At 44.9% G+C, this 57,671-nt stretch carries 51 protein-coding genes and 1 pseudogene (2 of these 52 cut by a window edge); 40 read left to right on the top strand and 12 right to left on the bottom strand.

Annotated elements, in window-relative coordinates:
• The 5 genes from L2D08_RS00810 to L2D08_RS00790 form a co-directional block, all read left to right on the top strand.
• Positions 1–238: the 3' portion of a MarR family winged helix-turn-helix transcriptional regulator gene (locus L2D08_RS00810; protein WP_242231812.1), read on the top strand. The gene continues 191 nt to the left of window position 1, outside the view; the window shows 238 of its 429 coding nt (coding positions 192–429); its start codon lies beyond the left edge, outside the window; its stop codon occupies positions 236–238.
• 103 nt (positions 239–341) lie between these two features.
• The gene (locus L2D08_RS00805) at positions 342–1,292 is read left to right on the top strand and encodes an ABC transporter permease (protein ID WP_242231811.1); all 951 of its coding nucleotides are present in this window, start codon (positions 342–344) and stop codon (positions 1,290–1,292) included.
• A complete protein-coding gene (locus L2D08_RS00800) occupies positions 1,285–2,232 on the top strand; it encodes an iron chelate uptake ABC transporter family permease subunit (RefSeq protein WP_242231810.1) in 948 nt (315 codons plus the stop codon). Before L2D08_RS00805 ends, L2D08_RS00800 begins: the two co-directional genes overlap by 8 nt.
• Positions 2,232–2,990, top strand: a complete 759-nt coding sequence (locus L2D08_RS00795; protein WP_242231809.1) for an iron ABC transporter ATP-binding protein — start codon at positions 2,232–2,234, stop codon at positions 2,988–2,990. The genes L2D08_RS00800 and L2D08_RS00795 overlap by 1 nt, the downstream gene beginning before the upstream one ends.
• Before the next feature lie 15 nt (positions 2,991–3,005).
• Positions 3,006–3,968, top strand: coding sequence for a siderophore ABC transporter substrate-binding protein (locus L2D08_RS00790; RefSeq protein ID WP_242231808.1), 963 nt, complete (start codon positions 3,006–3,008; stop codon positions 3,966–3,968).
• Between the two features lie 27 nt (positions 3,969–3,995).
• Here L2D08_RS00790 and L2D08_RS00785 read toward each other — a convergent pair whose 3' ends face one another.
• The 3 genes from L2D08_RS00785 to L2D08_RS00775 are packed head-to-tail and all read right to left on the bottom strand — an operon-like array spanning position 3,996 to position 6,621.
• Positions 3,996–5,432, bottom strand: a complete 1,437-nt coding sequence (locus L2D08_RS00785) for a sensor histidine kinase (RefSeq protein ID WP_242231807.1) — start codon at positions 5,430–5,432, stop codon at positions 3,996–3,998.
• Positions 5,416–6,099 (bottom strand): response regulator transcription factor, encoded by a 684-nt coding sequence (locus L2D08_RS00780; protein ID WP_242231806.1) that lies wholly within the window; start codon positions 6,097–6,099, stop codon positions 5,416–5,418. Before L2D08_RS00780 ends, L2D08_RS00785 begins: the two co-directional genes overlap by 17 nt.
• A gap of 60 nt (positions 6,100–6,159) precedes the next feature.
• A complete protein-coding gene (locus tag L2D08_RS00775) occupies positions 6,160–6,621 on the bottom strand; it encodes a hypothetical protein (protein ID WP_242231805.1) in 462 nt (153 codons plus the stop codon).
• Positions 6,622–7,152: 531 nt separating this feature from the next.
• Between L2D08_RS00775 and L2D08_RS00770 the strand changes: the two genes are divergently transcribed.
• From L2D08_RS00770 to L2D08_RS00755, 4 genes are all read left to right on the top strand, one after another.
• Positions 7,153–8,103, top strand: a complete 951-nt coding sequence (locus L2D08_RS00770) for a sugar ABC transporter substrate-binding protein (protein ID WP_242231804.1) — start codon at positions 7,153–7,155, stop codon at positions 8,101–8,103.
• A gap of 58 nt (positions 8,104–8,161) precedes the next feature.
• Complete coding sequence (locus tag L2D08_RS00765; protein ID WP_242231803.1) at positions 8,162–9,682, top strand: sugar ABC transporter ATP-binding protein; 1,521 nt, start codon at positions 8,162–8,164, stop codon at positions 9,680–9,682.
• Between the two features lie 19 nt (positions 9,683–9,701).
• Entirely contained in the window at positions 9,702–10,694 is a 993-nt protein-coding gene (locus tag L2D08_RS00760; RefSeq protein ID WP_375337553.1) for an ABC transporter permease, read from the top strand.
• Positions 10,695–10,794: 100 nt separating this feature from the next.
• Positions 10,795–11,823, top strand: coding sequence for a LacI family DNA-binding transcriptional regulator (locus tag L2D08_RS00755; protein WP_242231802.1), 1,029 nt, complete (start codon positions 10,795–10,797; stop codon positions 11,821–11,823).
• A 59-nt stretch (positions 11,824–11,882) separates the two neighbouring features.
• On the opposite strand, the pseudogene L2D08_RS00750 reads toward L2D08_RS00755, so the two are convergent.
• A pseudogene (locus L2D08_RS00750) lies at positions 11,883–12,497 on the bottom strand (nitroreductase family protein).
• 160 nt (positions 12,498–12,657) lie between these two features.
• Between L2D08_RS00750 and L2D08_RS00745 the strand changes: the two are divergent.
• The 3 genes from L2D08_RS00745 (at position 12,658) to L2D08_RS00740 (ending at position 14,202) form a co-directional block, all read left to right on the top strand.
• Positions 12,658–12,972, top strand: coding sequence for a winged helix-turn-helix transcriptional regulator (locus L2D08_RS00745; protein ID WP_242231801.1), 315 nt, complete (start codon positions 12,658–12,660; stop codon positions 12,970–12,972).
• 81 nt (positions 12,973–13,053) lie between these two features.
• Complete coding sequence (locus tag L2D08_RS23950) at positions 13,054–13,188, top strand: hypothetical protein (RefSeq protein WP_255821764.1); 135 nt, start codon at positions 13,054–13,056, stop codon at positions 13,186–13,188.
• 108 nt (positions 13,189–13,296) lie between these two features.
• Positions 13,297–14,202, top strand: coding sequence for a CobW family GTP-binding protein (locus L2D08_RS00740; RefSeq protein ID WP_242231800.1), 906 nt, complete (start codon positions 13,297–13,299; stop codon positions 14,200–14,202).
• 36 nt (positions 14,203–14,238) lie between these two features.
• Here L2D08_RS00740 and L2D08_RS00735 read toward each other — a convergent pair whose 3' ends face one another.
• Entirely contained in the window at positions 14,239–14,559 is a 321-nt protein-coding gene (locus tag L2D08_RS00735; protein WP_242231799.1) for a thioredoxin family protein, read from the bottom strand.
• Between the two features lie 205 nt (positions 14,560–14,764).
• Here L2D08_RS00735 and L2D08_RS00730 point away from each other — a divergent pair, with 205 nt between their 5' ends.
• The 3 genes from L2D08_RS00730 to L2D08_RS00720 all read left to right on the top strand — a co-directional run bounded on the left by L2D08_RS00730 (position 14,765) and on the right by L2D08_RS00720 (position 21,992).
• Positions 14,765–15,934: an FtsW/RodA/SpoVE family cell cycle protein gene (locus tag L2D08_RS00730; RefSeq protein WP_242231798.1), complete on the top strand. Its 1,170-nt coding sequence runs from the start codon at positions 14,765–14,767 to the stop codon at positions 15,932–15,934.
• Positions 15,935–16,021: 87 nt separating this feature from the next.
• The gene (locus tag L2D08_RS00725) at positions 16,022–18,886 is read left to right on the top strand and encodes an ATP-binding protein (protein ID WP_242231797.1); all 2,865 of its coding nucleotides are present in this window, start codon (positions 16,022–16,024) and stop codon (positions 18,884–18,886) included.
• Positions 18,873–21,992 (top strand): hypothetical protein, encoded by a 3,120-nt coding sequence (locus L2D08_RS00720; protein WP_242231796.1) that lies wholly within the window; start codon positions 18,873–18,875, stop codon positions 21,990–21,992. Before L2D08_RS00725 ends, L2D08_RS00720 begins: the two co-directional genes overlap by 14 nt.
• A gap of 31 nt (positions 21,993–22,023) precedes the next feature.
• Here the strand turns inward: L2D08_RS00720 and L2D08_RS00715 are convergent, their stop codons facing one another.
• Genes L2D08_RS00715 through L2D08_RS00700 form a run of 4 tightly spaced genes read right to left on the bottom strand, consistent with a single transcriptional unit; the run spans position 22,024 to position 26,455 of the window.
• The gene (locus L2D08_RS00715; protein WP_242231795.1) at positions 22,024–22,377 is read right to left on the bottom strand and encodes a response regulator transcription factor; all 354 of its coding nucleotides are present in this window, start codon (positions 22,375–22,377) and stop codon (positions 22,024–22,026) included.
• Positions 22,378–22,398: 21 nt separating this feature from the next.
• Positions 22,399–23,796, bottom strand: coding sequence for a glycosyltransferase family 2 protein (locus tag L2D08_RS00710; protein ID WP_242231794.1), 1,398 nt, complete (start codon positions 23,794–23,796; stop codon positions 22,399–22,401).
• Entirely contained in the window at positions 23,796–24,842 is a 1,047-nt protein-coding gene (locus tag L2D08_RS00705; RefSeq protein ID WP_242231793.1) for a HEAT repeat domain-containing protein, read from the bottom strand. The genes L2D08_RS00710 and L2D08_RS00705 overlap by 1 nt, the downstream gene beginning before the upstream one ends.
• Complete coding sequence (locus L2D08_RS00700; protein ID WP_242231792.1) at positions 24,839–26,455, bottom strand: diguanylate cyclase; 1,617 nt, start codon at positions 26,453–26,455, stop codon at positions 24,839–24,841. Before L2D08_RS00700 ends, L2D08_RS00705 begins: the two co-directional genes overlap by 4 nt.
• A 159-nt stretch (positions 26,456–26,614) precedes the next feature.
• On the opposite strand from L2D08_RS00700, the gene L2D08_RS00695 reads away from it, so the two are divergent.
• From L2D08_RS00695 to L2D08_RS00605, 19 genes are all read left to right on the top strand, one after another.
• Positions 26,615–27,643: an oxidoreductase gene (locus L2D08_RS00695; protein WP_242231791.1), complete on the top strand. Its 1,029-nt coding sequence runs from the start codon at positions 26,615–26,617 to the stop codon at positions 27,641–27,643.
• A 509-nt stretch (positions 27,644–28,152) separates the two neighbouring features.
• The gene (locus L2D08_RS00690; RefSeq protein ID WP_242231790.1) at positions 28,153–29,445 is read left to right on the top strand and encodes an ABC transporter substrate-binding protein; all 1,293 of its coding nucleotides are present in this window, start codon (positions 28,153–28,155) and stop codon (positions 29,443–29,445) included.
• Positions 29,446–29,531: 86 nt separating this feature from the next.
• Complete coding sequence (locus L2D08_RS00685; RefSeq protein WP_242231789.1) at positions 29,532–30,392, top strand: carbohydrate ABC transporter permease; 861 nt, start codon at positions 29,532–29,534, stop codon at positions 30,390–30,392.
• Entirely contained in the window at positions 30,392–31,210 is an 819-nt protein-coding gene (locus L2D08_RS00680) for a carbohydrate ABC transporter permease (protein WP_242231788.1), read from the top strand. Before L2D08_RS00685 ends, L2D08_RS00680 begins: the two co-directional genes overlap by 1 nt.
• A gap of 179 nt (positions 31,211–31,389) precedes the next feature.
• Positions 31,390–32,424, top strand: a complete 1,035-nt coding sequence (locus tag L2D08_RS00675) for a LacI family DNA-binding transcriptional regulator (protein ID WP_242231787.1) — start codon at positions 31,390–31,392, stop codon at positions 32,422–32,424.
• Positions 32,421–33,140 (top strand): ThuA domain-containing protein, encoded by a 720-nt coding sequence (locus L2D08_RS00670; RefSeq protein ID WP_242231786.1) that lies wholly within the window; start codon positions 32,421–32,423, stop codon positions 33,138–33,140. Before L2D08_RS00675 ends, L2D08_RS00670 begins: the two co-directional genes overlap by 4 nt.
• A 5-nt stretch (positions 33,141–33,145) precedes the next feature.
• Positions 33,146–34,171, top strand: a complete 1,026-nt coding sequence (locus L2D08_RS00665) for a Gfo/Idh/MocA family protein (protein WP_242231785.1) — start codon at positions 33,146–33,148, stop codon at positions 34,169–34,171.
• 17 nt (positions 34,172–34,188) lie between these two features.
• Entirely contained in the window at positions 34,189–35,226 is a 1,038-nt protein-coding gene (locus L2D08_RS00660; protein WP_242231784.1) for a Gfo/Idh/MocA family protein, read from the top strand.
• Positions 35,227–35,240: 14 nt separating this feature from the next.
• Complete coding sequence (locus L2D08_RS00655) at positions 35,241–36,209, top strand: sugar phosphate isomerase/epimerase family protein (protein WP_242231783.1); 969 nt, start codon at positions 35,241–35,243, stop codon at positions 36,207–36,209.
• Between the two features lie 430 nt (positions 36,210–36,639).
• The gene (locus tag L2D08_RS00650) at positions 36,640–37,524 is read left to right on the top strand and encodes a PucR family transcriptional regulator (RefSeq protein ID WP_242231782.1); all 885 of its coding nucleotides are present in this window, start codon (positions 36,640–36,642) and stop codon (positions 37,522–37,524) included.
• A gap of 115 nt (positions 37,525–37,639) precedes the next feature.
• A complete protein-coding gene (locus tag L2D08_RS00645; protein ID WP_242231781.1) occupies positions 37,640–38,740 on the top strand; it encodes an ABC transporter ATP-binding protein in 1,101 nt (366 codons plus the stop codon).
• Positions 38,741–39,354: 614 nt separating this feature from the next.
• A complete protein-coding gene (locus L2D08_RS00640; protein WP_242231780.1) occupies positions 39,355–40,134 on the top strand; it encodes an SDR family oxidoreductase in 780 nt (259 codons plus the stop codon).
• Positions 40,135–40,283: 149 nt separating this feature from the next.
• Positions 40,284–42,350, top strand: a complete 2,067-nt coding sequence (locus L2D08_RS00635; RefSeq protein ID WP_242231779.1) for a bifunctional aldolase/short-chain dehydrogenase — start codon at positions 40,284–40,286, stop codon at positions 42,348–42,350.
• Positions 42,351–42,437: 87 nt separating this feature from the next.
• A complete protein-coding gene (gene rhaB, locus L2D08_RS00630; protein ID WP_242231778.1) occupies positions 42,438–43,889 on the top strand; it encodes a rhamnulokinase in 1,452 nt (483 codons plus the stop codon).
• Complete coding sequence (gene rhaA, locus L2D08_RS00625; RefSeq protein WP_242231777.1) at positions 43,886–45,166, top strand: L-rhamnose isomerase; 1,281 nt, start codon at positions 43,886–43,888, stop codon at positions 45,164–45,166. Before rhaB ends, rhaA begins: the two co-directional genes overlap by 4 nt.
• A gap of 110 nt (positions 45,167–45,276) precedes the next feature.
• Positions 45,277–45,615, top strand: coding sequence for a Dabb family protein (locus L2D08_RS00620; RefSeq protein ID WP_242231776.1), 339 nt, complete (start codon positions 45,277–45,279; stop codon positions 45,613–45,615).
• Positions 45,616–45,647: 32 nt separating this feature from the next.
• Positions 45,648–45,923, top strand: coding sequence for a hypothetical protein (locus L2D08_RS00615; protein ID WP_242231775.1), 276 nt, complete (start codon positions 45,648–45,650; stop codon positions 45,921–45,923).
• Between the two features lie 85 nt (positions 45,924–46,008).
• Complete coding sequence (gene rhaM, locus L2D08_RS00610) at positions 46,009–46,323, top strand: L-rhamnose mutarotase (RefSeq protein ID WP_242231774.1); 315 nt, start codon at positions 46,009–46,011, stop codon at positions 46,321–46,323.
• 39 nt (positions 46,324–46,362) lie between these two features.
• Positions 46,363–47,124: a DeoR/GlpR family DNA-binding transcription regulator gene (locus L2D08_RS00605; protein WP_242231773.1), complete on the top strand. Its 762-nt coding sequence runs from the start codon at positions 46,363–46,365 to the stop codon at positions 47,122–47,124.
• Positions 47,125–47,168: 44 nt separating this feature from the next.
• Here the strand turns inward: L2D08_RS00605 and L2D08_RS00600 are convergent, their stop codons facing one another.
• Complete coding sequence (locus L2D08_RS00600) at positions 47,169–47,858, bottom strand: TerC family protein (protein ID WP_242231772.1); 690 nt, start codon at positions 47,856–47,858, stop codon at positions 47,169–47,171.
• 442 nt (positions 47,859–48,300) lie between these two features.
• Between L2D08_RS00600 and L2D08_RS00595 the strand changes: the two genes are divergently transcribed.
• Positions 48,301–49,134, top strand: coding sequence for a VOC family protein (locus L2D08_RS00595; RefSeq protein WP_242231771.1), 834 nt, complete (start codon positions 48,301–48,303; stop codon positions 49,132–49,134).
• 139 nt (positions 49,135–49,273) lie between these two features.
• On the opposite strand, the gene L2D08_RS00590 is transcribed toward L2D08_RS00595, so the two are convergent.
• Positions 49,274–50,050: a 3-ketoacyl-ACP reductase gene (locus L2D08_RS00590; protein WP_242231770.1), complete on the bottom strand. Its 777-nt coding sequence runs from the start codon at positions 50,048–50,050 to the stop codon at positions 49,274–49,276.
• Positions 50,051–50,158: 108 nt separating this feature from the next.
• On the opposite strand from L2D08_RS00590, the gene L2D08_RS00585 reads away from it, so the two are divergent.
• The 4 genes from L2D08_RS00585 to L2D08_RS00570 all read left to right on the top strand — a co-directional run bounded on the left by L2D08_RS00585 (position 50,159) and on the right by L2D08_RS00570 (position 53,200).
• Complete coding sequence (locus L2D08_RS00585) at positions 50,159–50,641, top strand: HXXEE domain-containing protein (RefSeq protein WP_242231769.1); 483 nt, start codon at positions 50,159–50,161, stop codon at positions 50,639–50,641.
• Between the two features lie 148 nt (positions 50,642–50,789).
• A complete protein-coding gene (locus L2D08_RS00580) occupies positions 50,790–51,248 on the top strand; it encodes a small multi-drug export protein (protein WP_242231768.1) in 459 nt (152 codons plus the stop codon).
• Between the two features lie 6 nt (positions 51,249–51,254).
• Positions 51,255–51,983, top strand: coding sequence for an oxygen-insensitive NADPH nitroreductase (gene nfsA, locus L2D08_RS00575; RefSeq protein ID WP_242231767.1), 729 nt, complete (start codon positions 51,255–51,257; stop codon positions 51,981–51,983).
• Positions 51,980–53,200: a hypothetical protein gene (locus L2D08_RS00570; protein WP_242231766.1), complete on the top strand. Its 1,221-nt coding sequence runs from the start codon at positions 51,980–51,982 to the stop codon at positions 53,198–53,200. Before nfsA ends, L2D08_RS00570 begins: the two co-directional genes overlap by 4 nt.
• A gap of 19 nt (positions 53,201–53,219) precedes the next feature.
• Here the strand turns inward: L2D08_RS00570 and L2D08_RS00565 are convergent, their stop codons facing one another.
• On the bottom strand, positions 53,220–53,561 hold the full coding sequence (locus L2D08_RS00565; RefSeq protein WP_242231765.1) for a hypothetical protein: 342 nt from the start codon (positions 53,559–53,561) through the stop codon (positions 53,220–53,222).
• A gap of 333 nt (positions 53,562–53,894) precedes the next feature.
• On the opposite strand from L2D08_RS00565, the gene L2D08_RS24165 reads away from it, so the two are divergent.
• A protein-coding gene (locus tag L2D08_RS24165) for a rhamnogalacturonan lyase family protein (RefSeq protein ID WP_304653919.1) crosses the window boundary here: on the top strand, positions 53,895–57,671 show its 5' portion. It continues 534 nt past the right edge of the window; only the first 3,777 of its 4,311 coding nucleotides appear in the window; it begins with the start codon at positions 53,895–53,897; the stop codon falls past the right edge of the window.

Here is a 57,671-nt window from a genome sequence, read left to right as displayed (position 1 = left end):
GCCAAGTGTGTCGCGTCTTGTTGCAAATATGGAACGAAATGGGCTCGTTGAACGGCGTCCGCATCCGACGGATAAACGGGTAAATCTTGTTTTTTTAACGGAAGAAAGCAAGCGGATGAAGGACGATTATACAGCGATCGCTTTTCAAACCATACAAGATGCATCAAATGGAATTGATCCGGCTGAATTTGAACAGTGCCTGCGCACGCTGGATCGTATCCGACGCAATTTGTCGTAGAAAGGATGCCGGTTTCCAATCGGCTTTTATCTTTCGCTTCAATTGAGAATGAATCTCTCTATCACTAACTGCCTGACAGCAATATAAAGGGTAGGGCAAATGAATGAAAAAACGTTACTTAGTATTATTGCTTATTTTATTATCTTTTGCTTCACTGTTTATCGGCGTTACCACTATTTCGCCGTTGGATTTGTTTCGGTTTAGCGATCACCAGACGCAGATTTTTTGGCAGAGCCGGGTTCCACGGCTGATCAGTATTTTAATTGCCGGAGTAACACTCAGTATCAGCGGCTTTATTATGCAGCAGCTGAGCCGCAACAAATTTGTTTCGCCAACTACAGCGGGAACGATGGATTCCGCCCGGTTTGGTATCCTCATTGCGCTGATTGTCTTTACGTCGGCTGGTCCATTTGAAAAAATGGTTATTGCTTTTCTATTTTCTCTTGCCGGCACGTTTCTATTTATGAAGATCCTTGATCGGATTAAAATGAAAGATCCTATTTTTATTCCACTTGTCGGGCTTATGTTTGGAAATATTATCAGTTCCATCACAACATTTTTTGCGTACAAGCACGATTTGATTCAAAACATGTCAGCTTGGCTGCAGGGAGACTTTTCCATGATTACAGCCGGGCGCTATGAAATGCTGTACATAAGTATTCCGCTTGTTGTGATTGCTTACTTCTTCGCCGACCGGTTTACGATCGCCGGAATGGGAGAGGATTTTGCGAAAAATCTCGGCTTGAACTATAAGCAGGCTGTAAACGTCGGGCTCGTGATAGTGGCGCTGTCCACCACACTCGTTGTTCTGACAGTCGGGCTTATTCCGTTTCTTGGTCTCGTTGTTCCGAATATTGTGTCGATTTACCGGGGGGACAATTTAAAAAACAGCTTGTTTGATACCGCGCTTTTAGGAGCCGTCTTCATTTTGTTCTGCGATATTCTCGGGCGAATCATCATTTTCCCGTATGAAATTCCAATCGGTTTAACGGTTGGCGTTATTGGGAGCGGGATTTTTATTTACTTGCTGATGAGGAGACGGGATTATGCGTGAAAAGGGCAAACTGATCATACTAATTTTGCTGTCGGCAGCTTCGATCGCCGGCTATATGTTTATTGAGCTTGGACCTAATTGGGACTATGCTCTGCCAAGACGGGCAGAAAAAATTGCAGCGATTGTACTGACAGGAACAGTTATTGCAGTCGCTACACTGCTGTTTCAAACGGTAACGAACAACCGGATCTTAACGCCAAGCATTATCGGGCTTGACTCCTTGTATATGCTCGTGCAGACAACGCTTGTATTTTTCCTTGGCTCGACCAGCCTGACAGTCATGAACAAGCAGGTGAACTTTGCGATTTCAATCGGCTTTATGGTACTGTTTGCACTTGTGTTGTACCGGCTGCTTTTTCGCAGAGAAGGGCAGAGCATTTACTTCTTGCTTCTGCTTGGTCTTATTTTCGGTACGTTTTTCGGCAGCTTTACCTCATTTATGCAGGTATTGATTGATCCAAATGAATTTCAAATTATTCAAGACCGGATGTTTGCGAGCTTTAACAATGTCCAGACAGAGGTTTTGATGATGGCAGCCGTGATTACTGCCGCTATGCTACTGTATTTAATGAAATTTTTTAAGTATCTTGATGTTCTTTCACTCGGAAAAGAAACAGCGATTAACCTTGGAGTTGAGTACGATTATACGGTCAAACGGCTGCTTGTTATTATTGCTGTTCTTATTTCCGTTGCCACGGCGCTCGTTGGTCCGATTACGTTTCTTGGCTTGCTCGTTGTGAATGTGGCCTATGAAATGTTTAAAACCTACAAACATTCCGTTCTTATTTTTGCTTCGATACTTGTGTCGATTGCGGCGCTTGCCGGCGGTCAAATGATCGTTGAACATGTGTTTACTTTTTCTACGCAGCTTAGCGTGATCATTAACTTTATCGGCGGCATTTACTTTATATATTTATTGTTAAGGGAGAGTAAAAAATAATGGTAGAAGTGCAGTCTGTCTCGAAATCATACGGATTAAAAGCAGTTGTTGATGATGTGTCAGTCAATATTCAAAAGGGAAAAATCACATCGTTTATTGGTCCGAACGGTGCCGGGAAAAGTACGCTTTTATCCATTATCAGCCGCTTGATGAGTGCGGATACTGGTGAAGTGCTGATCGACGGGCAAAAAGTAAACGAAACAAAAAGCAGAGATTTAGCCAAGAAAATGGCTATTTTAAAGCAGTCTAATCATCTAAACCTGCGTTTGTCGGTCCGTGACCTTGTCGCCTTCGGACGTTTCCCTTACTCACAAGGGAAATTAACAAAAGAAGACCACGTTCACATTGACGAAGCGCTTCGTTACATGGAGCTTGAGGAACTGCAGGATCGCTACTTAGACCAGCTGTCCGGCGGGCAAAAGCAGCGGGCGTTTATCGCGATGACCATCGCTCAGGACACAGAGTATATTCTATTAGATGAGCCGCTGAACAATTTGGATATGAAGCACTCTGTTCAAATTATGAAAGTGCTGCGCCGCCTTGCAGATGAACTTGGTAAAACGGTTCTGATTGTCATCCATGATATCAATTTTGCCTCTGTTTATTCAGATTATATTGTGGCCCTAAAAGACGGCAAAATTGAAGCGCAGGGAACGGTCAATGAGATTATTACCACGTTGACACTCAAACAGGTATATGGCATGGATATGTCTATTCAGGAAATTAACAATCAAAAAATATGTGTGTATTTTAGCTGATAAAAGGAGAGCATTATGAAAAAATATTTGTTATTTATCGTTATGGCTGTTTTTGCGGTAATCGCAGCGGCATGCAGTTCATCAACTTCCGGCGAGAAAGCAGAAACAGAGCCGGCGGAGGGCAATGAAACACCAAAAGAAGTAACCGTAACACATGAGCTTGGTGAAACAACAGTGCCGGTTAACCCGGAAAAAGTAGTTGTATTTGATTTTGGTTCACTTGATACAATGGCAGAACTTGGAGTTGAGCCGGCCGGTCTTCCAAAAGAAGGTATTCCGGATTATCTTTCACAATTTGAAGATGAAAAGTACGCAAACACGGGCAGCTTAAAAGAGCCGGATTTTGAAAAAATCAATGAACTTGCACCCGATTTAATTATCATTTCCGGCCGTCAAATGGACTTGTACGACCAATTTGCGGAGATTGCGCCGACTGTTTATCTTGCTGTTGATGAGTCGAACTACATGGAATCATTCAAGAAAAATGCCACAACAATCGGTCAAATTTTTGATAAAGAAGCAGAAGTAAAAGAAAAATTAACAGCTATTGATGAAAAAGTATCGGCACTAAACGAAAAAGCATCGTCAATGAACGAAAACGGGCTTATTATTTTGGCGAATGAAGGCAAAATCAGCGCGTACGGACCTGCGTCACGCTTCGGTATTATTCATGACGTATTCGGTGTAAAACCAGCTGATGAAAACATTGAAGTATCTACACATGGACAAAGCGTTTCATTTGAATATTTAGTAGAAACAGATCCAGACTACTTGTTTGTTGTAGACCGTGGTGCGGCTGTTGTAGACGGAGAGTCTTCTGTAAAACAGGTTGTAGAAAACGATCTTGTAAAGAGCACAAAAGCTGTGAAAAATGATCATGTCGTTTACCTTGATGCAAACGTTTGGTACTTATCAGGCGGAGGCTTGCAGTCTGTTTTAAAACAGGCTGATGAAATTGAAAAAGCGATTAGCAAGTAATTCAAAAACAGGACTGATGCGGAGGCATCAGTCCTGTTTTTTTAATTTAATCGTAAAGGTTGTGCCAAGAGGTGATGTTTCCTTCAGCACCAGGTCGCCATCCATGGCCCGGGCAAGCAGCTGGCTGAACGGGAGGCCGAGACCGAGGCCGCGGACTTTATATTTTTTATTTTCTCCACGATAAAACCGTTCAAAGATCAAGGCTCTTTCAGCATCCGGAATACCAATTCCCGTATCGGCTACGTCAATGAGGGCGTACGATTCATCAATGCGAATTGAAACAGAAAGCTGGCCTTTCGCTTCAATAGCATGAGCCGCGTTGTTGAGCAGGTTCATCATAATCTGCTGCAAGCGGTCAGGATCCGTCAGCACCATCAAGTCCCGCTCATACGGATGAAAATGAATAGGTATGCCGTCCGGGTTACGGGCTAAGTTCCATTCATGAACAATGTCGCCGGTTAGTTCATTGAGTTCATGCGGTGCGGTTGAAACCGGCAGAGCATTGGCTGCAAACGTGTTGAATTCGAGCAGGTCATTGATCATATTCTGCATTCGTTCCGTTTCTTTTAAAGAAATCGCAAGAAATTCTTTCGCTTCTTCCCCGGTAACAACGTCGTCTTTGACAGCTTGAAGCAGGCCGCTGATTGAGGTAACAGGTGTTTTTAACTCGTGGGTGACACCCGCAAGCAGTTCAGCACGAATAGATTCAAGCTGTTCAAGGCGGACAGCCATATCGTTAAAAGATGTGACGAGGTCGTATACTTCCTGTTCTTTGGCCCTCGAAGGCTTAAGGAGTACTCCGTAGTTACCGTTGCGAATTTCTTTGGCCGCGGCAGCTGCTGCACTGATTGGCCGTGCAAGCCGGCGCGATAAAATGTAAATCGCTGCCCAGCCAAGCAGGCCGCTGCCGATAATAAGCATTGCAAGCAGACGGTATTCATCGTTTAAATCGGCAAATTTATCTTCCGGCTGCAGCATGACGACCCATCCGAATGTAATCTCATTTACCATGATTGGTTTTTTGATCAAGTAAACAATGGCGTCATCGTTTAAGGCGGAAAAGGTCTGTACCGAACTGTTTTTCTCAAGTACAGCGGTCGGAAAAGAACTTTCTTTGTATAAGTTGTCGTCACCAGCGGATATGATCACACCATTCACATCCGTAATAAAAATGGAAGGGGGGGATTCCATTTTGTTCAGTTCATCCCGCACATCGAGCATGTCCCGGTCAAGGTAAGAAGATGCCTCAGAGTCATCGCCAGCCTGCTGGCTCCCGGCAATGCGGCCGGCAAGCTCCGCTGCTAAAAACTCGGATACATCGAGCCGGTTTTGAAGAGTCGTGTGCTGGATCCAGACGACCGACAGCATAGCCAGGACAAGCAGGCCGAGGGCAAGGGTAATGGCATAACGGGTTGTCCAATAACGAAGCAGCGAGATGCGCCGTGTTCTATTCCGCCGTAACAAATTGATACCCTAAGCCGCGCAATGTTTTAATTTCCCCCTCAGATGACGGCCACTTTGCCAGTGCTTTCCGGATTCTCTTCACAGATAAATCAACTGCACGATCGCTTCCATCGTAATCATGCCCCCATACCTCATCTAAAAGCTGGTCCCGCGTAAAGGTCCGGTTGGGAGCCGCCGCTAAGAACAGCAGCAAAGACAAGTCCCGCGGTGTTAAGGTAATGTCTTTACTTCCTAAAGAAATACGATGCGCGGTAAAGTCAATCGTCAGGCTTCCGAAGTGCTGTACATTCTCGTCGGTGCGTTTTGAATCGGAACGGCGAAGCACAGCCCGTATGCGTGCAACGACTTCATCGGCGATAAAGGGTTTAGAGATATAATCGTCCGCTCCGCTGTTTAAGCCGTCCAGCCGATAGTTCACATCATTTAAAGCCGTCAGCATAATCACCGGGCAGCTGCTGCTTTCCCGAATTTCTTTTAATACCGCCCAGCCATCTTTTCCTGGCATCATCACATCAAGCAGAACAAGAGAAGGAGAAATCGAATGAAACTTTTCAACCGCTTCCGTTCCATTAAAAGCTTGTACAACATCAAAGCCGGCTTTCGCCACATATACCTTTAATACCTGGCTGATTGCCGGTTCATCTTCTGCAATTAAAACTGTCTGCATGTCTATCTTCCTTTCCTTTGTTAAAGGGTTCGACAAAAAACCGGCCTTGCTTGGCCGGTTTTAATAAAATCCATTTAATTGTTCAGCCGCTGTTTTATTTACTTCCGCAATGGCCGCAATGATTTCTTTTGTGCGCTGTCCTTCTGTTGTTTGGATGCCGAATTGGTCCGCCACATTATGTACGTAGGCTTTATGGGCTTTTTTCACCTGAAGGCGAAGTGTTTTTTCATCTTTGCCAGCCGTATCAAGATGGAGAGCCTCGGCCTGGCGCTGTAACTTCGCCAGACGGACTTTTTTGGCAACTGTTTCCAAATCATCATGTTCATTATAAACACCGAGTGCCATTGCTTGATCTGCAATGATGTCGGCAAAATTTCTTGTGCCTGTACGAGCAACAGACGAGGTCGTTTGTTCTTTAATAAGCTGCGGGGAAGCCGCCTGCGCTGGAGAAGAGGAAACACCGCTTAAAATTGTAATGGATAGCGCGCCCGTCATAACATATGACATTGTTTTCTTCTTCATGATTCTTCCTCCTGTGCATTTCCTTTACTAGATGTTTTTAGTTTACCCGATAATTAAGTCAAGTACATGTCAAATTGAAAACTTTTTAATTTTGTTCACGTTCACAACTATTTTTTTGCAAAATTCTTCTTGATCTTTAAAAACACATCGATTAATATCTAGTTAAGCGCTTACTTAATCAAGAAAATTCAGAAAAGTAATCGTTTTCATATGCAATAGCATGAAGGCAGAAAGAAAGAATAAAACCACTGCAAAGATGTAAGGGACTGATTATTAGAGTGTGCAGATTCCTGATTAAAAGAGTTATGCGGTGAAGCTGGAAGATCTCCTGAGCAAGGCTGCATCAAGCGCAGGAAAAAGAGACACATAGTGTTAGTTGAGAAAACGCTTAACCTTTTTTTCGAAGAAACTGTATGTGCTGTAAAAGAAACGAGCTCGGGATGCAGGGACAAGCAATTTAACACATTCACTTTTTTGAAAACGATTTCATATCGTTTCCATATATGAACAACCTGGGGGAGGAAGAAAAAAATGAAGAAAAAGTTTTTTCTGTTCATGGCGTTGATGGTAGCACTAACAGCTGTATTGGCAGGATGTAGAGGAGACAGTGCTGGCGGCGATGATAAATTAAAAATTGGTGTGGCACTTCCGGACTTTGACGATAAATGGCTCAGCTACCTGCAGGACGGCATGATGGATTATGAGAAAAAAGCAGGCAATATTGAAGGCGTTTATGTGGATGCAATGAATGACGCAGCAAAGCAGATGTCTCAAGTTGAGACGTTTATTTCACAAGGTGTAGATGCAATTGCAATCGTACCAGTTGATACAGAATCTGTAGGCACAATCGTGGATATGGCAAATGCAGCAGAAATTCCAATTGTCGTGGTGAATCGTACGTATGAAGGAATTGAAGATGCAACAGCGTTTGTTGGCGGTAACTCAATTGATTCAGGCATTATGCAAATGGAGGCAGTTGCGAAACTTCTAGGCGGTAAAGGAAACGTGGCCATTATGAACGGCCAATCTGGACAAGAAGCAGAAATTAAACGTACGGAAGGAAACAAACAAGTAATTGAGAAAAATCCAAGCATGAAACTAGTAAAAGAAAAGAATGCAGACTGGGATCGCGCAAAAGGGATGACATTGATGGAAAACTGGCTGCAATCAGGCGAGAAAATTGACGCTATTGTAGCAAACAACGATGAAATGGCGATTGGTGCAATCATGGCACTTGAAGCAGCTGGCAAGCTTGAAGAAGTGACTGTAGCAGGCATTGACGGCACACCGGATGCACTTGAGTATGTAAAATCAGGAAAGCTGAAAATTTCTGTGTTCCAGGATGCAGCTGGCCAAGGATCAAAAGGGCTTGAAATTGCAGCTAAAGCAGCCAAAGGGGAAGAAGTTGAAAAAATGAACTACGTTGAGTTCGAATTAATCACACCTGAAAACGTAGAAACATACGAGAAAAAATGGCAGTAAGAAAAAGCGGGCGGTTTATACCGCCCGGCTTTTATAAAACAAACTTGGGGTGAGGAAAATGACATCTCCGTACATTTTACAAATGTCAGATATATCGAAAAGCTTTCCGGGTGTTAAAGCATTGCAAAACGTTAGGCTGGATGTAAAAAAAGGAGAAGTACATGCCTTGATGGGTGAAAATGGCGCAGGTAAATCCACGCTGATGAAAATCCTGATCGGCATTTATACTGCTGACACAGGAAGCGTCCTATTCGACGGTGAAGAATTGAAGATTAACAATGTCAGTGAAGCGCTTGATAAAGGCATTTCAATGATTCACCAGGAATTAAATCCAGTGCCGGAAATGACTGTGGCAGAAAATATCTTCCTCGGCCGCGAACCAACATACGGAAGAACAGGAATTGTGAACCAAAAGCAGCTTGTGGCCAACACGAGAGAGCTTTTTGAACGCCTGAACATTACAACGATCGATCCAAAAGCCAAAATGGTTGATTTAACGGTAGCAAAAATGCAGCTGGTCGAAATCGCCAAAGCGGTTTCCTACGATTCAAAGCTTATCATCATGGACGAACCCACATCCGCTATTACTGACAAAGAAGTTGCCCATTTATTTGACATTATCCGCTCACTGCAAAAGAAAAACGTCGGCATCATTTACATTACGCACAAAATGGAAGAGCTCAAGCAAATTGCCAATACATTAACTGTTTTTCGGGATGGCCAGTATGTCGGCACAGATTCTATCGCCAATATGTCCCGTGAACGTCTGATTGAAATGATGGTCGGCCGCGAGCTTTCCCAGGTATTTAATAAAGAGCATGCAGACATCGGAGAAGTAGCCCTTGAAGTCAAAAACTTAACAAAAGAAGGAAAGTTTTACGATGTGAACTTTCAAGTCCGTAAAGGAGAAGTGCTTGGCATTGCTGGATTAATGGGCTCTGGACGCAGTGAGATTCTGGAAACGATTTTTGGTGCGATGCAGGCAGATTCAGGAGAAATTCTTGTCGGCGGTCAGTCTAAAAAAATGCGGTCGCCGAAAGATGCGATCAATGCGGGTATCGGCCTTCTGACAGAAGACCGAAAGTTAACCGGCTGCTTCCTGCCGCTCAGCGTACGGGATAACATGATCATGGTCAATATCAACAAATATAAAAAAGGCGGGCTGCTTGACCGGAAGAAAATTGAGAGCGACTGTGCAGACCAAAAGGTGAAAATGAATATTAAAACACCAAATATGGACCAGCTCATCAGTAATTTAAGCGGAGGCAACCAGCAAAAGGTGCTCATTGGCCGCTGGCTTCTCCACAATCCGGATATTCTCTTTCTTGACGAGCCGACTCGCGGCATCGATATCGGAGCGAAAAGTGAAATTTATAACTTGATCTTTGAGCTGGCCAAGCAGGGAAAAGCTATTATTGTCGTATCATCGGAAATGCCGGAAGTGATCGGGCTGAGTGACCGCATTGTCGTCATGAGCGAAGGATACCAGACAGGGGAGCTTGACCGGTCGGAAGCTTCACAGGAAGCGATTATGGAGCTTGCGACACGCGGAGAACTAATGAAACAAAAAACATCGTAAGAACAGGGAGGCAATAGGGATGAGCAACTTATCAACTGTTACGAATAACAATCCAGGTGTAGGCGTTCAAAAAGAGTCAAAAGCAGGAACGATATTCAAGAAATATGGAATGCTCATTATTTTAGTTGCATTAATCGGGCTTATGACGGCGCTTGAACCGAACTTCATTAATTCCAATAACATTATTAACATCGTAAGACAGATGGCGGTCATTGGCATCATCGCAATTGGCGTAACCTTCATTATCATTACAAGCGGAATTGATTTATCTTCCGGTTCTGTCGTGGCATTGACGTCTGTGCTTGTTGCTACCGTTGCACAGGAAGGAACATATCCACTTATTGTAGCTGTCCTTGTTGCCATTGCAATTGGCGCCGGCACAGGCCTTTTTAACGGATTTTTAATCACAAAAGGAAATATCGCTCCCTTTATTGTAACACTTGGCATGATGACCGCGGCACGCGGACTTGCGCTTCTTTACAGCGGCGGACGCCCAATCGGCGGCTTATCGGATTCATTATTGTTTCTTGGACAGGGCATGATTGCCGGCATCCCGGTACCTGTTATCATTTTTGCTATTATTGGCGTGATTTCTTACATTCTTTTAAATAAAACAAGATTTGGTAAATATGTTTATGCGATTGGCGGTAATGAGCAGGCGGCGATGATTGCCGGTGTGAACGTAACAAAAGTAAAAATTTTAGTATACACATTCAATGGCCTTTTAGTCGGTATTGCCGGACTGATTTTAACAGCACGTATTGCTTCCGGGCAGCCGACGGCTGGTAACATGTACGAACTTGATGCTATTGCAGCGACTGTTATCGGTGGCACCAGCTTAACAGGCGGCATTGGTACGATTGGCGGAACCATTATCGGCGCATTGATTATTGGCGTAATGAACAACGGTCTTGATTTAATGAACGTTTCCTCATACTGGCAGCAAATTCTAAAAGGCGTTATTATTACAGTCGCAGTTTATATCGATGCACGCAAGCATAAGAAAAAATAATAAGGCGGGATGCTGACTGAAAAATTTCAGCGTCACATGAAGTGATTCACGGCGTTTCGTGTTACTCTAAGAATAGAATGACACGAGGAGAAACGATGATATGAAACCGACGATTTATGACGTGGCGGAAAAAGCGGGTGTTTCTATTGCTACCGTATCTAAGGTCGTGAACAATACAGGGCGGATCAGTGAAAAAACCCGTAAGCGTGTAACAGAGATTATGAGGGTTCTTGATTACCAGCCGAGCAGTGTCGCAGCGGCACTGACAGGCAAAAAAACATATACCGTCGGCGTGCTTGTTCCTGATATTGCCAACCCGTTTTTTGCGGAAGTGGCCCGGGCACTGGAAAACCGGGCACGGGAATCTGGTTACACACTGATGCTGTGCAGCACGGATTATAAGCAGCAGAGGGAACGAGAATATTTAGAGCTTTTTTCTAAAAAGCAGGTCGACGGTGTGATGGTAGCCATTGAGCCAGAAGAAATGGACCATTTCAAAAAATTTAATGAGCGCGGCGTACCGAGCGTAATGCTGTCTGTGAATCACTTAGACGCTTCAGCCAGTGTGGTCATGACAGACAATGTGCGCGGCGGATACTTAGCCGGTAAATATTTGCTGTCGAAAGGACACCATGAATTAGCCATTATGTACGAAAAGCAGCGCCAATCGGGGCGTTCCCGCTTGATTGGTTTTCAGCAGGCGTTATCAGAAGCAGATGTGATGGCTGAAGAACCGTACGTTATTGATACCCGCTCTGATATTTTGGAAGCGAAAAAAGCCGCGCAAAAGCTGCTTCGTCTCCCGAAAAAGCCAACCGCTGTGTTTGCAGCAACGGACTTGATCGCTATTGTCTTGATCAACGAAGCGAGAGGAGCGGGTGTGCGGGTACCCGAGGATATGTCGGTTATCGGCTTTGATAATACCATTTATGCGGAAATTGCCGATCCTGGGCTTACGACGATTGCACAACCTATTACAGAGCTTGCTCATTATTCATTTGACCAGCTGTTACAGCTCATCAAGCAGCCGGATCAAATTGGACATCGGATTATGCTGGCGCCATCTTTAATCGAAAGAGGATCGGTTCGAAAAATCATCGGCGGTGGACCTTCATCCAATGAAAATTAAAAAGCGCGGACTTTTCAATATTGAAAAGTCCGCGCTTTTTTATTCAAAAAAGGGGTACATTATTTGTACACTTTTACACGCTCATCAAGCGGCGCAAATTCTTTGTCGCCGACTGGCGCTGTTGGTTTGCCGAATGGCATTTGAGCAATGAGCTTCCAGTCTGCTGGAATATTCCACTGGACTGCTGCTTTTTCATCAATCAGCGGATTGTAGTGCTGCAGGGTTGCGCCAAAGCCTTAGTTTTCAAGCGCTGTCCAAACGGTAAATTGAAGCATGCCGGATGCCTGGTTAAACCAAACAGGGAAGTTGTCCGCATAAAGGGCAAACTGCTCCTGAAGGCTGCGGACGATCGATTGATCCTCAAAGAATAAAACTGTTCCGTAGCCTGCCTGGAACATATCCATTTTCTCTTGTGCAGAAGCGAAGCTTTCTTCTGGAACCACATTTTTTAACGTTTCTGTTGTAATGTCCCACAATGTATCATGCTGATCACCAAGAAGAACAACAACACGTCCTGTTTGTGAATTAAAAGCAGTTGGCACATGCTTAACTGCAAATTCAATGATTTCTTGGATTCTTTCATCTGAAGCGACAGACTCTTTTGAAATAGCATAATGAGAGCATTGATTTTGCACAGCTGTGTAAAAATCTGTTTGGATAGAAGTGTTTGACATGGTTTATGTACCTTCTTTCAATAAAATTTAGTTACATTTAGAAACATTGTTTAGAAAAATAAATTAAATTATCTGAGTAACTATATATTAAAAAGTGGAAAGATGTCATCTTTCTTTAAAATGGTGTATACTAAGAATACATAAAAGAGGTGAAAGAATAATGGAGCTTTGTCCAAAAGTAGAAAAAGCAATGCAGTTATTAGGCAAACGATGGACGGGCCTTGTGATTAAACAGCTTTTGGATCGGCCGCAGCGGTTCTCTGAAATTAAAGCTGGATTTCCGATCAGCGGCAAGCTGCTGACAGAGAGGCTGAAAGAGCTGGAAGAGGAAGGCATGGTCACTCGAAAAGTGTATGCAGAAGTGCCGGTTCGGGTTGAATATACATTAACGGAAAAAGGACGCGCCTTAAAAGCCGCTATTACAGAAATAGAGAATTGGGCGCATGACTGGGTTGAATTGGAAGAACACGTATAAATCAAATTTAAGGCTTTCGCCCTGTTTGATCGTTCAGTCCAGCGGGAATGGGACATGTAACATCATAAAAGGAGAAAAAACATGTCCCATGAACAGCAGGCTCTGCTTGAAGTCATGCAGGAAGCCTACTCCCAGAGCGAGCTGCAGGATGCGAGTGTGGATGCCGTCATGACACTTATTATCGAGAAACTTGAACTGGTGATCAAACCAAAGTAAAGCAGGGGGTTCGCTCCTGCTTTTTGTTTTGGCAAAAAGTGAAGGAGCATGTACAATAGATAGCGTGTATTAAATCGGAACTATGTGGATTTGAGAAAGGATTGGCCTATGAAAACAGAACTTTATATAATTGGAGGCTTTCTTGGCAGCGGGAAAACCACACTGCTGTTAAAACTGCTTCAAAAAGAAAAAGAAGCAGGCAGAAAAGTCGCTGTTCTGATGAATGAAATCGGTGCGCTGTCGGTTGACTCGGCGCTTATCGGAGAAAACACGGCTGTGCGGGATATGTTGAACGGCTGTATTTGCTGTACGATTAAAGATGAAATAGAAGTGGAATTACTGGCGCTTTACCGGGAACACCAGCCGGATGTCATTTATATTGAAACGACCGGTGCGGCTCATCCGATGGAAGTGCTCGATGCCTGCATGTCTCCATCCATCGCCATGAAAATTGAGGTGAAAGGCATTTTAACGCTTGTTGACTGTGCCCGGTGGGTGGAGCGGGACCGGCTGCCGATTGCACACCGGAAGCTGATGGAGGATCAAGCACGCTGGAGTGATATTGTCGCACTCACCAAAACAGATTTGGTCGCCGAGGAGACCTTGGCAGTCGTTCGCAGAGATATCCGCTCACTCAATCAGAAGGTTCAGTTAATTGAAATAACGCATGGAGAAGGAGAAGCTGTTTTTGGCAGCGGAAGCCAGCCACAGGAACAGCATCACGCCCGCCATCATCTGCATGTTCGAACATTTGCTTATGAATTTGTGAATCACGTACCGCGCGCTGCTTTTAGAAAGTGGGTAGAACATCTGCCGGATTCGGTGCTGCGCATCAAAGGGTTCATTAAGTTTGAGGATTCAGGAGACCAGCCGGAGCTGTTTCAGTATGCGTACGGCGTTCCGTTTTTTCAGCCGCAGCCGATCAAGCGTCCTACGGTTATAGTTGTGATTGGGGAAGAGCTTCCAGAAGAGGAAATGCGCAGAGAGTTAAATAAACTCGAAGGCGTATTTTAAAAACCGGCCCGTCCACGGGCCGGTTTTGGCTGTTCATTAAGCGGGAAGGTTTTGCAGGTACTCACGTACTTGCTCCGGAGACTTAGCATTTGCACTGTGCAAATGCGCTAATTTTTCGCCGTCTTGAAAAAGAAGCAGGCTGGGAATGCCCATTACATCGTACTTTTGTGCAGCTTCGGGAAAATCATCCCGGTTCAGTTCAAACCAGCGGTATTGGTTGTAGTCCGCTATAATTTCATCAATAAACATATCCATTCTCGTGCAGTCCGGGCACCAGCCGGCGTAAAATTTAATGATGACCGGCTCACTGCCGGCAATAATTTCTTCGAATTGCTCTTGTGTTTGAATTGCTTCCATTCTGCTAACTTCCTTTCTAATTGGTTCATCGACTTTTGCACTCAGCGCATTTAAGTGTGAGGCGCAGAAGCCGGAACATTTTGTTCAAGTTATTGTATCACGGTCCGGCTTAGATTTCTCCTATCTGAATCGTTTGGCTGTTGTAGAATGGAACAATAACGTTATAATAAGAATTGGTCTATTTTTACGAGAAAGAGGAGTTTACATGAATTCTCAACAACAATCAAGCCGGATTGACTACGGATTGATTTTAATCTTGCTTATGCTTTTTGTTGTAAGCTGTGCAGCGATTTACAGTGCACAGACAACAGGTCAATATGGAACAAACTTTGTCGTCCGGCAAGTTATCTGGTACGCGATTGGAATCGGCATTATCCTGGTATTTATCCGGCTGGATTCAGACCAATTTCACGGCATGGCCTGGTATTTGTACGGCTTTGGCATTTTGCTGCTGTTGTTTTTGATTGTAGCACCATCATCTATTGCTCCAACGATCAACGGAGCGAAAAACTGGTACAAGCTTCCGGGCTTAGGAACCATTCAGCCGTCCGAATTTATGAAAGTATTTCTGATTTTAACATTGTCCCGGGTAATGGTGAATCACCATTCTAAAAACCCTATTAAAACGATCAACAGTGATTGGATGCTTTTGCTTAAATTAGGTGCCATTACTGCTTTGCCGCTTGCGCTTGTGGTGCGGCAGGATCTTGGAACGTCCCTGGTTATTATTTCTATTTTGCTCGGTATGATTTTCGTTTCAGGTATCACGTGGAAAATACTCCTTCCTCTCTTTGGCAGCGCCGCTGCTCTGATCAGCCTTGTGTTTTATATGGTACTCTGGCAGCCGGCAGTGTTAGAAAAATATCTTGGTGTCAGGCAGTATCAGTTCGACCGTATTTACTCATGGCTTGACCCATATAACTATGAGAGTTCGATCGGTTTTCACCTGACCCGTTCGCTGCTTGCGATTGGCTCAGGCCAGACGATGGGCAAAGGGTTTGGCTACCGGGAAGTCTATCTGCCGGAAAGCCATACTGACTTTATTTTTAGTATTATTGGAGAGGAATATGGATTTATTGGTGCGTCGGTTGTTGTAAGTTTGTTTTTTGTGCTCATCTATCACATTACAAAACTTGCATTGACCACAAAAATTCCTTATTATTCTTACATGTGCGCCGGCGTTATCGCGATGATTACGTTTCACGCATTCCAAAATATCGGCATGACGATCGGCCTGCTGCCGATTACAGGAATTCCGCTGCCATTTATCAGCTATGGAGGCAGTGCGATGATGGGAAATATGATGGCTCTGGCGCTTATTTTCTCCATCACTTATAATGAGCGTCACTATATGTTTTCATCAGATCGATCGTAACCCGCTTTTAAAGCGGGTTTTTTTTATGAACTTTTACAGTCTATAATTTATAATGAAATCCTAGGAATGGAAGGGAGAAGGTGGAACATGGATAAAGCGGTCACGTCAGGGATTCGGCGCCGTTATCTGCTTTTATCGCTGTCTATTCTGCTAATATTGACAGCTGCAGGAACCGGCGCCTTTCTTTATATGAAGCATTCACAGGATGAATTGCGGGTAGAGCGAGAGAGATTGTACGATAAGCAGGTGAAATTGGAAACGCTGCGCGATTCATTGAATGATATGTTTTTCCGCGCACGCGGTTATGCTGCTTTTCAGTATGAGAAAGAGCTTGATCTTGTCTATAAGGATTTAGACGAGATAAATAATGCACTTGAAGAATTAAAAGATGTCCGTCTAACATCAGAAGAAAAGCAAATGACGGAAGAACTTACGACTTTTTTAGCAAAATATGAGCAGGAAACATTGCCAGAATTGATCCGATTAGTAGAAGGAAAAGATTACGAAGGACTGCGTAGTTTTTCGAGTAACGGGCTTACTGATTCAGTGAATCAATTTATAGCATATGCCAAGCAATATAAAACCAATATTGACGATGAACTTGAAGGACTGTCTACAGAAATGATCGAGCAGGCCAATCAGTTTACATTCGTAATGGTCCTTTTTTTATTTTTACTATTTGTGTTTATTGCTTATTTAATTTGGCGCATGATGAAAGATATTGTCCGGCCGCTTGAGCAAATGAGACAGGCGACAGATGATTTTGCGTCCGGCAAAAACTTTTCGCTGCTGCCGGTGAAACGTAACGATGAAATCGGGGTGCTGTTTTCTTCATTTGGTTCCATGATTCGAACCATTCAAGAAAAAGAAGAAGAATTAACGGCTCAAAATGAAGAGCTGATTATGCACCAGGAAGAATTGCAGGAGCACCAGCATAAAATCGAAGAATCGCTCCGTGAAACGAAACAAACAAAAGAACGGCTGGAACGGTATAACGACTTGAACCACGTTCTTTCTTTTACTTTAAATAAGCAGGAGCTGGCTGATAGTATACTAGAGTATTTGGATTCGATTTATGAATTGGATCTAGGCATGTTTTGGATCAGGGAAAGCGGGGAGCGGGCGCTGAAAGGGATGACAGATGCTTTGTTCGAGGAGTTTTCAACGAACCGAACGGATTATATTGATCAGCGGTTAAAAGAGGATGATTTCTTCACGATAACAAGAGAAGCTTCCCATGAAAAAGGGGTCGCTGCCGATTCTGTTTTGGTGCATGATTATTTTTCTAGCGTAAACAATCCGGAAGGAGACATGGTCGCTCTTTTTGGCGCTTCACGGATTGGCCGCGCTTTTTCCGAGGAAGAACAAAAAGAATTGCGGGGCTTACTAAATCGGGTTGCTTTAGCGATTGAACGTATTCAGCTGTACGACCGCAATGTCAAAGAGCGGATTTTAAACGAACGTATCATTAACAACATTAATGAAGGCATTCAATTTGTTGGCCACGACGGGTCTGTGCTCCAGCGAAACGAAGCTGTTTGTGAGATTATCAGTTGTGGAGTACCGCTTGATGAAACCATTGAAAGAGCGCAATGGATTGATCACCTTGCTAATCAAACAGATGACCCGGATCAAATGAGAGAATTTCTAGAAGGTTGTATTGATAGCGGGGCGCATCATGTGCAGGAGTACCGGTACCGTATTTTAGAGCCGGCAGAACGCGTGATAGAAGTGTATAGTGCTCCGGTTTTAGTAAATGAAGAAAAAATAGGCGTCATTCTTGTTCATCGTGATATTACAAGAGAATACGAAGTCGATCAAATGAAAACAGAGCTCGTCAGCACAGTCAGCCATGAGCTTCGAACGCCGCTTTCAAGTGTGCTCGGATTTACAGAGCTGCTGCTTCATAAACAGCTAAAGCCTGAAAAGCAAAAGAAATATTTAGAAACAATTTACAAGGAAGCGAAAAGGCTGACAAACTTAATTAATGATTTTCTGGATTTACAGCGCATGGAGTCGGGCAGCCAGGTGTATCAAATGGAGCCATTACAAATCAATGAACTGGCGGTAGAAGCGATCGCCCGCTTCCGTACCGAAAGCAGTCATCCACTCGTTATGGTGGATGAAGCGGCTAATGTGCAGGTAGAAGGGGATAAAGAGCGTCTCGCTCAAGTATTAACAAATGTGATAGGAAATGCTATTAAGTTTTCACCGGACGGCGGACATGTAGTGCTGACACTTTCAAATGATGAAAACAACGTAATTGTCACCATTCAAGATGAAGGAATCGGAATTCCGGCTGAAGATATACCGAAGCTGTTTAATAAATTTCAGCGGATTGACAATAGCGCCCGCCGCAAAATTGGCGGTACGGGCCTTGGACTGGCAATTTGCAGAGAAATTATCGAAAAGCATAATGGAACGATTACAATCGAGTCAGAAGAGGGAAAAGGAACAGCAGTCCGTTTTTCATTGCCGCTTCTTTCAACAGGCAGGCATCGAGTTGTACGTTCTGAAGGGAAAGAGAACAGTCCCTCCGTTATGATAGTAGAAGACGATATGAGTCTTGCTCTTTTATTATCGGAAGAATTAAAGATGAGCGGATTTACAGTAATGTATCATACAAATCCATCGGAAGCCTTTGAAGAAGCAAAACGGACACCGCTTGTCGGGATTGTGATTGATCTGATGCTTGGCGACGATCTGAGCGGCTGGGATTTGGTGGAGCTGTTAAAAAGGGAAGAAAAAACCAAAAATATCCCGATTATCATTTCTTCTGCTCTTGATCAGGCCGAGGGCAAGGGGAAATTGCACCAAATCGATCATTACTTAACAAAACCGTATCCGCCGACAAAGCTGTCAAAAGCCGTACTTGGATTTTTAACCGAACCAATACAGCAAGGAGTTATTTTCTACCCGGAGAGAGGTTCCGATCAAGATGAAGATAAATAAAAAATGGATTGTCCTTCCGGCAGTTCTTTTGTTGTTGCTGCTGCCCTGGATTATATGGGAGCTTGGCAGCACGAGAGAAGAAAAAGTTGTCATTCTAGACAAAACCGTTCCGGCCGATAATAAACGGGAGCATCGTGCCCTTACATGGGTACTGAAGCACTTTCGTTTTGAAACGTTTAGCGGAGAGGATGACTACTATGGATACTTTCCCGAAAGAAAAACAAAGGAACAGGCGCTTCCGGAAAAACTGGAGGATGCAGATGTTATTTATGCAGCCGATACATACGGTGTGTATGATAACGAAAATGACTTAGTGTATGGCGGTCTCGAAATGGATGAATGGGAAACGATCAAACAGCAAACGGCTGACCATCCGACCACTTTGATTATGGAGTTTAATACATTTGCTTCTCCAACAAAAGCCGATGTGAAAAAAGATGTGGCGTCTTTTCTGCATACAACACCAACCGGATGGACCGGTCGGGCGTTCAGCGATTTGAGCGGAGAAAATAAAGAGCTGACCGATGGAATTCTCTCACTTTATGAAGCAGGCGGTAAAAAGTGGGCATTCGAAGGAGCCGGCTTTGTGCTTGTGAATGAAGATAAACAAAAAGTAATCGTGCTCTCTGATGAAGAGGGAGAAATAAAAAACGAGCGGTTAACGATGCGCTTTACGAAAGAGGGAAAACGAGTTACAGGCCTCAATAAGGGAGCGCCGTACACGTACTGGTTCGATATAACCGTGCCGGACAATAAAGAAGATATTCTAGCAAACTATCAATGGGATTTATCGGATAAGGGGAAAACGGTGTTAGAAAAGGAAGGAATTCCGCTTTCATTTCCTGCCGTTACCCACCATTCGTATGAACAATCGGATCTCTTTTACTTCGCTGGAGATTTTGCCGACACAGAAGACGTTTCTTCTGTTTATCGGTATGCCGGTTTTGCCTCCATGCGGGCGCTTATCACACCATCTACGCTTTATCCGGAGCAGGCCTTTTTCTGGAAAACATATGTGCCGCTCATGAAAGGTGTTCTCTCAATGGAGAAAAAACCGGAAAAAGAAGCAGTTGCTGTGCCAGTGGAAGAAAAGGATGGCCTCTTTTATATGTCCCGTTTAAACGGAGACCGGTTTGAAGTGTTTCAAAACGGCACATGGAAAACGATGACGGTAAAAGGGGTTAATATTGGAATGGGGAAACCGGGCGCTTTCCCGGGAGAAGCCGCTATTTCTGAAAATGAATACTATGAATGGCTCACGGATATTGGAAAATTAAACGCGAATACCATTCGCGTCTACACCCTTCATCCGCCGGGCTTTTACAACGCTTTAAAGCGGTACAACGAAGAGCATGCGGACAAGCCCATTTATCTGCTGCATGGCGTCTGGATCGATGAAAAACCGTTAGAAGAAACACTAGATGCGTTTACACCGGAAATTACAAAAGAATTCCAGGCGGAAATGAAACGGGTTGCGGATGTCATTCACGGTAATGCGGACATTCCAAAACGGACCGGTCATGCATCAGGAACGTATCGGGCTGATATTTCGCCGTACGTAATCGGCTGGGTGCTTGGAATCGAATGGTACCCGTTTATGGTCGACAACATGAAAACGAAATACACAGATCTTGCGCAGTATGATGGAGAGTTTGTTCAGACAGAGGACGCTGAGCCGATGGAAATTTGGCTGGCTGAGCAAATGGATACGATGATGAAATATGAAGCGGACCAGTATAAGTGGACACGGCCAATGAGCTTTACAAACTGGGTTCCAACAGACCTGCTTGACCATCCAGCTGAACCACAGGAACAGGAAGATCTGGCATCTGTTAATCCAAATATGATCAAGCCTAAAAAGAACAGCAGCTTGTTTGCTTCTTACCACGTGTATCCTTACTATCCGGATTTTTTAAATTTAGAAGAAAAATACTTAACATATAAGGATTCACGCAGAGAAAACAATAACTACGCCGGATACCTGCATGATTTGCGGGCAGCGCACGATATGCCGGTACTGATTGCCGAGTTTGGTATTCCATCGTCGCGAGGCATGACACACCGGAACGCATTTGGCCTGAACCAGGGCTTTATCAGTGAAGAGCAGCAGGGTAAAGGCTTAGTCCATATGTATGATGATATTTTAGCTGAAGGAATGATGGGCGGACTCGTCTTTACATGGCAGGATGAATGGTTTAAGCGGACGTGGAACACGATGGACTTAGATGATCCGGAACGCCGTCCATATTGGTCGAACGCCCAGACGAATGAGCAGCAATTCGGCCTTCTCAGCTTTGACCGCCAGCTTATCCAAACAGACGGAAATACAAACGACTGGAAAGGTATTGAGCCATTCTACAAAGACAATGACGGTTTGTATGTCACGCACGACGAACGCTACTTGTATATTCGGTCTAAGCTGTTAAACGGCAAGATGCCGACGCTTTACTTTGACGTACATCCAAGCATCGGAAGCAACAAGGCAGAAACTGTCACGTTCAAGGAAAATGATCCGGATTTTGTTCTGTCATTTGTCGGGACAAGAGAAGGGAAACTGAAAGTAGACGCGTATTATGACACATTCTTGTATCAGTATGGGTTTGACGTTCCTATGTTAGAGCCTGCACCGAAAAAACCACTAAATAACAGCGGTGTTTTCAACCCAATCCGGCTGGCACTAAGCAGGGAAAATATCCGTCCGGATACAGGGGAAGTGCTGCCTTTTGATTATTATGAAACAGGTGTGATGCGGTTTGGTAACGGCAATCCGGAATCGCCTGATTATGACTCTCTGTCTGATTACTATGTAAATAAAGAAACAGGAGAGGTTGAAATTCGCATTCCATGGCTGCTGTTGAATGTAAAAGACCCAAGCAGCCTGAAGGCAACAGGAGATGTTTTTAAAGAAGGAATAGAAGCTGAGCAGCAAATCAAAGGCATTGGCATTGCCGAGTCATTTGATCAAAAAACAACGGTCCCTGAAAAAGCAGCTTCCAAGATGAATATATATAAATGGGAGGGATGGGATCAGGATACCGAATCAAAAGAACGGCTGAAAGAGTCCTATCATATTGTGCAAAAACGATTTGCCCGGGAAGACCAATAAAAAAGACAGCCCACAGCGGGCTGTCTTTTTTTTAATCCAGAATGCTTTCGATAAGCGACAGAAGTTCAATTGGGCTGAATGGCTTCGCCATAAAATAATCAGCCCCGTAGGACATGGCCAGTTCCCGGTCTGCTTCCTGTGCTTTGGCGGTAAGCATCATGACAGGGGTTTGAACGCCGTCTTTACGGATTTGCTCCAGCACCTCCATGCCTGTTAAATGAGGCATCATATAATCTAAAACAATTAAATCATATGTGCCGGACCGGATGCTGTTCAGTGCTTCCCGGCCGTCTTCTGCCTCGGTAATTTCAAAATCATCTTCAAGCGTATCGACAATTAACATGCGCAAAATATCTTCATCATCTGCCACTAAAATCTTTTTCATATTTGCCTGCCTCCATCTGATTTATGTGGAAATTCCTTTTCGTTTCATATTGCCCCAATTGTGCTTTTTGCGGAAAGCGGCAAAGATTCCCTGGATGCGCCAAATAACCATAAAAGGCCGATACCAAAACGTTTCTGTCAGCGCCCAGAAATAAAGCCGAACCAAGTGGGAAATCTTTGGATATTTATGGAGTGTCATTTCCTCCAGCAGTACAGCCAGCGCAGAAATAAATGATCCATAAAAAATGGTGACTAAAAACAGGGTGCCGGCTGTTTTTGGATCAATTAAGGAAAAAAAGAATCCTCCGAAAATCATAAAGTATCCGCCCAGTTCGAAAACAGCACCTAATAGCTCCACAAGCAAGAAATAAGGCATAGACAGGAGTCCGATTGAACCGTAGGCAGGGTTGAAAATTATTTTTTTATGAGTCCAAAGTGTTTCCCATAACCCGCGCTGCCACCGAATCCGCTGAGAACGCAGAACCTCAAGGGATTCTGGCGCTTCTGTCCAGCATACAGGATCTGGGATATATTCAATCCGCTGCTTGGACTTTTCTTCCCGAAGCAGCCGGTGCAGCCTGACGACAAGCTCCATATCTTCCCCGACTGTTTTCCTGTTGTATCCTCCTGCGCGGATGACCCGTTCCTTATGGAAAACACCAAATGCCCCGGAGACAATCAGCAGGATATTCATCCGGCTCAGCGCAAGGCGGCCGATTAAAAAAGCGCGGAAGTATTCGATGATTTGCATCAGTACAACCGGATGGCTCGGCAGATTAATGGTTTCAACTTTACTCCTTGAAATCGTCGAGCCATTGGCAATCCGGACCGAGCCGCCGGTTACAATAATTTGGCCGTCTGATTCAATAATCGGCTTCATTGTTTTTAACAGTGCATCGTTTTCTAAAACCGAATCACCATCGATGGCACAAAAGTAAGGATAAGATGCCAGGTTAATACCGGCGTTAAGAGCATCTGCTTTGCCTCCATTGGCTTTTTTAATTAAGCGGATATATGGAAAAATAGAGGATTGATAGATCGTTTTGATTTCAGCCGTTTCTAAATAAGCACGAACGGCAAAAGATACTTCCGTCATTTGGAATTCTTCAATCATACGGGCCGAAGTTTGGTCTTTTGAGCCATCATCGATAACAATAATCTCTTTTTCCGGATATTCAAGCGCTAAAAGCGAGCGGACTGTGCTGACTACGCCGACTTCCTCATTGTAGGCCGGAACTAAAATAGAGACCGGAAAAGTCCGCTCATTTCCGGCAATGTCCTCTGTTGTTTCCCGCGGATCTAATTCACTTTCTCTGTATACTTTTCGAAAAGCCAGCCCAAATAAAAGAATATAGCTTAAGCTTGAAAAAAGCATATAAGCAATAATAACGTATGAAAGAATAAGAAAAAATGTATGCATTATCGGGCACCTCCAGGTCGAAATGTCTGCCACTGGGCAGCCATATCCCGGCCGTAGCGGTCAGGGTGATTCTCAGCTAAGTGCGCTAAAATCACATCTCCATCTGAAAAATGAGTATATGCTTCTGCCGCTGAATAGCGCACCCACCAAACTGAATCGCCAAGCAGCGTACTTAAACTCTTTTTGTAGCGGGAAAACTGCATAACACCTGTAATTCGTGCTGCAAACATTCGCTCTGTCCAGAAAGGAGAATCAAAAAAGGGAGCCAGCAAATCTGGTTCCGACAAATACTTCAGCCGAAAGATCGTTTTGAGTGCCTGGATTCTTGTTTCGACTTGAGGGCTGGCCAGTTCTTTTTCTACTTGCGGCAAAAAAGTTATTGCCCCTGAATAAGCAATATAAATGAAGGCAGCGTGTTTGATTGTCTCATTTTCACCTTCAAGCGCTGTTTTTACATGCTCTTCAGCATTCGTTTTATCTAATCGGTGGAGAATATCTACAAACAGCCGAACAGGCGCATTCGAAAAGCGGTTTAACTCATCAATGACAACATCTTCATTTAGAGAAGCCAGTGTACGAATGAGCTGCTGGGTTTCCACGTCCAGTTTCCCGGCTTGCTTCATCCGTTCACGCAGGATAGGTGCTAAAGAGCGCATACGAAAATCCTCAATGTAATGAAGGGTGTTCACTCTCCGCGCCCAGTTGCGTTGATTTAGCACGCGCGTATAGGTTTCTGTTAAAAATTCTTCCGACAGCTGTTGCACTAAAGGAGAGGCACTGCCTCCTCTTGTAAATGCCACATAGCCATTTAACAGCCGTTCCAGCACAACCTGTTGATGAGAAATCGATTTGACGGCGTAAAGAAATCGAGCGTCTGATGGATCCATCATATAGGAAGCAAACGGCTCTGTTAAATGAGCGTACTGGCTTTCAATTTCTTCTTCCAGCCGCTTCCTTTTATGTTTGCGGATGACTAAATAAAGGAGCAGCACCAGTTGAAATAGAAGCAAGATCGCCGTCAGGAGAAGGAAAAAAGGGAGGGTCATTTAAACATCCTCTTTGTCAGGCGCTGTACACGCGCGATCACTTCCTGCGGGTGAAATGGTTTCACAATATAGTCATCCGCTCCACTTTTTAGCGCTAAAACAATATCTGCTTCATTTGTCCGGGCTGTCAGCATCGATATGACAATATTGTCATCCGGGAACCGTTTGCGGACATTTGACAGCACTTCGAGGCCATCCATTTTCGGCATAATGCCGTCTAAGAGAATCATATAATTCTCATCAGCCTTGTACCAATCGGACTCCAGGAATGTAATGCCATCCGGATATTCGTGGACAACCACATCGATTTCATTTGGCTTCCAGCCGGAAAACTGCTTCGACAACATTTTTCGCACAAGAAGGTCATCATCGATAATCATAATATTCAAATGGCGCTTAACATCACCGCTGTCAATTTCATAAATAACTGTTTGGTTTCGGCCGCTTCGTTTTGCTTTATATAACGCCTGGTCCGCTTCTGCCAAAACGGTAGATTCATTGATTCTGTATTCGGCTGCACCAGCAGAAAACGTCACATAAAAAGGATCAAAGCCCGGGAAGGCAAATTCGGTTTCGGCCATTTTAGCACGAATCCGTTCAATTAAGACGGTGCCTTCCTCAGGAGTCGTATCTGCTAAAATTAAGGCGAATTCTTCCCCGCCATAACGGAAGAAATAGTCGGTTTCCCGCTTGAGTGTCAGCACGATAGAGCTGAAACGGCGAAGCACTTCATCGCCTGCAGGATGCCCATATTGATCGTTTACTTTTTTAAAGTAATCCAAATCCAGCATCACAAGCGTAAATGTATGCCGTTTTCGTTCCGATAAAGCAGATATTTGCGTAAGTGTTTGGGTGAACTGGCGCCGGTTGCCTGCACCTGTCAGCTCATCGGTCAGTACGGACTGTGAAACAGCCGATTTGTTTCTTAATCGGTTAGAAATATAAGGGACAAATAAGCTCATATTAAGCGGTTTTTGAATAAAATCCATCGCACCCGTTTCATAAGCGCGAATGGTATTTTCGACTGGATTGTTCGTACTTACCAATGTAATAGGAACATAACGGCTTCGGGCAATATCGCCAATTTGCGCCATTACGTCAAATCCGCTCATATCGGGAAGCTGAACATCGGCGACAACCATATGGGGCTGAAGGGTATAAAAAAGTTCGACTCCCCGTTTTCCATTTAAAGCAATTACCACTTGTATACCATTTTCTTCCAGTGTTTCTTTAATAAAAGAAGCGGATTCTGCGTCTTCATCAATCAATAAAATAAATCCGCTGTTTTCTTCGATGGAGTGAAGCGTACTTTCGGGCTGTTGCACTTCAGGCTGGGCCGTTAATTCTTTTTTATTGAAAAAACTTCTCATTAAAAAAATAAAGTTTTTTAATGAACGAACCGGAATAGTCGCCTCGCTTGCTTCAGAAAGGGTCTCCAGCTGCGATGCACAAAAAGCAGATATTTCTTCCAAGCCAATTGTGCCTGCTGTGCCTTTCATCGTATGTAAAAAACGGTATAAATCCCGTTCTTGGATATGATCTTGTTCAAACCAACTGGAAAACTCCTTTTCCATCCGCTTAGAAAGCATTGCCTGGTAATCGTTGCGGGACATAATAAGTCAATCCTCTCAAAAGTAGTGAAAAGGTTCTGTTCATATTCTGCCTTATTATACTATATGTACCACTCTATCGAGCACATTAAGCGTCTTTCGTTTGAATAAAGAATAGAAAGGGAATGGGTGTGAAAAAACGGGAATAAAGGAGATGGCGTTTTGAAGGCAATCGGCACAGCGTTAATCGGGTATGGATTTTCAGGCTCAACCTTTCATGCTCCATTTTTAAACAAAATGGAGGAGTTTCAGCTTGTCAGTATTTTGTCTTCTAAAAGAGAGAAATTAAAAGAGAGTTTTCCATCTATAGACGTTGTCCAGCAAATCGATGATGTTTTAAATAACGCTCAAGTAGAGCTTGTGGTCGTAACCACACCGAGCAGTCTTCATTTTGATATTACGAAGCGGGCGCTTGAGGCAGGAAAACACGTCATTGTCGAAAAGCCGATGGTACCGACCGTTCAAGAAGCAGAAACGCTTGCTGAATGCGCAAAAAAACATAACGTGATGCTCAGTGTTTTTCAAAACCGACGGTATGACGGAAATTTCCTGACTGTCAGGAAAATGATAGAAGAGGGCCGGCTGGGTGATGTTTACGTGTATGAAGCACACTATGACCGCTTTGAGCCGGTGATTGCCAGAGGCTGGCGTGAAGAGAAAAAGCCGGCTTCCGGCGTTTTGTATGATCTGGGGGCTCATTTGATTGACCAGGCTCTGTCACTGTTTGGGATGCCTGATAGTGTAACGGCAGATATTCAAAAGCAGCGCCCTCAGGCACTCGTAGATGATTATTTCCATCTTGTTTTAACGTACGGAACGAAAAGAGTAATTTTACACAGCGGCATGATTACAGTGGAGCAAGGTGCCAAGTATAAAGTGCACGGTACAAAGGGAACGTTTATGAAGCGGGGGGAAGACCCTCAGGAGAAAGAATTGATAAATGGAGAGTCACTGGAAAGTCCCGAATGGGGAATGGATCGGATTGACCAGTATGGGACGCTTTATACAAAAGAAGGAGATGAAAAAATCGTAACACTTCCAGGTGATTACCGGCGTTATTACAAAGAGATTTATCAATGTATTCGGGATGGAAAGCCGTGCCCAGTTTCGGGAGAGGAAGGCATACAAGTGATCCGCGTCATTGAAGCGGCGCTCGAAAGCAGCCGTGACAAAAGAACAATTGAATTATAAAAACAGGGCAGCATAAGCCCTGTTTGAGACTGACGATAAAGTCGTCAGTCTTTTTTATGAAAGCTTTCACTGCCGAAAACGGGCAGGAGACTTTTCGAGAAATATCACTTAAGCTGGGCAGTCCTGTTTAACCGCACAGGCCGCGCGTCCGCCGCCTTATCGGCTCTCATCCTAACTGTTCACGCTTCTTGCATTAAAAAGAAACGAAAAAAAAGCTTTTGATAAGAGATTTTATTTTTCTACAATCTCTAACAGCCGTAAAGGCTGTTTTTTATTTCACTTTATTGTGAAAAGAAGAGCAATCGTTTGCATCAAGTATTCTTAATTTTCTTTGTATATACAAGAATTGAAAACCTATTAAATTAACATTGAAAGGCTTTACAAAAAATATGCAAACGATTTCTCAAAAAATGTTGACGCTTTCATAGTGAGGGTGGTATAGTGGTTTCAGAAGTTGAAAGCGGTTACCGCTTTCGGCCGAGTAAAAAGACTGCAAAGGGGTAGATGACGTGTTAACAAAAAAAGCATTCGTACTTTCATCGGCATTGTTTCTAGGTCTTGCTGGCTGCTCAACAGCTGAGAAAAAAGAAGAATCATCTGGCAGTTCAGGCGGAGGGGGCGGCGATCAAACGGTCGTAGATATTTTCCAGTTTAAAGTGGAGTTTAAAAACCAGTTTGAGGAACTCGCGAAGCAATATGAAGAAGAACATCCGGAAGTTGATATAAATGTTCAAACAGTAGGGGGCGGGAACGATTACGCTTCGGCGCTGAAATCCAAATTTGCCTCAGGAGACGAGCCGGCTATTTTTAATATTAACGGAGCCGTTGATGTGCAGCAGTACCGTGATAGATTGATAGATGTAAGTGATACAAAAGCGGCAGGTGCAGCGTTGGAAGGAACGCTTGAGAGCGTAACAGAAGGAGAGCAGGTATTAGGTCTTCCTTACAATCAGGAAGGATACGGTTTTGTTTACAACAAGCAAATCTTTGAAGAAGCAGGGGTAGACGCGGATTCTATTAAGTCAATGGAAGATTTGACAAAAGCAGTCGAGACGCTCGACGGCAAAAAGGACGAGCTTGGCATTGACGCTGTGTTTGCTTTTGCTGGAAAAGAAAAATGGACAGAAGGAAACCACGGCTCAAACTCTTTTATCGCAGACGATTTTAATGGCAGCGTAATGGAAGCATTCCAGGCGAAAGAACTTCCATTTACAAAAGCAGAACAGTACAAGGAATATATTGACCTTCAAAACAAATATTCCGTACAGCCGGTTTTGAGCCTTGATTACTCACAGCAGGTAGAAGAATTGTTTTCAACAGGCCGCGTAGCCATGATTAAGCAAGGAAACTGGGTATACCCGACAATCGAACAGATGGATCCAGAGCTTGCTGAAAATGTCGGCATCTTCCCAATCCCGGTTGACGGCGAAACCAAAATGCCGGTTGGTGTTCCGCAATACTGGGCTGTAAACAAAAACGCAGATGAAGAAGCTCAAAAAGCAGCAAAAGAATTTTTAGATTGGCTGTATACGTCTGACGAAGGAAAAGAAGCGGTTTTAACACAATTTAAATTTATTCCAGCTTATGAAGGCTATGATGCCGATAAAATTGCTGATCCACTTTCGAAAACTATTTATGAATATGCTGAAGCAGGAAATACGCAAGGATGGGTTTTCCTTGGATATCCAGTTGGATGGAGCGATATTTTAGGGGCACACCTTCAAAAGTATCTTGCGGGTGAAACGTCTTGGGAAGAAGCGATTGAAGCCGCGAAAAATGATTGGAAAAAAGCGCGTCAGTAATTCTATGAAAAGAAAAAAGATAACAGGCAGTTTCGGCTGTTATCTTTTTCTTTTCCCAAATTCAACTGAAATGAGGTTTAGGCAGCATGAGAAATAAAGACTTTATGTTTTGGCTTTTTCTAGCGCCGGTTTTATTCGCGCTTGGCACTGTTGTCCTGCTTCCGCTTATTTACGGCATCGTCTATTCGTTTACGGATTGGGATGGAGTGAATGCGGCGGAATTTATTGGGGTTAAAAATTACGTTGAGTTATTCAGTGATCAAGGATTTTTAAACTCCCTCTGGTTTACATTTAAATTCTCCATTGCTTCTGTTATTGTCATCAACATTATGGGGCTCGGCCTCGCCATGCTTGTTACATCTTACATCAAATCTAAAAATGTACTTCGGACAATCTTTTTTATGCCAAACTTGATCGGCGGGTTGATTCTCGGCTTTATCTGGCAGTTTATTTTCACAAAAGTATTTGATGCGGTCGGCCGGGCAACCGGCATTGAATGGCTGCAGGGCTGGCTGTCTGATTCCCAAACTGGTTTTTGGGGAATGGTCATCCTGATGAGCTGGCAGATGGCCGGCTACATTATGATTATTTACATTGCATACTTGGAAAACGTACCGAAAGATTTGCTTGAGGCAGCACAAATTGACGGCGCGAATGGATGGCAGCGCTTCCGGAATATTACGTTCCCGCTTGTTATGCCTGCCTTTACGGTCAGCTTGTTTTTAACGCTGTCCAATGCTTTTAAAATTTATGATCAGAACTTGTCGCTTACAAACGGCGGACCATTTGACTCGACGAAAATGGTTGCCATGGATATTGTTCAAACGGCCTTCCAATTAAACCAGATGGCAGAAGCACAGGCGAAAGCCGTCATCTTCTTCATCATTGTGGCAATTATTTCATTAACACAAGTGTACATTAATAAGAAAAAGGAGGTGGAGATGTAATGAAAAAGTCAGGGAAACGCTGGACTCTGGAGATTATTGGCCTTGTACTGGCTCTTCTTTGGATCTCTCCTTTCTATCTAATGATTGCCAATGCGTTTAAAACAAAACGTGAAATTTTCACCAATACAATGAAGCTTCCGGAAACATTCACGTTTGATAACTTTGTGCAGGCTTTTGAAGAATTAACCTTTTTGCAGACATTCATGAATTCTGTGCTCGTGACTCTTTTGAGTGTGGCAATTATTTTGTTTTTCTCTGCGATGGCTGCTTATGCGTTATCACGCAACGGAAGCAAGCTCAGCAATATCATCTTCTTCGTTTTTGTGGCTGCTATGCTGATTCCGTTTCAGTCCGTCATGATTCCGCTTGTAACCATTTTCGGAAAAGCCAATGCGCTCAACTTTTACGGACTGATTTTTATGTATCTCGGTTTCGGCTGCAGCTTGTCGATCTTTCTTTACCACGGAGCACTTAAGGGGATTTCCAAGTCGCTTGATGAAGCGGCAACCATTGATGGGTGCAACCGGCTGCAGGTGTTTTGGTATATCATTTTCCCGCTGTTGAAACCGATTACGATTACAGTTGGAATTTTGAATGTTATCTGGATCTGGAATGATTTCCTTCTGCCATCGCTTGTCATCAGCGGAGATGGCACAGATACGATTCCATTAAAGCTGTTCCTGTTCTTCGGCCAGTATACGAAACAATGGCATCTGGCACTTGCCGGTTTAACGATTTCGATTATCCCAGTTATCATTGCGTATTTCTTTGCACAAAAACAAATTATCAAAGGAGTTTCCGATGGAGCTGTAAAATAAAAAGAGCAGCACTCTGCGTATAAAAGCGCTCCAATCGAGACAAAGAAATACAAGATGCCCCCGGGCGGCTGGGAAAGTAAAACGCAGCGGGGGCTGCAGCAGGGCATTATGAGAAACGATATACTTTCTTATTTTTTTTGAAAAATGGTACTATAAACTAGAAAAGGGAGGAACCGGTCATGGCTGTCACAATTAAAGATGTAGCAAAGAGGGCGCAGGTTGCGCCTTCGACCGTCTCCCGTGTTATCGCGGACCATCCAAAAATTACGCAGGAAACAAAAGAAAAAGTAAGAAAAGTGATGCAGGAGCTCGGCTACCATCCGAACCTGCTTGCACGTAAGCTCGTCACGCAGTCCTCCCAAACAATTGGGATTATTCGCAAAACGTCTACGAAGCATTCGCTGTCCGATCCGTTTTTTCCAGCAGCGCTTCAAGGAATGAGTGACCTGCTGCACCAAAAGGAATACAGCATCCTATTGACGTGTGGTGAATCCGATGAAGACATTTATCGGGAAGTTGTGAATATGGTTCAAGGCAAAAGCGTCGACGGCATGATTATGCTTTATTCACAGGATCATGACCCGGTGCTGCAGCTGCTTTTAGAGCAAAACTTTCCGTTTGTTATGATCGGCAAACCGTCGGAGCATACTGACAAGGTCATGTATGTAGATAACGATAACGTCAAAGCTGCACGGGATATAACAGACCATTTGATTCGTGCCGGACATACACATATTGCGTATGTCGGGGGCGATCCGAGGTTTGAAGTGCATAAAGATCGTGAAGAAGGATATAAACAGGCATTAAAACTTGCGAATATTCAATCAGAAGTTCTTTTTAGAAAAGAAATTTCAAAAGAAAGTGCTAAGGAAACCATTGATGAGATGATGATGATGGATCCAAGGCCAACGGCGATTGTGACGACGGATGAACTGATGGCTATGAGCCTGCTGTCTGCTTTATACGAGCGGCGCTTGCGGGTGCCGGATGATGTAGCCGTCACCACTTTTACGGATTCCATGCTTTCCGAGCTTTCGAGCCCGCCGCTGACGACAGTCGATATTCATGCATTTCAGCTTGGCTATGAGGCGGCAAAAACATTGGTAGATCTTTTGGAAAAACCGGACATGATGAAGCGGAATATTTTAGTGCCGACTTCTGTGGTGGTACGGGATTCATGCAAAAAAATATTAGAGAATGGAGCGATTCTATGAATATTACAGTATGGAATGAATTTCGTCATGAACGAAACAAGCAGGCGGTCAAAGAGATTTATCCAGAGGGCATTCATCAAGTAATCGCAGATTTTTTAAAAGAAGAAGGGCGGACCGTTCAAACGGCCACATTGGATGAAGCAGAGCACGGGTTGACAGAGGATATATTGAATCAAACAGATGTACTTCTTTGGTGGGGGCATGTTGCACACGAAGAAGTGAGCGATGAAGTTGTGAAAAAAGTACAGCAGCGTGTACTCGATGGCATGGGGCTCATTGTGCTTCATTCGGGGCATTTCTCAAAAATTTTCAAAGCACTGATGGGCACATCCTGCGATTTGAAATGGCGTGAAGCTGGAGAAAAGGAACGCCTTTGGGTCGTGGACCCTGCACATCCAATTGCAGAAGGAATCGGCGAATATTTTGAGCTGGAGCATGAGGAAATGTATGGCGAACATTTTGATATTCCTGCGCCGGATGAGCTCATTTTCATGAGCTGGTTCGAAGGCGGCGAAGTGTTCCGAAGCGGCGTCACGTACAAACGGGGCAACGGCAAAATCTTTTATTTCCGTCCTGGACATGAAACACATCCTACATACTTCAATGAAAATGTCCAACGTGTCATTCAAAACGCAGTAAAATGGGCAGCCCCGGTGAAACGGGAACGGCCTGTATACGGTAATGCACAACCAATTGAAGAGTTAAGGGGAGAATAAAAAGAATGGGGAAAATTAAGGTAGGCGTCATTGGGTGCGGAAGCATTGCCCAGCACCGTCATATTCCGGAGTACGTTGCAAACGAGCATGTTCAAGTAACAGCATTTTGTGACGTAAAGGAAGAACGGGCCCAAAAATACGCGGAGCATTTTAACGCAAAGGCTTATACAAGCTATGAAGAATTACTTAAAGATGGAGACGTCGATGCCATCAGCGTTTGTACACCGAATGTACTGCACGCGCCTATTACCATTGCGGCACTCCAAGCAGGCAAGCATGTGCTTTGCGAAAAGCCAATGGCCACTTCAAAGAAAGAAGCAGAGGCGATGATCGAAGCGGCAGAAAAAGGCGGTAAAAAATTAATGATTGCCCATAATCAGCGCTTTGTTGCTTCCCACCAAAAAGCCCGGTCTATTATCGAAAGTGGTGTTTTAGGTAAGATTTACAGCTTTCGTACAGCATTTGGACATGGCGGGCCGGAAGGCTGGAGTGTGGATGGAACAAACAGCTGGTTTTTCAAAAAAGAGCTTGCGTTTATCGGGGCAATGGGAGACCTTGGCGTTCACAAAACCGACTTGCTTCGCTATTTGCTCGGAGAAGAATTTGTAGAAGTGGCAGCGTTTGTCGAGAGCTCCGCCAAGGAAAATTCCACAGTCGATGATAATGCTGTCTGTGTCCTGAAATCGGAAAGCGGTGTGATTGGAACATTAGCCGCAAGCTGGGCGTACAACGGCGGCGAAGACAATTCTACTGTTTTTTACGCAGAAAATGGCATCATGCGTTTGGAAGATGACCCGGATTATTCACTCATTATTCAATATAAAAATGGTAACAGTGAACGTCACAGCCTCGGTGCAATCCAGTCAAATGAAGAAGGTAAACAAACAAATTCTCGTGTAGTAGAGCAATTTATTAACAGCATTTTGGAAGATACAACCCCGCCTGTCTGCGGGAATGAAGGCAAAAAGTCACTGCAGGTAATCTTAGCTGCATTGGAATCAAGTGAAACAAAACGAACTGTCCGTATTTAATCAAAGAGGTGACAAACATGACAAAACTGAGAATCGGCATTTTAGGTACAGGGGGCATTGCAACAGAGCGGCATATTCCGGCTTTTAAGCATGTGAAAGAAGCGGAAATCACGGCCGTAATGGATGTAGACGAGGAGAGGGCGAGAGAAACAGCCGAAAAATTTGGGATTGAGCACGTCTGCAAGAGCCTGGAAGAAATGCTTGAAAAAATTGACGCGCTGATTATCGCTACTCCAAATAAATTTCATGCTCCAGCCGCCGTACAGGCACTGAATGCCGGTGTTCATGTCATGTGTGAAAAACCGATGGCATTGAATACAAAAGAGTGTGAGGAAATGGTTGCCGCAGCTGAAAAGTCAAAAAAGGTACTGCTTATTGCCTATCACTGGCGCTTTTTAAAAGAATCACGTGCGGCCAAACGGCTGATTGACAGCGGCGAAATTGGCCAGCCGCTTGTGATCCGCATTAAATCCATGCGGCGCCGTAAAGTACCGGGCTGGGGTGTATTTACAAATCGCGAACTTCAAGGAGGAGGCGCGCTGATCGACTATGGCTGCCACTTGCTTGATTTGGCAATGTGGCTGACCGGCAGTTCAAAACCATTTGAAGTGAGCGGCGCTACTTTTAACCATTTAAGTATGCAAAAAGATATGGTAAACGAATGGGGTACAATTAACCCGGCCACCTTTGAAGTAGAAGACCATGCCACGGCTTTTATCCGGCTTGAAAACGGGGCAGTGGTCATGTTTGAAACCTCATGGGCAGCGAATATTTCGAAAGATGAAGAAACGATCAGCATTTCCGGCACAAAAGGCGGCATTGATGTGTTTCCGCTTCGCCTGAACAAAGCCGAGCATGGCGTGCTAATCAACTCGGATGTCGCATGGATTCCAGAAGAAAAGCCGTTTGCCATTTTGCAGGCGGAACATTTTACTTCCTGCTGCTTTGGAGAAAGCACGCCGCTGACAAACCCAGAGGAATCCATGTACGTATCGAGTATCATTGAATCTGTTTATGAAAGCGCCAAAATTGGCCGCAGCGTCAAAATCAGATAAAAGGGGCGATTCCATTGAAATTAGGTGTATTTACCGTATTATTCTCCAACAAGTCCTTTGAGGACATGCTGGATCATGTAAAAGATGCCGGCCTTGACGCCGTTGAAATTGGTACAGGCTGTTATCCAGGAAACGCGCATTGTCCGCTTGACGAGCTGCTGGAAGATGAGAAAAAGCGTGCCGATTATCTGGAAGCTGTGACGTCACGCGGTCTTACAATCAGTGCCTTCAGCTGCCATGGCAATCCGCTTACACCGGACAAGGCATTCGCGGAAGAATCCGACTCTGTACTCCGTAAAACGATTAAGCTCGCTTCTCTTTTAAATGTGCCGGTTGTTAACTGTTTTTCCGGCACTCCAGGTGATTCCGAGGAAGCTAAGCAGCCGAACTGGCCTGTTGTTCCATGGCCGGCAGAATACCATGATATTTTAAAATGGCAGTGGGAGAAAAAGCTTATTCCATATTGGAAGGAAATTGGCGAAATTGCCAAAAGCCATAATGTAAAAATTGGGCTCGAGCTGCACGGCGGTTTCCTGGTTCATACTCCTTATACAATGCTCAAGCTTCGCGAGGAAACATGTGATGCCATTGGGGCAAACCTTGATCCAAGTCATTTGTGGTGGCAGGGTATTGATCCAGTGGCTGCCATTAAAATTCTCGGTAAAGCAGGTGCTATTCACCATTTTCACGCGAAAGACACGTATATTGATCAAGACAACGTTAACATGTACGGCTTGACAGATATGCAGCCTTACGGTGATGTGCAGTCGCGTGCCTGGACATTCCGCAGTGTTGGCTGCGGTCACAGTGTACAGGAGTGGTCTGATATGATGAGCGCGCTTCGTCTATATAACTATGATTATGTCGTCAGCATCGAGCATGAAGATGCCATCATGTCCATCGACGAAGGCTTCAGCCGTGCTGTGAAAAATTTAAACGATGTACTGATCCGTGAATCTGCCGGTGAGATGTGGTGGGCGTAACAGAAGACGCGAAAAAAGGATAAAATCAAACCGATTTCATCCTTGAAAGTGTAGGAAAAGTAAGGAAGCAGGCTCATCGAAAAAATCTGCCTTTCCAGGAATGCCGCTGGCTGGGAAGCGGATTGGCCTTCTTCGGGTCATGAGCATTCACAGCTGGCAAGTGACGCCGAAAGCGGGCGTTTGTCAACAGCCTGAAGGATGAAATCAAGATGATTTCATCCTTCTTTATTGACCAAATAAGTTATGAAAAAGGGAATGAAACAACGAGTATACACGCATCGTTGTTTCGATTATTTTCATTCTTTCTTCAGTATGATTCTGAATGGAATGGAAAGGCGTTTTTCAGCGAATTTCAGTATAATAAGGAGAAAAGGGCGGGAACGGTTCCCTTCAGCGGATCGCTTCTGCTTATTGAAAGAAGGCAGCCGAGATGCAAAGTATCGATGTAATTTACAAAAGAGCCATTACGACAGAACAGCCTAAACTCGACGAAAGCCGCCTGCATTATTACGATAAACAACAGAACCGCTATATTTCTATTCCAAAAGAGGATGTGTCTGAAAGAGAAGAACAGCTTCTTTCCCATTTTTTTGTTCGAATCCGTGAAGCCGGGGAAGCAAGCCAGTTCTCCTCAGCAGAACAAGCATGGTGGAACTTTCTGATTAAAGATGGGGAATGTCCTGCTTTAAACGCAGACCGGGTCCGGTTTTTATATATGAAGCTGTCAGAGAATGACCGCGGCAGTTTTTTAGAAGCGGCCCATACATTTTTTGACCATGCTTTTCTGGTTGTCTGGACAGGAGAAGCTGAATGCATTCTTATAGAAGAAGAGTCTGATTATCCAATCCAAAAAACAGAGGCGCAAACATTTCTGGATGTGCTCGCCGGGGACTTTTACATAACGGGGCGTCTGTTTATTGGACGGTTTGCACAAGCATCCGCTTCATTAAAAAATCTGTATAAGCAGGAAACGGAAGCGGCGCGCAAAGCGGTCCTGCTTGTTCCAGAGCAGCGGATCACAACGATTGAAACGGTTATTCCTTATCTATTTTTAGCCCAAAGCCGCAGCGAGCTCTCGGAACTGTTTGCGGAGGAATTGAAATGGTTTGAATCAGATGATGATTTGCGCCATACCCTTCAATTATTGATTCAGAATCATCTTAATGTAAGCCAGACTGCCAAGCAGCTTCACCTGCACCGTAACAGCCTGCAATATCGGATTGACAAATTCATTGACAGGACAAGCATTGATGTCCGTTCCTACGAAGGGGCTCTGTTAGTTTACATGCTGTGTTTAATCAGCACGCAAAAGTGAGAAGGGCAACGTGCACAATGAAGAGCGAACGATCTTTGTGCACCCTGTCTATTTTTATTTAGTTTGTAAGCGAATACAATAGATTTAAGAAAACGGTTACAGGAGGAATTGGAGAATGGCTGAACTTCAACTAAACAATATCTATAAAGTCTATGATGGAAATGTAACGGCAGTAGAAGATTTTAATCTTCATATTCAGGACAAAGAATTTATCGTATTTGTCGGCCCGTCTGGCTGCGGGAAATCCACAACGCTGCGAATGATTGCCGGACTTGAAGAAATTTCAAAAGGCGATTTCTTTATCGATGACCGCCGTGTAAATGATGTAGCCCCAAAAGACCGTGATATTGCAATGGTATTCCAAAACTATGCCCTTTACCCGCATATGACCGTTTATGATAATATGGCATTTGGCTTAAAGCTTCGCAAAATGCCAAAAGAAGAAATCAAACAGCGCGTAGAAAACGCCGCCCAAATTCTTGGGCTGACAGAATATTTGAAACGGAAGCCAAAAGCTCTTTCTGGCGGTCAGCGTCAGCGTGTTGCACTCGGGCGCGCGATTGTCCGTGATGCTAAAGTATTCTTAATGGATGAGCCGCTTTCCAACCTCGATGCGAAGCTGCGTGTACAAATGCGCTCTGAAATTATTAAACTGCATCAGCGCTTGCAGACGACAACGATTTACGTAACGCATGATCAGACTGAAGCCTTAACAATGGCAACCCGGATCGTTGTTATGAAAGCCGGAAAAATCATGCAGATCGGTACGCCGAAAGAAGTATATGAAAATCCGGAAAACGCCTTTGTTGCTGGCTTTATCGGATCACCGCCAATGAACTTCTTTAATGCAGATCTTGGTGATGGCTATGTAAGAATTGGTACACAAAGGCTTGATGTGCCAGAAGGAAAAATGCGTTATCTGCGTGATCAGGGCTATGTAGGCAAGCAAATCATTCTTGGCGTTCGTCCGGAAGATATTCATGATGAACTGATTTTCCTCGAAGCATCCCAACAATCTGCTTTTGAAGCAAAAGTAGCGGTGTCAGAGCTTCTCGGTGCAGAAATTATGGTGTATTCAGACATCGCAGGACAGAATTTTGTGGCGCGCCTTGATTCACGTCTTGATATTGCGGCAGGTGAAAAACTGCAGCTGGCTTTCGACATGAATAAAGCACACTTTTTTGATGCTACATCAGAAGTACGAATTCGCCCATAATAACTTTTCAGCAGGAAGCAGCAGATGCTTCCTGCTTTCCTGCTTTAAAGGACGAAGTATAAAAACAGCCCGTTGTATTTCTCAACTCGTTTTTATTCTTTTCTTTGTTTTATTATGATCAATCCAGAAAAAGATAAAAAATAATTAAAAAGATTTAGAAAGCGGTTTCAAAACAAGGGAACCGGGTACTAGATAATTACAGAGGCGGCTAAATGGAAGCTACAAAGGCATTTGAAGCATCCAGGTCGAGTGATCGGATGAAAAAATATTGTTAGCCTTTATTCCATCATCTGTGAATAAGCCATTTTTATTCACAATAGCATGCTCTGTACAGGATGAATGATTTGCTTGAAGCGGCGAGGTTTTCAAAAAACGCCGGCTGAATCCATTTAGCGGTTCCTGCGAATAGGCAGAGTAGACTGCTGGATATAAGCAGATCTTCTCCAGCAAATTCCCGTTTCACAAAGGGAATGGAAGAAGCCTATGCCGGGAGCCTGGCGCAGGCTTTTTTCATTTTGTATACAGGTGCCAGCTGTTCAGCTGGCACATTTTGATGGGTAAACGAAAAGAAACAGGGTATAAACAAAAAGAGTCCAACAAAAGGAGCTATATACATGAAAACAAAGAAAACAGCTGTGATTACAGGCGGGGCATCCGGCATCGGAAAAGCAGCTGCTCTTCGTCTTGCTGCAGACGGGGTTCTGATCAGTCTTGTTGACCTGAACGCTGAACGGCTGAGTGTCGCAGCCGAAGAAATCCGGCTCGCTGGAGGAAAAGTGCTTGTTTTTCATGAGGATATAACCAATGAACAGGGGATGGCACGCGTGATGCAAAAAACCGCCGAAGAAGCAGGCAGTATTGACTGTGTTTTTGCGAATGGCGGCATTTTGGGGACTGTTTCCCCAATCGAGCATTTTACCAAAGAAAATTGGGCAAAAACCCTTGAAAACAATGTGGTTGGCACCTTTGTGACCGTGAAATCGGCTATCCCTTATATGAAAGAAAGAGGCGGAAGCATCGTGCTGACAAGCTCGGTCAGCGGCAGCCACCAGTTTGCTCAGGAAGGGTTCAGCGCGTATAGTACATCTAAAGCTGCCATTGCTGCTTTTTCTAAAATGGCAGCGCTTGAGCTTGCTCAATATCGTATTCGAGTCAATGCGATTTGTCCAGGCTCTATTGATACAAATATTTTTGAGTCGATGGATACATCTGAGCGAATCAAAGACATTCATTTTCCGCTCGATATCCCGAAAAATGCTATTCCACTTACGAAAAAACCGGGCCAGCCAGAGCAGGTTGCCAGCTTGTTTGCTTTTCTAGTTTCCGGAGACGCTTCCCATATCACAGGAACAGAAGTGTATGTAGACGGGGCGGAGACACTTTTAAAGGGATAACTCAACCTCTTCCAGCTTAAACAGCTGAGAGGGGTTTTTTTGTATGGGGAAAAGAAAAAACAAAAAACAAAAAAATATATTCAAAAATAAACAAATATATTGTACAATAAAACAAACATAAATAAAGATTAAGGGTGGAGGAAAACAAAATGGTCAAAAACTTATGGGAGTCCAATGAAGCGGCAGCAAAATCAGGTGTAGAAGAACTGGTTTACCGTTCCAATTTAATCGGTTCTGACCGCGCTGTATGTAACTGGGGCGGCGGCAATACATCTATGAAAACAACCGAAAAAGATTTTCGGGGACGCGATATTGAAGTGATATGGGTAAAAGGAAGCGGTTCCGATTTAGCCACAATGAAAGCAGAGAATTTTACCGGCTTAAACCTGGAAGATATCCGTCCGCTTATTGAGCGCGATGAAATGCCGGATGCAGAAATGGTAGAGTACTTGACGCATTGCATGATCGACAGCAAGCATCCGCGTATGTCGATTGAAACGCTTTTACATGCGTTCCTGCCATTTAAACACGTTGACCATACACATCCAGACGCGATTATCAGCCTTTGCTGCGCGGACAATGGGAAAGAGATTGCCAAAGAAATTTACGGCGACCGTTTTGTATGGGTTCCTTATGTGCGCCCGGGCTTTACCCTATCTAAAATGATTGCAGAAGGGGTAAAAAACAACCCAAACGCAGAGCTTGTCCTTATGGAAAAACACGGACTGGTTACATGGGGAGAAACATCCGAAGAGGCATACAGCCAAACCATCAATATCATTAACGAAGCAGAAAACTATATCCAAAACAAACAAAAACAAACAGAAGCATTTGGCGGCCAGGTTTACGAGTCATTAACGGAAGAGGAGCGCCAAAACGTATTAGCGGCTGTGATGCCAGTGATCCGCGGTGCAGTCAGCGATGAAAAGAAAATGATTCTTACTTATGATGATGCAGAAGATGTGCTCGAATTTGTCAACAGCAGAAATGCCGGCACGCTTTCACAGATAGGTGCAGCCTGCCCGGATCATCTTGTTCACACAAAAATGAAGCCGCTTTATATTGATTGGGATCCGCAGAACGGTACGACGGAAGAGCTGATCGGGAAAGTAAAAGCAGGTGTAGAACAGTTTAAAGCCGAATATAAAGAGTACTTCGAACGAAACAAAAACGAAGGCGATGTGATGTTTGAGGCGGCACCGCGTGTAACCCTTATTCCGGGTGTCGGTATGGTAAACTCCGGCAAAAACATCACAATGGCAAATGTGAGCGGCGGCCTTTACCATCGTGCAATTGCGGTTATGAAAGGCTCAACGGCTCTTGGTGAATTTGTATCCTTAAGTGAAAACGAGTCCTATAACGTAGAATACTGGCCGCTCGAGCTGTACAAATTGTCTCTGGCGCCAGCTGAAGCAGAATTTTCCCGCAAAGTCGCATTTATTACAGGCGGTGCCGGCGGGATTGGCAGCGCGACAGCCCGCCGTTTAGTGTCAGAGGGCGCTCATGTAGTGCTGGCTGACTTGAATCTTGAAGGAGCGGAAAAAGTAGCGGCTGAAATTAATGAGCAGTACAAGGAACAACGCGCGGCTGCTGTGAAAATGGATGTGACCAGCGAAGAGCAGGTGCAGGCGGCTTTTGCCAAAGCAGCCCTTACGTTTGGCGGTGTAGATTCAATCGTGAATAATGCAGGCCTTGCGACATCCAGCCCGTTTGATGAAACATCTTTGAAAGAATGGAATTTAAACATAAATGTACTTGGCACAGGCTATTTCCTTGTGGCGCGTGAAGCGTTCAAGCAAATGAAACAGCAGGGCATCGGCGGCAACATGGTATTTGTCGGTTCGAAAAACTCTGTGTACGCTGGGAAAAATGCTTCGGCTTACAGTGCCGTAAAAGCGCTTGAAACACACCTGGCCCGCTGTATTGCAGCAGAAGGCGGCGAGTTTGGCATTCGTGTAAATTCGGTGCTGCCGGATGCCGTGCTGCAGGGATCGGCTATTTGGGGCTCCAACTGGCGCAATGAACGTGCGGCAGCATACGGCATTGAACCGGATCAGCTGGAAGAGCATTACCGAAAGCGCACAACGCTGCTTGTAAACATTTATCCGTCTGACATTGCGGAATCCATTGCGTTTTTCGCTTCATCCAAAGCCGACAAAACAACGGGCTGCATGGTTACAGTTGACGGCGGTGTGCCGGCAGCGTTTGCGCGATAAGGCTTCATCAGCAGGCAAGGGACTGCTTTATGCCTTAATGGCACAGGCAGTCCGGCTGCTTTTGGCATGAAAGAAGGAGTGATGGAAATGGCGCATATTGCAGTAGATATCGGCGCTTCAAGCGGCCGGCTTGTAGCGGGCGAAATAAAAGACGGCAAGCTTGTGATGAACGAAATTCACCGTTTTGCCAATGGATTTCGGGAAGTAGATGGGACGTGTTATTGGGACATTGATCATTTACTTAATGAAATCATTAAAGGACTGGCTGAAGCGAAACAACGTGGCTATCATTCTGTCACCGTAGGGATTGATACGTGGGCGGTTGACTATGTACTGGTTGATGAAAATGGTAACCGCTTGCAAGAAGTCGTTGCCTATCGGGACAGCCGGACTGAGCAGACGATAAGCAAAATCAGCCGGCATATAAACAAAAAGAGCATTTACGAAAAAACAGGTATTCAATTTTTACCGTTTAATACAATCTATCAATTATATGAAGAAAAACAAGAGCTCATCAAGCGCGCAAAACATATTTTGCTCGTGCCTGATTATCTGGGATACTGCCTGACTGGACGTGCAGTTACAGAAGTGACCAATGCATCGACTACGCAAATGCTGAATGTGAAAACGCGTGATTTTGATGAAGAACTGCTGGCATTACTGTCCATTGAACGCCGCCAATTTCCGCCGTTCGCGGAACCGGGGGAGGAGCTTGGCCCTCTTGCAAAGGAACGTTTTCCAGGAGCAGATCTGCCGGATTGCCGCGTAATAGTCGCTGCGTCACATGACACCGCTTCCGCCATTGCCGGTACACCAGGAGAAGGCGAAAACTGGGCGTATTTAAGCAGCGGCACCTGGTCTCTGCTGGGGATTGAGTCGGCTGAGCCAGTGATCAGTGAGCTGTCTCTTGAAGACAATTATACGAATGAGTGGGGTGTTTTCGGCACATACCGCTTGTTAAAAAATATTATGGGCATGTGGATTATGCAGGAAGTGCGCCGGCATCTCCCGGTTGATTACACGTTCGCCGAGTTTGTAGATGAAGCGAGAAACGTGGAGCATTTCCGCCAGTTTGTCGACTTAAATGATGACCGTTTTTTAAACCCGGCTAACATGGTCGAAGAAATCAAATCGTACTGCCGTGAAACCAATCAGCCTGTCCCGGAAACCGCCGGTGAGCTGGCCGCCTGTGTGTACGGCAACCTGGCTATTATTTATGCCATTGCGATTCGAGATCTCGAAGAAATGACCGGCCAGCGGATTGACCGGCTGCACATTGTCGGCGGCGGAGCGAACAATGAACTGCTTAACCAGCTTACTGCAAATATAAGCGGGAGAACGGTTTATGCGGGCCCTTCGGAAGCAACAGCGGTTGGCAATTTAATGATGCAGATGATCGCTTCAAAAGAACTTGGCAGCCTGCAGGAAGGAAGGGAACTTATTCGAGCTTCATTTCCGCTCCAAATATTTTCACCGCAGGAGCAGGCAGCAAAACGAATAGAACAGTTTAATCAACATCGAAAGGGTGAAAGAGTATGAGCGTAAAAGAACAATACGAAGCAGCGAAACAGGCATATGCCAAGTGGGGGATCAATGTAGATACAGCACTTGAAATATTGAAAAAAGTGCCCATTTCGATTCATTGCTGGCAGGGTGATGATATTGGCGGATTTGAAGTGAACAAAAGTGAATTATCGGGCGGCATTGATGTTACGGGGAATTACCCGGGCAAGGCGGCCACACCGGAAGAGCTGCGGGCAGATTTAGAAAAAGCATTGTCGCTTATTCCGGGTACGCACCGGGTAAATCTGCATGCTTTATATGCGGAAACGAACGGAGAGGCAGTCGACCGTGACCAATTAAAGCCAGAGCATTTCGATAACTGGGTTCACTGGGCAAAACAGCATGGCCTTGGCCTTGATTTTAATCCGACGCTGTTTTCACACGAAAAAGCAGCAGACGGCTTGACGCTTTCGCATCCGGACGAAGAAATCCGAAGGTTTTGGATTGATCACTGCATCGCATCTCGCAAAATTGGTGAGCATTTTGGCCGTGAGCTTGGAACGCCCTGCTTAACGAATGTTTGGATTCCAGATGGATATAAGGACATTCCAAGTGACCGCCTGACGCCCCGCAAGAGATTAAAAGAGTCATTGGATCAAATTTTTGCTGAAGATATCGATGAACAGTACCACCTGGATGCTGTGGAAAGCAAAGTGTTCGGAATCGGCTCTGAGTCTTATGTGGTGGGGTCTCACGAATTTTATCTCGGTTATGCGCTGAAAAACAACAAACTATGCTTGCTTGATACGGGGCATTATCATCCGACTGAAACAGTTTCAAACAAAATTTCGTCCATGCTGCTTTATGCAGATAAGCTGGCATTGCATGTATCGCGACCAGTTCGCTGGGATAGTGACCATGTTGTCATTTTAGATGACGAGCTTCGGGAAATTGCGCTTGAAATTGTCCGTAACGATGCGCTCGACAAAGTGATTATCGGCCTTGATTTCTTTGATGCAAGCATTAACCGTGTAGCAGCGTGGACGATTGGTACACGCAATATGATTAAAGCACTGCTGTATGCGCTTCTCGTGCCGAACGAGCACTTAAAGCAGCTGCAGGAGGAAGGAAACTTCACCGAACGCCTTGCTTTGATGGAAGAGTTTAAAACGTATCCGTTCGGCGCTGTCTGGGATTACTACTGTGAGCAAATGAACGTGCCGGTGAAAGAGAGCTGGCTGAATGAGGTAAAGCAATACGAAGAAACGGTTTTGTCGAAACGGTCACAAAAAGAGCAGGAAGTAAGCAAATAAAACAGAAAAACCAAGAAAAAGTTCTTTTGCGAAAGGCCGCCCCGGAGATGATCTTCCACGGGGCGGCTTTTTCTTTTGCATATCCGCTGGAAAAATGGGGAATAAAACGAGTGAACGGAAAAAAAGGAAGGTGTGTAGCAAACATGTACGAACACTTGGTGTCTTTTAAATTTAAAGAAGAGGTAACAATGGAAAAGCAGCAGGAGCTGGCACTGCAGCTGCTGAAGTTTCAAGGAGAAATCCCGGGTATTATGAAGGTAACAGCCGGCATTAACGCAACAGATGAAGTAGAACAGGCACAAGGGTACACATTAGGCCTGCATGTTACATTTAAAGACAAACAGTCTTTAACAGAGTACCAGACACACCCGCTGCATGAAAAATTTCTGTCCGAAATTGAAGGATTAATCGACAATGTCATCGTAGTGGATTATGAAGTTGCCTGGTAAAAAGCAGCGGTTGCAAATAAACAAAAGAGAAGATGTCTAGTCAATCCTTGCTTATGGATCTTCAACACGACTTAGTGAAGACTGCCGGACTGCCTGTGGAACGCGCAGTCCGGCAGTCTTCATTTATCGGCTCTTTTTTAAAGCGAGAGACTTCGTCTACACACGGAAACTGGTACTTACAACAAGTACCGGTTTTTTTATGGAAAAGATTAGCTGTGCTAATTTGTAAAACAAATGGCATGTCTTCAACAATCAATAGGCATATGCAGGTGGAGGAGATTGAACATAAAAGAAACTGGATTTTGTAAACGTCCGGTTTTTTTGTTTTGAAAGGGTATTCAAAAACAAACAAAAATAAGTTATGATAAAACAAAAAGAAACGGAGTGTAGGCGATGATTCGAAAAGCGACTATGATGACTGTGTATAAAGACCAGTATAAGGAATATAAAAAGCGTCATGATGAGCTATGGCCTGAGCTGGCAGAGGAACTGCGGGCCCATGGAGCGCGCAACTACTCAATTTTCTTAGAGGAAGCGACGGGCAAGCTGTTTGCTTATGTGGAAATTGAGAGTGAAGAAAAATGGGCTCAAATGGCAGAGACAGAAGTATGCCGAAAATGGTGGGCGTTTATGGAGCCGATAATGGAGACGAATCCGGATAACAGTCCAGTGGCGGTGGAGCTGAAAGACGTTTTTTATTTGGCATGATAAAATAAACAAAAACAAACAAAGGTCAGGTGCAAAAGGATGCTGGTAGCAGAGAGACATCAAAAAATTGTAGAGCTGGTGAATGAACGGTCAAGTATCCGCGTATCAGAGCTGAGCGATATTTTCTCCGTCACGGAAGAAACAATTCGCCGCGATCTTGAAAAGCTCGAAAAGGAAGGCAAACTGCAGCGAAGTCATGGCGGTGCGGTCAGCATGCAGGATGAAGAATCGGAAGTGCATTTTTCCGAGCGTGTCATTATAAATGTACAGGAAAAAAAAGTAATCGCACATGAAGCAGCCAAGCGGGTGCAGGAAGGGGACCGCATTATTTTAGATGCAAGCACGACGGCCTGGTATATGGCGAAGGCGCTGCCGAATATGACACTGACGGTTATTACGAATTCGATAAAAGTAGTGATGGAACTAAGTAAAAAAGAACGGATCAACGTGATTTCAACCGGCGGTATTCTTCTGCCAAAGTCATTATCATTTGTTGGGCCGCTGGCGGAACGTTCTCTTGATTTATACCATGTGAACAAAACCTTTTTGTCCTGCAAAGCCGTTCATCTTGATGCAGGTCTGAGTGATTCCAATGAGCAGCAGGCTCTTTTAAAAAAGAAAATGATGGAGCAGTCAGATGAAGTGTTTTTAATGGCTGATTCAAGCAAATTCGGCAAGCGTGCTTTTTCATCGATTGGACCGCCAAATGGTCTTTATGAAGTGATTACAGACAGAGGATTGGATGAAGCCGTAAAAAGGGGATTGGACGAACGGCAGATCCAGGTTGCCATTGTGGAATAAAAAAACAGCCTGCTTTCATAAAGAAAGCAGGCTGTTTGAATGTATTAAAGGGCATTTTCATCCAGGCGTGTATCGTTTTTTTCTTTGGCCATTTTGCGCTGTTTCAATGCACCAGCCAGTAAAATACCTGCTACGACGACAATCTCAAAGCCGTATTTGATGAATGGGTTGGCAAAGTATCCGTTCATAAATGGTTCGCCAACAATCATTTTCGATGCTGTCCAGCCAAGAATCGCTGCCCCAATCATAATGATAATCGGGTAACGCTCAATCATTCTCAAAATTAACGTACTGCCCCACATCACAACTGGAATCGACACAAGCAAGCCGATGACCACAAGCCACATATTTCCGTGAGAAGCGCCGGCAACAGCTAAAACGTTATCAAGTCCCATCAAAGCATCTGCGATGATAATCGTTTTAACGGCCCCCCATAGGGAGTCAGCTGCATTGACTTCATGCTCTTCTTCTTCCACAAGCAGTTTATACGCGATCCACACAAGCAGGATGCCGCCAATCAAGTGCAAGCCTGGAATTTCAAGCAGGTACACGACAAGCAATGTGGCGATTGCACGAATCACAATGGCCCCGATTGCTCCCCAAAGGATTACTTTCTTTTGTTGTTCCTTCGGAAGCTTGCGTGCAGCAAGACCGATCAAGATGGCGTTGTCGCCAGCGAGCACAAGGTCAATCATAATAATAGCAAATAATGCGGTTATAAATTCTGTTTCCATTTGCCCATCTCCTTTTTATTTTTAATCAAAATAAAAGAGACCTCTGCCATAGGTATATGGCAAAGGTCTCGCTAAACACTAAATCAATAGGTCAATAAAGCCGGAGGAATGAATTCCACGTAATGACGACTTTATTTCAGTTTCCTGACGCTACTCCCCTTTACGGATGAAGGCGATATTCAGTTCATAATGCTTGTGGGTTTATTGTAACAGGTGAAGCGCTAAAAGAAAAGATACTTTAAGATTGATTTTTTTATTGAAAGCCATTATTTTTCGTAAAGGCTGATAATGATCCCTTGTTTGTTTATACTATATTCACTTTTCTACAAAAAAGCACTTTTAAAGGGTCCTCAGGATGCTTGACTTTCACTTTTGATCATTTGTATAATATGTTACATAAAGTAACTAAAATAAAAAAGGTAACATAAGAGGAGAATAGAACATGAATCATTTTCATGAAAAACCGCATACGTTTGTTGGAGAAGTGAGTATTCGTGTAACAGATTTGGATAGATCGATTACATTTTATACGCAAATAATCGGCTTAAAAGTGTTGTCACAGTCCGAGGAGCAGGCTGTATTAACAGCGAATGGACAAACAGCGCTGGTAACACTGGAGCAGCCAGAAGGTGTCACACCGAAAGCAGGACGTACGTCAGGCCTGTATCATTTTGCGATTCTGCTGCCGGAGCGAAAAGATTTGGCTCAGTTTTTACGCCACCTGCTGCAAACAGGCTACCGTTTTGGCGCGGCCGACCATTACGTGAGCGAAGCGATTTACCTCGATGATCCTGACGGCAACGGCATTGAAGTGTACCGCGACCGTCCGGCGTCAGAATGGACGTGGAACGATGGACTGGTTGATATGGCTACTGTCCAGCTCGACGGGGACAGTATTCTTGCGGAAAGTGAAGAAGCATTTACGGGTCTTCCTGCTGGAACAATCATGGGGCACATTCATCTGCATGTTTCGAATATTCCGGATGCAGAGCGTTTTTACACGGAAGGTCTTGGCTTTGAGATTGTCAGCCATTATCCTCAGGCGATTTTCACCTCAACCGGCCGATATCATCACCACATTGCGTTAAATACATGGCAGGGGGTTGGCGCGCCGCTTCCAGCCAAAAACAGTGCAGGGCTCAATTGGTATACAATTGTGTTTCCGAATGAGGAAGCAAGAGAAGAAGCGGTGGCACGCCTTCAAAATACAGGTGCTAACGTCGATCAGTATGTAACAGAAGACCCGGCCGGAAATCGGATTCGTCTTCTCGTTTAAAAAGCAGCCGGCCTGCCCCGATTTTATGCAGCAGGCTTTTAATGAGAGACGAAAAACATTTTAGAAACGGAGAAGCTGATACAAACAGTCGCTTCACATATAAAAAACGCGCCGGCAGTTCCGGCGCGTTTACTTATTTTTATGGATTAGTTGACCAAAGTCCCGCTGATTTGATAAATGTACGGCTGTTTAATTTCAGCTGTGCCACGACAAATTCCGCGATGTCTTCCGGCTGCATTACTTTGTCAGGATTGCCGTCCGTCAAGTTATTTTCAACTGCAAGGTCCGTTGCTACTGTACTTGGTGTCAGAGCTGTGACTCGAATATTGTGCTTCCGTACTTCAAGCGCAAGAGATTCCGTCAAGCCAAGCACGCCAAATTTAGATGCGCTGTAGGCGCTTGTGACTGGCGCTCCTTTTTGGCCTGCAGTCGAAGAAATGTTAATAATGTCGCCTGATTGTTGCTCGATTAAATCCGGCAGCACAGCGCGTGTTACATTGTACACACCCATCAGGTTGACATCGATAATTTTTTTCCATTCGTCCGGATCAAGGTCCATAAAACCGCCAAATTTTGCGATGCCGGCATTGTTGATGAGAATGTCTACCCCGCCAAGCTCTGCTTTCACTTTTTCAACAGCTGCTGTTACTTCTTCTAGATTTGAAACATCCGCCGCTGCGAACGCTGTTTTAATTTCTATCTTAGACGGCATCAGTACGGGGCGGCCGCACATATCACGTGTTGACACTTCCGGATTTAACCCGAGGTCCTCTGCTACTGCTTGTACATGTTCTTCTGTCCGTCCGATCAAGCCAATATGTACACCTTCCGCTGCGAGCGCTTCTGCAATCGCGCGTCCGATGCCGCGGCCTCCACCTGTAATAATGGCTTTTTTTCCTTGTAATGATTGTGCCAAAGTATATTCCTCCTCCAATAAATCTCTTCGCTTTATCTTATCAGCCTGCCGCCGAGCGGACAATGGATATGCTTTCTATGGTTTAATAAATGGAAGGGAGGGAATATTGTGGCGCCAATCAAACAGCAGGCTGGATGGCACTTATGTAAATGGGGACCGCCTGTTCTTTTTCTTGTACATAACATAGAGGAATCCTTTGGAATGATATCTTTTTTACGCAACCGGTTTAGTATTGAAGCGGTCACACAGCGTCAATTCACAGCAGCTGTCGTTTTCCTGACTATCCTCGTTTTCTTTCTTGTTGTAACCTTTAGAAAGTCAAAAGCCTTTCTGCTGTTCGTTTATGGGACCATTTTTTTCAACGCTGCCCAGCATATTGTGCTGCTCGCTGTGTTCAGGGCTTATAATCCGGGTGCGGCCTCCGCTTGTGTGATTCTTGTAATCTTTCTTCTTTTTATCCGGCAGGTACGGCCGTTTCTGGAAAGAAAACTTATGCGTTTCGTTCTGCTCGGCAGCCTGCTTACTTATCCCTCTACCACATGGGCAGCCCTATGGATAGGCGGCGTTATTTCACGAATCAGCTCTTATTAACTTTCAAAACGATGGCAACCAGCAGGGCCGGTTTCCTGCCGGATTGCTGGAGGCTAAAACGAAGAACAGAAAGCACTGGATACTCTTTAGTTGCGGGGAGGACAGCCCTTCGTTAAAGTAAGAATAACAAGAAGATGGAGGCAGATGGATGCAGCTCATTGAGTATGCGCTTGTTTTTATCGCAGCTGCGATCCCCTGGATGGAGATTGCGCTTGTGATTCCAGTCGGAATTGTGCGCGGCCTGTCACCTTTTTGGGTCATGCTGCTGGCGTTCACAGGCAATATGATGACAGTGCTTCTCTTAATTGCCGCTTTTTCAAAGGTAGAAGTCTGGCTGAAAAAACGGCTGGAGCGAACGGGCCTCAAAGGAACAAAACAAGCAGACCGTGCGCGCCAAATCATGAATCGATACGGATTTCCGGCGCTCGCACTGCTCGGTCCCCTGTTTATCGGTACGCATATTGCAGTATTCATCGGGCTGTCATTCGGGGCAAGCAGAGGATGGACAACATTGTGGATAACAGTCAGTATCGCTCTTTGGACGCTTATTATTGGCATTGCTACAGTGCTTGGCTTTGACTTTTTTCTTCAACAAATGAAAGGATGATCATTTATGCTAGAGTTCTTGAAATCACATGTTTCCGTTCGGAAATACACAGATGAACCTGTTACAGAAGAGCAGCTTCATGACTTGATCGAAGCAGCTCAAGGTGCGGCTTCATCGCACTTTGTTCAGGCCTACTCCATTGTCGATGTAACAGATGCGGACAAACGGGACAAGCTTGCCGAACTGTCAAAAAACCCGGTTCAAATCAAAGGCGCGGCACGTGCGCTTGTATTTTGTGCGGACTTAAAGCGGCTTGATTATGCAGCCAAAAAGCACGGAAAAACGGTCGAAGCGGGCACAGCCGAAAACTTTATGGTGGCGGTGATTGATACAGCTCTTTTCGCTCAAAACTTCGTTATTGCGGCTGAATCAAAAGGCTATGGGATTTGCTATATTGGCGGTGTCCGTAATAATCCCGGGCCGATCAGTGAGCTGTTAAACCTGCCTGAGCATGTGATTCCGTTATTCGGCTTAACATTTGGCGTTCCGGCTGAACGCAATGAAGTAAAACCACGTCTGCCGGTGCAAGCTGTTTTGCATACGAATGAATACGATGAAGCAAAATATGAAACGATTTTAGATGAGTACGATGATGTGATCCGCACGTACTACGCCAGCCGTTCTACCAACAACAAGTCAGCCGGCTGGACCGAGGGGATGGCCGATTATTTATCGCAGCCGCGCCGTGCGTATATGCTTGATTTTGTTCAGGGGAAGGGGTTCTTAAAGAAGTGAAACATGCGCAATTGGCCCAATGGGTCGACATGGTCAGGTCAAAATTTGGCCTGGAAGACTACACATGCCTGGAGACGTTGGCCACGTATGAAAAAAACGAGTGGAACGAAACCAGCTATCGTTTTACGAGTGAATGGCTTCCCCCGGGACATTCCGAGCGTAAAGAAGACGAAACAAATCCAGAAGGCACGGCTGTTATAGAGCTTGACCCGAAAACAGGACGGCTGACCAATGTTGTGTTTGTGGGCGGACGGGCGCCCGAGCATGGCTTTTCGTTTTTAAGCGGGGACAGGGAAGAAGTCATCCGGTTTATTGAACAGGAAACCGGCTGGACCTATGGAAGCCAGTTTATAGATACAAGAGCGGAGACAGATTCCTTTACATTTGACCTTGCATACAAAGGCGTGCCTGTTACGCCGGGCGGCTCGGTTACAGTGGAAATGGATGAACAAAAAAAGCTGACTCTGTTTTCTGCTTACGGACTTGTGCCGGATGAAGCGGAAGAAGCAGAGTTCCAGCTTGATGCCGCCGCGCTTGAATCCCTGGCAAAAGAGCGGCTCGTATTTGTGGAATACCCGCTTATGAAAGAAGAAAAATGGCTGCCGCTGTTTATGATAGATGATGTGTTTGTCGATAATAAAACAGGAAAAGCGGTTTTACAGAAGCAGGACATCCTAACGTGGAAAAGTGCAAAAAACCAGCGGGTAAAGCGAAAGCTTTTGCAGCTGGGGCCTGCAGAGATCGCTGAAGAAGAACTTCTTCGGTTTCCGCCTCATCCCGACACAAAGCCGTTAACGAAAAAAACGCAGGCAAAAGTACGCGAAGCAGCTACTGCTTTTTTGCAGACGTATGTCCCAAAAGAAAGCGGTGAATGGGCGCTGGCGGACATAAGCCGGACGAATGGCATGGTCAAAGCCAGGCTGGTAAACACAAAAGACATTACCGTCATTCCAAGAATGTACGATGTATTTATTGATCCCGAGTCATATAAAGCCGTTCATTATGTAGATAAAAGCAGCTGGATGACGGATGCATGTGCTGAATTCCAAAAAGCCGCCAAACCAGTGCTTACAAAAAATGAAGCATTTGATAAGATCAAGCCGCACATCACGGTCATACCAATGTATGTGTATAATGGTGACAAGTACCGGCTGAATGGCAAGCTCGATTCACATGCAGCTGTTCACGCAGCCACCGGAGAAGTGTTGTTTTTGTAAAAAAAGCAAAGCTCTTTTTTCAAAAGAGCTTTGCTGAGACTGACGACTTTGTCGTCAGTCTTTTTTTATGAAAATTTTCACCGCCGAAAACAGGCAGGAGACTTTTCGAGAAAAAAGAGCCGATAGGGGAAGCCGGCCGGACTTCGCGCCGGCAGTGCAGGAGCCTCCTCGGCGCACGCCTTGCGGGGTCTCCCGACTCACTGTGCAGCCCGCAGGAATCTTTGTCCGGCCGGTTCCCCATTTGTTTCGAAAAATCAGCAAAAAGCGCATCTCCACCTGCACTTTTACCACTTTGGTGATAGGACAGGCAGGTGTATCTATTAAGCTGTGCAGTCTTATTTAACCGCATATTGGCTCTCATACCAACCGCCTGCACACCTTGCACAAGAAAAGAAACGAAAGAAATCCTTTGACAATAGATTTTATTTGTCTACACGTTGAGCAAAGCTCTTTTATGTGTCTTGTTTTTACTGTTAAATACTTGTTTAAAAAACAGATCATTCCATTTTCCTGCTGTTTGTAAAAAAAATCTAAAAGTACTTCTATAAGTCATAGGTCTAAATTTTTATTCTTAAAAAAGGGAGCATGAATATCTACTTTTTAAACAATCACAACTGTTTTTTGGCTATTCAAATGGCGTTTACGAGATTACGATGATCATTGTAAGTGCTTACATAAACAAAGGAGGGATAAGATGGCCAAGAAGCACAAGAGGGCAGCAGCGGCTGTTATGGGAACGATGCTTGCTGTTTCCAGTGTTCCGCCGCTTGCTGTTATCCAGGCGGAAGAAACAGATACAGTAAAAGAATTTGACTTTGGCACAGCAGACAGCCCAGTGAAAGAAGGAGCCGTGCAGGTAACGGACGGAAGCCTGTATGATGGCAGCACCGGCTTTGGCTTTACAGATGCCGAATCTTTATCTTCTGTAGAACGAACAGGAGAGGATCCGGTTCAATCAGATTTCGTCCGGCCTGGCGCATCCAAATTTCAAGTTGATTTGCCCAATGGTGATTATGCTGTAACCATTACTTCAGGGGACGCATTGGAACAAACAGAAACCGGCGTGATGGCCGAAAGTATTCAAAAAGTACAGAATACGGTTGCGGCAGCCGGTGAGTTTACGGAACGCACCTTTGAAATCGCACTTGTGGACGGCCAGCTGACACTTCAATGGACGGGAACAGCGCCTGTTATCAATGGACTGTCTATCAAAAAACTCCCGGAACGGACAGCGGGAGAAGAGCCGACGGTTTACATTGCCGGTGATTCCACTGTGCAGACATACGACGAATACTGGCGTCCGGAAGCAGGCTGGGGCCAGATGATTCCACGTTATTTTAACGAAGACATTGCTTTTTCCAACCAGTCGATTGGCGGCCGAAGCTCCAAAACATTTATTACGGAAGGACGGCTCGATCAAATTTTGCGAACCATCCGTCCAAACGATTACTTCCTCATTCAATTCGGACATAACGACGCGACCATCAGCCGCCCGGAGCGTTACGCGTCTGTACCTGACTACAAAAATTACCTCAAGACCTACATCAATGGAGCACGCCAGCGCGGAGCCGAGCCAGTTTTAGTCACACCGGTCGGACGCCGTGATTTTCAAGAAGCAACCGGACAATTTAATATCAGCTTCCCTGAATACGTGCAGGGGATGAAAGAAGTCGCGGAAGAAATGAATGTTGAACTCGTTGATTTAAGCGCCCGGAGCGTAGAATATTTTAATGAGATCGGTCCTGAAGGCACGCTTGCTGTTTTCCTGCATACAGATCCCGGTGTTTATCCCGCTTTCCCAAATGGATCACAGGATAATACACACTTCCAGGAATACGGGGCGATTCAAATGGCGCGGCTCGTTGCCGGTGAAGTGGAAAAAAGCAGCAGTAGTTTAAAAGAATTCGTCACATCTGTTGAGCCGCCGGCTGCCGTACCATCCATGCCGAAAAACGTCAAAGCCGGCAATATCAGCAATGCCGGAGCGCTTTTAACGTGGGATGAAACAGAAAACACCGATATTTATAAAGTGTATCGGAAAGAATCAACGGCAGATTCTTATTCGCTGATCGGGACAAGCACACTGCCGCGCCTGACGATTTCAGGCATGGAAGAAGGGAAATCATACAACCTTTATGTGACGGCGGTAAATGCGAAAGGTGAATCCGGGCCGTCTCAAACGATCACGGTGCAGACAAAGCAGGCTGCTTACAAATATGACTTCGGCCTAGCCGGCACACCTGTAGCAGGAGGATATAACGAGGTCAATCTATCGACCGTTTATTCAAAAGAAAAAGGGTTTGGCATTATAAATCCTGCAGGTATGATTGGACGTGACCGCGGTGCAGCAGGAGATGCTATTGTCCGGGACTGGGTCGGTTACTTTAACAGCAAATGGGAATTTGCAGCGGATGTGCCAAACGGCTCTTATTCAGCGAAAGTGTATGTCGGTGATTTAAGCGGAACGGCCCGCACAGATGTAGCCGTAGAAGGCGTGAGCTATGGGACCGTTTCTGCACCGAAAAACAACTATACAACCAAAATCATTCCGGATATTTCGATCAAAGACGGGCAGATGAACTTTGCGTTCAGCGGCGCAACAGGGATTGTAAACGGTATTGAGCTTACCTCGATTTTAACCGCACCATCCCAGCCGCAGGCAAGTGACATTTCTCTTGATCCAGCTGCTCCATCCGTCTCACTAAAATGGCTGGAAGCGGGCGGTGCGAAAGAGTACAATGTGTACCGGACAATGGCCGGCACAGATAAAACAGAAAAAGTGGGTACCGTGCCAACTACAGAATTCACGGATAAAACCGCCCATGTTGGATACACGTACACGTATGCTGTCACAACGGTAGATGACAGCGGGCAGGAAACCGCTCCATCCGCATCAGTAGAAGTATCATTGATTGACCCGAATATACCGGCACCCCAAAAACCAGCCGGCTTGAACGTAACCGATATCGAGAAAAATAAAGTGACATTCACGTGGGATGCTGTAGACGGAGCTTCCTCTTATGCGGTTTACCGTTCAGAGTCAGCAGATGGTAAATTTGAATTTGCTGGTGTTACAACGTCTGCTTCTTTTACAGACAGCAGTGTGTTGACAACGATTCCGTATTATTATAAAGCAGCAGCTGTAAACGCAGGCGGTGCTTCAGCAGAATCCGATGTACTCCAAACCGAAGCTGTAACTGTTTTAAAGCGGCAGGCAGAGTCCTTGAGACGGTCTCCTGTGGCAGTGGAAACAGATGAAGGCGTGTTTGTGAGCTGGCGGATACTGGGCACAGATCCGAAGGACGTTAAGTTTCATGTTTTCCGCAATGGAAAAAAAGTAAACAAGCAGCCGGTTTCCGGTGCGGCGAACCTGGTTGACCCAGATGGAAAAGCAGGTGACACATACGAAATTCGTCCGATTGTCTCCGGAAAAGAAAAAGGCTATGAAACTGTTACGGCAATAGAGAAAAACTATTTGGATATTCCGCTTGATAAACCGGAGCCGGGTGTGACACCGCTTGGTGATCCGTACCAATACCGGGCGAACGACACAAGCATTGGTGATGTGGACGGCGACGGGGAATATGAATATATTGTAAAATGGGATCCGAGCAATTCAAAGGATAATTCCCAGTCAGGCTACACAGGCAATGTATACATGGATGCGTACAAGCTCGATGGAACTAAATTATGGCGTATTGATCTCGGAAAAAACATCCGCGCCGGCGCCCATTATACACAAATGATTGTGTACGATTTTGACGGTGACGGAAAAGCAGAGGTCGCCATGAAAACAGCAGACGGTACGGTTGATGGGCAGGGAAATGTGATCGGACGCGCCGATGCAGACCACCGCAATTCGGGCGGTTATGTTTTACAGGGTGATGAATTTTTAACCGTTTTTGAAGGCGCAACAGGCAAAGCTTTAACGACCATTCCATACACACCGGCTCGAGGCGATGTGGCCTCCTGGGGCGATGCATATGGCAACAGGGTAGACCGTTTTCTTGCTGGAGTCGCCTACTTGGACGGGGAAACCCCGAGCTTAATTATGGCGCGCGGATATTATACACGCACCGTTGTATCCGCCTACCAGTTTAAAAACGGTACATTAACGAAGCAATGGACATTTGATACAAACGAAGGCAAGCAGGATTATGCAGGACAAGGCTACCATGCGCTTAGTGTCGCAGATATCGATGGCGATGCCAAAGACGAAATTGTATACGGACAGATGGTTATTGATGACAACGGCAAAGGGCTTTATACGACAGGCCTTGGCCACGGCGACGCGCTTCATGTAAGTGATCTTGTACCGTCAAATCCAGGTCTGGAAGTATTTGCGACCCAGGAAATTAAAACAGGCCCGTACGGCTACGATATGCGTGACGCGAAAACGGGACGTATTTTATGGGGCGTGAAAACCGGACAGGACACGGGACGGGGAGTTGCAGCAGATATTGACCCGCGT

Origin of the sequence: Domibacillus sp. PGB-M46, assembly GCF_022668875.1 — a bacterium.
Classification (GTDB): Bacteria; Bacillota; Bacilli; order Bacillales; family Domibacillaceae; genus Domibacillus.
Note: the sequence above shows the minus strand (reverse complement) of the source record. Positions and strands in the feature narration are given on the sequence as shown.

Coding starts and splice junctions, on each gene's coding strand:
- L2D08_RS00805 (WP_242231811.1), top strand. CDS start 342: ATGAAAAAACGTTACTTAGTATTATTGCTTATTTTATTATCTTTTGCT.
- L2D08_RS00800 (WP_242231810.1), top strand. CDS start 1,285: ATGCGTGAAAAGGGCAAACTGATCATACTAATTTTGCTGTCGGCAGCT.
- L2D08_RS00795 (WP_242231809.1), top strand. CDS start 2,232: ATGGTAGAAGTGCAGTCTGTCTCGAAATCATACGGATTAAAAGCAGTT.
- L2D08_RS00790 (WP_242231808.1), top strand. CDS start 3,006: ATGAAAAAATATTTGTTATTTATCGTTATGGCTGTTTTTGCGGTAATC.
- L2D08_RS00780 (WP_242231806.1), bottom strand. CDS start 6,099: ATGCAGACAGTTTTAATTGCAGAAGATGAACCGGCAATCAGCCAGGTA.
- L2D08_RS00775 (WP_242231805.1), bottom strand. CDS start 6,621: ATGAAGAAGAAAACAATGTCATATGTTATGACGGGCGCGCTATCCATT.
- L2D08_RS00770 (WP_242231804.1), top strand. CDS start 7,153: ATGAAGAAAAAGTTTTTTCTGTTCATGGCGTTGATGGTAGCACTAACA.
- L2D08_RS00765 (WP_242231803.1), top strand. CDS start 8,162: ATGACATCTCCGTACATTTTACAAATGTCAGATATATCGAAAAGCTTT.
- L2D08_RS00760 (WP_375337553.1), top strand. CDS start 9,702: ATGAGCAACTTATCAACTGTTACGAATAACAATCCAGGTGTAGGCGTT.
- L2D08_RS00755 (WP_242231802.1), top strand. CDS start 10,795: ATGAAACCGACGATTTATGACGTGGCGGAAAAAGCGGGTGTTTCTATT.
- L2D08_RS00745 (WP_242231801.1), top strand. CDS start 12,658: ATGGAGCTTTGTCCAAAAGTAGAAAAAGCAATGCAGTTATTAGGCAAA.
- L2D08_RS23950 (WP_255821764.1), top strand. CDS start 13,054: ATGTCCCATGAACAGCAGGCTCTGCTTGAAGTCATGCAGGAAGCCTAC.
- L2D08_RS00740 (WP_242231800.1), top strand. CDS start 13,297: ATGAAAACAGAACTTTATATAATTGGAGGCTTTCTTGGCAGCGGGAAA.
- L2D08_RS00735 (WP_242231799.1), bottom strand. CDS start 14,559: ATGGAAGCAATTCAAACACAAGAGCAATTCGAAGAAATTATTGCCGGC.
- L2D08_RS00730 (WP_242231798.1), top strand. CDS start 14,765: ATGAATTCTCAACAACAATCAAGCCGGATTGACTACGGATTGATTTTA.
- L2D08_RS00725 (WP_242231797.1), top strand. CDS start 16,022: ATGGATAAAGCGGTCACGTCAGGGATTCGGCGCCGTTATCTGCTTTTA.
- L2D08_RS00720 (WP_242231796.1), top strand. CDS start 18,873: ATGAAGATAAATAAAAAATGGATTGTCCTTCCGGCAGTTCTTTTGTTG.
- L2D08_RS00715 (WP_242231795.1), bottom strand. CDS start 22,377: ATGAAAAAGATTTTAGTGGCAGATGATGAAGATATTTTGCGCATGTTA.
- L2D08_RS00710 (WP_242231794.1), bottom strand. CDS start 23,796: ATGCATACATTTTTTCTTATTCTTTCATACGTTATTATTGCTTATATG.
- L2D08_RS00705 (WP_242231793.1), bottom strand. CDS start 24,842: ATGACCCTCCCTTTTTTCCTTCTCCTGACGGCGATCTTGCTTCTATTT.
- L2D08_RS00700 (WP_242231792.1), bottom strand. CDS start 26,455: ATGTCCCGCAACGATTACCAGGCAATGCTTTCTAAGCGGATGGAAAAG.
- L2D08_RS00685 (WP_242231789.1), top strand. CDS start 29,532: ATGAGAAATAAAGACTTTATGTTTTGGCTTTTTCTAGCGCCGGTTTTA.
- L2D08_RS00680 (WP_242231788.1), top strand. CDS start 30,392: ATGAAAAAGTCAGGGAAACGCTGGACTCTGGAGATTATTGGCCTTGTA.
- L2D08_RS00675 (WP_242231787.1), top strand. CDS start 31,390: ATGGCTGTCACAATTAAAGATGTAGCAAAGAGGGCGCAGGTTGCGCCT.
- L2D08_RS00670 (WP_242231786.1), top strand. CDS start 32,421: ATGAATATTACAGTATGGAATGAATTTCGTCATGAACGAAACAAGCAG.
- L2D08_RS00665 (WP_242231785.1), top strand. CDS start 33,146: ATGGGGAAAATTAAGGTAGGCGTCATTGGGTGCGGAAGCATTGCCCAG.
- L2D08_RS00660 (WP_242231784.1), top strand. CDS start 34,189: ATGACAAAACTGAGAATCGGCATTTTAGGTACAGGGGGCATTGCAACA.
- L2D08_RS00650 (WP_242231782.1), top strand. CDS start 36,640: ATGCAAAGTATCGATGTAATTTACAAAAGAGCCATTACGACAGAACAG.
- L2D08_RS00645 (WP_242231781.1), top strand. CDS start 37,640: ATGGCTGAACTTCAACTAAACAATATCTATAAAGTCTATGATGGAAAT.
- L2D08_RS00640 (WP_242231780.1), top strand. CDS start 39,355: ATGAAAACAAAGAAAACAGCTGTGATTACAGGCGGGGCATCCGGCATC.
- L2D08_RS00635 (WP_242231779.1), top strand. CDS start 40,284: ATGGTCAAAAACTTATGGGAGTCCAATGAAGCGGCAGCAAAATCAGGT.
- rhaB (WP_242231778.1), top strand. CDS start 42,438: ATGGCGCATATTGCAGTAGATATCGGCGCTTCAAGCGGCCGGCTTGTA.
- rhaA (WP_242231777.1), top strand. CDS start 43,886: ATGAGCGTAAAAGAACAATACGAAGCAGCGAAACAGGCATATGCCAAG.
- L2D08_RS00615 (WP_242231775.1), top strand. CDS start 45,648: ATGTCTAGTCAATCCTTGCTTATGGATCTTCAACACGACTTAGTGAAG.
- rhaM (WP_242231774.1), top strand. CDS start 46,009: ATGATTCGAAAAGCGACTATGATGACTGTGTATAAAGACCAGTATAAG.
- L2D08_RS00605 (WP_242231773.1), top strand. CDS start 46,363: ATGCTGGTAGCAGAGAGACATCAAAAAATTGTAGAGCTGGTGAATGAA.
- L2D08_RS00600 (WP_242231772.1), bottom strand. CDS start 47,858: ATGGAAACAGAATTTATAACCGCATTATTTGCTATTATTATGATTGAC.
- L2D08_RS00595 (WP_242231771.1), top strand. CDS start 48,301: ATGAATCATTTTCATGAAAAACCGCATACGTTTGTTGGAGAAGTGAGT.
- L2D08_RS00580 (WP_242231768.1), top strand. CDS start 50,790: ATGCAGCTCATTGAGTATGCGCTTGTTTTTATCGCAGCTGCGATCCCC.
- nfsA (WP_242231767.1), top strand. CDS start 51,255: ATGCTAGAGTTCTTGAAATCACATGTTTCCGTTCGGAAATACACAGAT.
- L2D08_RS00565 (WP_242231765.1), bottom strand. CDS start 53,561: ATGAGAGCCAATATGCGGTTAAATAAGACTGCACAGCTTAATAGATAC.